Here is a 57,671-nt window from a genome sequence, read left to right as displayed (position 1 = left end):
CCAAGGTCATCCACGATTTCGTTGCGGCAAACGACTGGATCGCCAATCTCGCCGTCAAGGCGGAGACGGCCTCCAACACCTCCGTCTGCCTGAAGATCGTCGACAAGGACATCGCAGCGCTTGACGACGACGGCCAGGCGAATTTCGCCAAGGGTCTGGTCGGCCTGCTGGAAAAGGAAGGTGTCGCCTATGACGTCGGCCATTACCGCGACGCGCCATCCGGCCTGCGCATCTGGGCCGGCGCCACGATCGAGGCATCCGACATGCAGAAGCTGATGCCCTGGCTTTCCTGGGCCTTCGAAACGCAGAAGGCGCAGTTCACCCAGGCTGCTGCCTGAGGCGATCGCATCCGGCTCCGCCACAGGGCGGAGCCCAGCATTCCCGATTTATTCATCGCTGAACACTTTTGAAGGAGGCCCTCATGGCACCTCGCGTTCTCGTATCCGACGAATTGTCGGAAACCGCCGTCCAGATTTTTCGCGACCGCGGCGTCGAAGTCGATTTCGAACCGCAGCTCGGCAAGGACAAAGACCGTCTGCTCGAAGTCATCGGCAAGTATGATGGCCTGGCCATCCGCTCCGCCACCAAGGTGACGGAAAAGATCATCGAGGGGGCGACGAACCTCAAGGTCGTCGGCCGTGCCGGCATAGGCGTCGACAATGTCGATATCCCGGCCGCCTCGCGTCGCGGCATCATCGTCATGAACACGCCCTTCGGCAACTCGATCACGACGGCCGAACACGCGATCGCGCTGATGTTCGCCGTCGCCCGCCAGCTACCGGCAGCCGATACCTCGACGCAGGCCGGCAAGTGGGAGAAGTCGAAGTTCATGGGTGTCGAGATCACGGGCAAGACGCTCGGCGTCATCGGCGCCGGCAATATCGGCTCGATCGTCTGCGCCCGCGCCATCGGCCTGAAGATGCACGTCGTCGCCTACGATCCGTTCCTCTCCAAGGAGCGCGCCGAGGAGATGGGCGTCACCAAGGTCGAGCTGGAAGAGCTTTTCGCCCGCGCCGACTTCATCACGCTGCATGTGCCGATGACCGACAAGACGCGGGGCATCCTCAACAAGGAAGCGCTGGCAAAGACCAAGCCCGGCGTGCGCATCATCAACTGCGCCCGCGGCGGCCTGGTCGATGAGGCGGCGCTTGCCGAAGCGATCAAGTCCGGCCATGTCGCGGGTGCCGCCTTCGACGTGTTCGAGGTCGAGCCCGCCAAGGAAAGCCCGCTCTTCGGCCTGCCGAACGTCGTCTGCACGCCGCATCTCGGCGCCTCGACGACCGAGGCGCAGGAGAACGTCGCTTTGCAGGTGGCCGAACAGATGGCGGATTACCTCGTCAATGGTGCGGTTTCCAACGCCATCAACATGCCGTCGATCACGGCTGAGGAAGCGCCGATCCTGAAGCCCTTCATCCGTCTTGCCGACGTTCTCGGCGCCTTCGTCGGCCAAGTCACCGAAGAGCCGATCAAGGAAATCGAAATCCTCTACGACGGCATCACCGCCAACATGAACACCCGGGCGCTGACGAGCGCCGCGCTCGCCGGCCTCATCCGCCCGCAGGTCGCCGACGTCAACATGGTTTCGGCGCCGATCATGATCAAGGAAAAGGGCATCGTGCTTTCCGAGGTCAAGCGCGACAAGACAGGCGTCTTCGACGGCTATATCAAGCTGACGGTGACCACCGAAAGCATGACACGCTCGGTCGCCGGCACGGTGTTTTCGGACGGCAAGCCGCGCTTCATCCAGATCAAGGGTATCAACCTTGATGCCGATGTCGGCTCGCACATGATCTACATCACCAATACCGATGTTCCCGGCATGATCGGCTTCATCGGCACGACGCTTGGTGCTGCCGGCGTCAACATCGCCAACTTCCAGCTCGGCCGTGACAAGCAGGGCGGCGACGCCATCGCGCTGCTCTATGTCGATGGTAAGGTTGATGACGCCGTGCTTGCTGAGTTGACCGCCCACCAGGCGGTTCGCCAGGCAAAGCCGCTGACCTTCAATATCGACTGAGTTTTTCCTCCCGAAGAAATGAAAAACCCGGCGTAGGAGGCTGCGCCGGGTTTTTGCTGCGTCAAATGAATTTAGTGGTGCCGGCGTTTCCGGCGGAGGATTTTGCCGTAGCGGGCGACATCGTCTTCAGCCTTGGTGCGGTGAAGGAAGGCGAGCCTGCTGCCGTCGAGGCCCTGAAAGAATTCGTCCCAGGAAATCTCTTCCGGTTCCGAGGAAAAATCGACGCGGACGGTTTCGCTGTCCGGTGCGTTCTTGATCCGGGCGGGATGGCCGCCGCGTGCCTCGATCCAGTGTCTGATTCTGCTGTAATCCGTCGTCGTGCCGAACCTGCCCATGAAACCCTCCTCAGCAATTTCAATGCGACATCGATCACCCGCAACGCACGATCGACGGAATTGTTCCATGACGCCCAAATTATTTTATCGAGGGCCGAGATCGTGATGGCAGACCGCCGCTTTGCACATTCTGAAGGCGGAAGCCTAAAGTTTAACCCTGAGTATGATTCTGATTTTATTTAACTTTTCGCAGTATACCCCTGGCATCGGCATCAACGGCACGCGAAATTCCATGGCCCCCTTGCAGAAGACCGAGCAGACCGAAGCATTAAACGACGACTTCCGGTCATTGTTTGCAACGCATCCGTCGCCGATGTGGGTCTATGATCCGGCATCGCTGCATTTTCTCATCGTCAACGAGGCAGCGGTAGCACTTTACGGCTACGGCGCGGATGAATACCGGCGCATGACGGTTCTGGATATTCGCCCTGAGCATGAGCGGGAACGGATGAGCGACGCCGTCAGCGGCAGAACCGACATGGAAAAGGCGGAACGCTGGGTTCACCTCAAGGCGAGCGGCGAGACCTTCGAAGTGCTGACCTATGGCCGGGAAGTGCGTTTCGAGGGCCGGGCCGCAATCCTGGCGATCGTGCAGGACCGCACCGAGGTCAACGCCGCTAGACGCCAGATGAGCGATACGCGCTCGCTTCTCGACAGCATCGTCGACAACCTGCCGGTCGGCGTCTTCGTCAAGGACATGGAAGCGGACGGGCTTTACGTTCTCTTCAACGAGGCCTGCGGCGACATCGTCGGCATGAAGGCGGAGCATGTGGTCGGCCAAACCGACCGGGCGCTGTTTCCTCCCAGTCAGACAGACGCCTTTCGCGAGCAGGATCGCCGGGCCTTCGAAGCCAATGCGACGATCAGCTTCGAGGAGACCATGCTACGCGCCGATGGCGTGCCGCGCATCCTGCGCACCGTCAAACGCGCTCTGCCGACGCCCGAGGGTCATTCGCCGCGTTATCTGCTCGGCATCTCGCAGGACGTGACGGAGGAGCGCACCGTCGAGGCAAAGCTTGCCCATCTCGCCATGCACGATTCGCTCACCGGCCTGCCGAACCGGGCGGCATTTTCCAACCATATCAACCAGCGGGCGGTCGAAGCGACCGCCGACAGCGCGATCGCGCTGCTTTATATCGACGTCGATCACTTCAAGCATATCAACGACAGCAAGGGACATGCCGCCGGCGACGCGCTGCTTTGCCAAGTGTCGGAGCGGCTGCTGCAGCTGGCGGAGGAGGGTGATCTCGTCGCTCGTCTCGGCGGCGACGAATTCGCCGTCGTGCTGGAGCTCGACGAGCCGGAGCGGGCCGGGCGTTTTGCGCAACGGCTGCTCAAGGCGCTGAGCCATGCCTTCGATCTCGACGGCGCCCGGGAGCATGTCACCTGCAGTATCGGCATCGCCTTGGCGCCCGATCATGCAGGCGACGCGGATGTGCTGATGCGGCATGCGGATCTGGCGCTCTATGCCGCCAAGGAGAGCGGACGCTCGATTTACCGTTTCTACGAGACGGAGATGCGGCTTGCCGCCCAACGCCGGCACGTCATGACCGCCGAGCTGTGGGAAGCGCTGGAGAAGCGCCAGTTCGAGCTGCACTATCAGCCGATCGTGCAGCTCGACAATGACGGCATTGGCGGCTTCGAGGCGTTGATCCGCTGGCGCCATCCCAAGCGCGGGCTGGTGGCGCCGATGGAATTCATTCCGCTCGCCGAGGAAACCGGCCTTATCGTGCCGATCGGCGACTGGGTGATCCGGGAAGCCTGCCGCGCGGCGGCCGGCTGGCCCGCCCATCTGAGGATCGCCGTCAATCTCTCCGTCAGCCAGTTTCGGCATGCGAGCCTGCTTTCGACAGTGGTCGCGGCGCTCGACGAGACGGGTCTCACTGCCGACCGCCTTGAAATCGAAATCACCGAGTCCGTATTCCTGACCGATGCCGACCAAAGTCTGCCGCGGCTCCGCGCATTGAAGGCCCTCGGCGTCCGCATCGCCATCGATGATTTCGGCACCGGTTATTCGTCGCTGAGTTATCTCAGGTCCTTCCCCTTCGACAAGATCAAGCTCGACCGCAGTTTCGTTTCGGGCATCGAGACTGATGCCGGCAATCTCGCCATCGTGCGCGCCGTCGTCGGCATCGGCTCCGGCTTTAACGCGACGACGCTGGCCGAGGGGATCGAGACGGAAGAGCAGTTGCAGAAGCTGCGCGCGGAGGGCTTCAGTGAGGTGCAGGGTTATCTGCTCGGCCGGCCGATGCCGCAGCACGAGGCGGAGGCGCTGATCGACGGCCGTGCGCTGAAGGCCGCTTCGTCTCGCAGATAGAAGCGCTTAAGCGACAGCTGGGAGTGGCGTCCGAGGAAAGGCATGCCGCCGGATGCCATCAAGCATTCGTCATTTTGAGAAAGGCGGGCGAAGCCGCATAATTGTCGTGGGCTGGAAAGGAGGATGTTTTATGAAACGCTTTTCATTCTCGATGATCGGACTGGCGCTCGTAACCGCCATCATCGCCAATCCGGGCATTGCATTCGCCTGCAACAAGCTGATCGGCACCTGAGCCGCACCCCCGCTCGAGGGCGCGGCCTCGGCTGCGCCTTCTCTTCACGCGGGAATGCGAAATATTGCTGCCTGAATGCTGCCCCTTGCGCCCAAGGGCAATCCTTTCTATATCGGTGCCTCATCGAGAGACGGCGGCCGATCCCGCGGGAGATCAGCAATCCGCCGCAATTGCAGCGCAAGGGCGGATCGTGACCGCGCAGAATTGGCACCATCGTTGAACACACTGGATTTTGACAAGAAGCCGGAAGAGACCCGCGTCGTCGTCGCCATGTCGGGCGGCGTCGATTCATCCGTTGTCGCCGGCCTTCTCAAACAGCAGGGTTACGATGTGCTCGGCATCACGCTGCAGCTTTACGATCATGGCGCCGCCGTTCACCGCGCCGGCTCCTGCTGCGCCGGCCAGGATATCGACGATGCGCGCCGCGTCTGCGAAACGCTCGGCATTCCGCATTACGTGCTCGACTACGAAAAGCGTTTCCGCGAGACGGTGATCAACCCCTTCGCGGAAAGCTATGTGGCGGGCGAAACGCCGATCCCTTGCGTTTCCTGCAACCAGACCGTCAAATTCGCCGATCTGCTGGCGACCGCCAAAGAGCTTGGCGCCGATGCGCTAGCGACCGGCCACTATATCCGCTCGGGACGGAATCCTTCGCCGGAGAATCCCGGCCGCCGCGCGCTTTTTCGCCCGGCCGATGCCGACCGCGACCAGAGCTATTTCCTCTTCGCCACGACGCAGGAACAGATCGATTATCTCCGCTTTCCTCTGGGCGGTCTGCCGAAGGCCGAGACCCGCAGGCTCGCCGAAGAGATGGGCCTTGTCGTTGCCAAGAAGGCCGACAGCCAGGACATCTGTTTCGTGCCGCAGGGCAAATATTCCGACGTCATCACCAAGCTGAAGCCGAATGCGGCGCTTGCCGGCGAGATCGTCCATCTCGATGGCCGCGTGCTCGGTAGCCATGAAGGCATCCTGCACTTTACGATCGGCCAGCGTCGCGGCATCGGCATCGCCACCGGCGAGCCGCTCTACGTCGTCTTTCTCGACGCCCGCTCGCGCCGCGTCATCGTCGGGCCGAAAGAGGCGCTGGAAACGCACCGCGTCTACCTGCGCGACGTCAACTGGCTGGGCGACGAGACGCTTGCGGAAGCAGCCGCCGGCAAGGGCTTTTCCTGCTACGCCAAGGTCCGCTCGACACGGGCGCCGGCGCCCGCCGTGCTGCATGTCGATGCAACCGGCACCTATGTCGACCTGACGGTCGGCGAGGCGGGCATCGCGCCCGGCCAAGCCTGCGCGCTTTATTCCGCGCCCGGCGACAACGCCCGCGTCTTCGGTGGCGGCTTCATCGAGCGCTCCGAGCGCGAACCTTCGGCGGAAGCCTGCCTGAAGGCCCTTCTGGCCAGCCCCGTCGCCGCCTGAAACCCATCGGTAACGACGGCCGGCAAAGCCCACCGTTTTTCTCGATCATGCGCTTGACACAAAGCCGAAGCGCACCTTATAAGCCGCTCATCCCACGAACCGGCATCGCTTCGCGAGCGGGTATCGTTGACCAGTGGCGGAGTAGCTCAGTAGGTCAGAGCAGAGGAATCATAATCCTTGTGTCGGGGGTTCAAATCCCTCCTCCGCTACCATCTTTATTGCCGACACCTACAACTGAGGCGGCAGAAGCGGGATAGATACGTCCGCGCAACATCAGCGGAGTGACGACGCAACTCTCTATACGCAGGCTCAGGCCCATCGCCGATGTTCTTATTATGTTCGTATCTGGACGCGCGTAATCAATCTGGGTCAATTGCTTTTTTAGGTGTTGCTGATGAAGTACGGTCATGACAAAGCCGCCTCGCAAGCCTTCCAAGCCGCTGCTCGGTGAAGCCGACGCCCCGCTCCGCAGCCGACCGCGCCGGCGCCGAGATCCCTGCACAGCCCAATCTTCCCTTCGATCATATGCCCGAGCGCATTGAGCCGTGCCTTATGCTGTTGAAGGCAAATCCGCCGAATGGCGACGACTGGATTTTTGAAATCAAATGGGATGGCTATCAACCATCTTCCGCATAGAGCCGTCTGGATCTGGTGAAATAGCGATACACCGGATAGTAGTGTTATGGATTTCCAGGAGGAGTCCATTTGGCTACACCGTCAACCATAATGGCTACAAAAATTTATGCGTCCACCGGCCAATGCGTATTCTGCCTAGAATCGTTCTCACCGGGCAGCCTTACGGATGAACACATCATCCCAAGGGCACTTAATGGCAGTTATATTCTAAAGAAGGGGACCTGTGTTGAATGCGCAGCCTACTGCAATAAGAGGTTCGAACAGCTGGCGCTGAATACGGACCTCCTCGTTCCCCGAATAATGCTAGAGCTTCGGCGCAGAAAAAAAACCGAAAAGAAATTACCGCTCCTTGGCCTTGGAAATGAAGGATCAGAGGACTTCCGGTGGGTGGAGGCACAGGCAGTACTTTACCCTCCCATCATCACGTTGATTATGTTTCAGTCTGCTGGCTTGCTATCTGGAGTCGACCGGGGCGGCAATCTATCCAACCTGAGCATTCAAGACTATTTTCTTCCAAGGGGGCTAGGGGCTCTTGAGTTTTCTAGTTTCACTATGAGGCAGCCTCACAGACACACGGAATTCTCGCTTTCCATAGCAAAGATGGCTTACTGCTTTGCTGTTGGAGAGCTTGGCGTCGGCGGGTTCGACGGCGGCGATATCCGTGATCTGATCATGGGAAGGCGCGAAGACAACTACAACTTTGTCGGCGGCATTTCCCAGGAAGAGCAGTTAAGCCAGGCGCACCTGCATGGCTTGTATCTCCGAACTCGGGGTGAGTTCCTTACGACAATAGTTCATCTGTTTGCTTCGTGCAAAATGAAGCCCTACGAGGTAGTTGTAGGCAAAATTCCAAAAAGCATCGGTACAACATAGTGCTCTGCATGTGGGGAGCACAGTGGGCCGATATGTTGGGCGTCATTTGAAGGGCTTTGTCAATCAGAACAAAGCCGCGTTTCATCGTTAAGTTGTGGATTAGCTCTTAAAGTCGTTATGCTGGCGACACCTGGCGTTGCCAACGTGCAGATTGAATGATTCCATATTCTGCCCTGTGGAAGGAATTCAGAGAGTGACGGTAGATATCAGCCAAGAGTTTGCAGATCGTCTGGTCAACTCCCCATCGGAAGGGTTGAACGTCGAGATAAAGCGTTGGATCGATCCTTCCGAGCCTTCTGGAATCGCTAAGATCGCAATTGCGTGCATGGCGCTGAGAAACCGCAACGGCGGTTATCTTGTGATCGGTCTGGATAACGAGTCGATGGAGCCAGTTGACGACGGGAAGCCTCATAATGTTCGGGCATCCTTCCACATCGATATAATTCAACAGATCATCTCAAAATATGCTTCCGTGGCATTCGAAGTTGCGGTGGCCTTTGCGAAACGTAGCGAACAAGAGTTCCCAGTTATCGCAATCGGAAGCGGTGTGCGCGCTCCAGTGGCAGCCTCTAAGGAACTGAGCCTCGCCGGCAAACCCCTGATAAGGCAACATGCAGTGTATTTCAGAACACTCAATGCAAGTGGCGTTGCAGGCTCTTCACCGGCCCGTTACTCAGATTGGGCAGATATCGTGGAAATTTGCTTCGAAAACAGAGAGGCCGATATCGGGCGGTTCTTGAGACGGCATTTGGGCGCTGAGGGTACCTCCTCTTTTTTGGAAGTCGCAGGGGGGAAGCAGTCTCTAAGCAAGCGAGAGGAAACTTTCGCTAAATTGAACACCCACCAGGAGAGAATGTTGGAAGCCCTCGCTGGGAGGGGGCAAGGCCTACTTGGGCAACAAATGGGCTCCTGGAGTGTGCTTCTTCAATTCGATCCGCCTCTGCCTCCGGGCGGGTCCGCACATGATTTCCTCAACACGGTTGGGTCGGCGAACCCGCAATATACGGGCTGGCCCGTTTGGCTGGACTCCCGCGGCTTCCACAGAGAGGAAGACCGGCCACGGCTGGTTGATAAGGTCTGGCAGAGTCTTGTTCTTAATCTTGGCGGAGGATGGGGCAAGCATGCTGATTTTTACCGCTTCGATCGTCACGGCGAGTTTTACCTATGGCGTGTCCTTGAAGACGATCTAACGGACAAGGTAAAGCCGGGCAAATATATAGATCCAGGGCTGATGATGTACCGAGTCCTGGAAGCGATCACCGTCGGACTTGCATTTGCGAAGGCTTTCGGACGTGGGGAAGAGACTACGCTCCTATTTGCGTTCCGATGGTCGAACCTTGAGCAAAGAGAGTTGGATCCCTGGGCGGACCGTAGCAGATATTTTTCATCTCATGGCAAGGCGATGGGCGCCACCGCAGAAGGTTACGTCGAGATACCTGCAGATACGCCTCTCGAAGCAGTAGCTATTTATGCGCAAGCGGCTACCCAAGAATTATTTGAGCTTTGGGATGGTTGGGAATATCCGTTGCCGGCTGCCGAACAGCAACTTGATCGTCTGTTGAAACGGCGTTTATAATTGCTCGCTTCACTTTGATCAATCGAGACGCTTCGCCTTTGATCTTCTAGCGCGAGCGAAGACCGCAGCCACATCGTCCTCTTGAGCACGCGCATTGACGAGTTCGCTCTCGAGGGCGCTTGTAGATTGGCAGGCACTTGCGGCCTTCATCGCCGAGCTGGACGATTATTTCAGCAAGGCGATTCAGTGCGCGTTCGATGCGCTCTGCCGTGATAGGCTTGTCTCCCTTGAGATCCTTCACAATCATGTACATCCTTAGAGCTTTAGGTGACGCTTTTCGCAAGAGTACAGCCTTTGTTCTCGTCCGCGCATTCGATGGCTTTCGCCGGTCTGACGTCTCGAAGTCGGTCGTTGTCAGGCTTGGAATGGTGTGGGTCACCGCGAAGGTATTCAAGGATTGCGTCGCGCAGTGAGACCTGCCAGTTTCCGAAATCAATCAATCCGGGGGAATCCAGTCGGCGATAAGGACCACGACGGTCCTCCGCTACCATCTCCTCATTGCAGAATTAGCGATTTTGCAGCTCAATTTTGAGCTGGTTCCGACGGCCGTGATATCACACTGCTGGCAGCGCCAAACGTCGCGGCGAGTGGACAAAACCAGTTGCGCCCCTGATCTGCAGATTTCCGCCAACGGCGAGGACAGGCCTATCTGTAGAGCGTCAATAGCAATAGAGGCATCTTTGTCGCCCAAAAGTGAGATGCGACAGCGATAATAATAGCCCATACGGCGAGCGAGAACATGACCGCCGCTAACCTGATCCCGACTGGCTGCATCATTTCCTCCATCCCAGCATAACCGTGCCTCCTCGCACGATCCAATGCTAGCAAGATCCAGGCCCGTCAGCTATCGCAAGAAATTGGTACCCAGATAGGCGCCGCAGAGCGCAGTCGGTGAAGGCGCACAGATTTCGGTGATGCGGCGCCCTTTCCCCATCCATCAAACGATGAAATGAAAGTTGTCGTATTGCGCGCCGTAATAATCCGGGCCGCTCGTTTCGTTGATGACGGGTTCGGTGTCGAGCACGAGAGAGTCGATTTCGCCGTAGGCGCTGAGATCGATCACTTGCGGGTCATGAATGCTGTCGGCGGTGACGTTGACCGTGACCAAGAATACGGTATCGCCGTCCAGCTTACCTTCGATCGTCAGAACGTTGTCATAGTCCGATGTGCCGTTTGCGACACTGAATTGCTCGATCTGAAAGTTGCCGCCATCGGCGGCTTGGATGGGTGTCCAGAACACGCCTCCTCCCAGATAGTGGTTGCCATCCGCTTCCTCCCGCACAGTCGCGTCGTCACCATCGTACCAGGCGCCCCAATCGAAGCCTTTGTAGCCAGTTGGGAAGTCACTTTGGCCAACATCCTCGAAGTTGGCGAACACATCGCCGCGTTCCGGCAGATCTATTGCGATACTGAACGCGCCGACGTCGGTGGCGCCTTTGCCGTCTGATATCTTGAAGGTGAATTTTTCGACCAGCTCATCTCCCGGTCCGAGCGCTGCGACCACCGGGTTGGAGTGATCGAGCGCGTAGGTGTAGCTGCCGTCGGAGTAAACGGTGAGCGTACCATACTCTCCTTCGATCGTCGTGCTTGTGGCCGGGGATCCATTGGCCGGTTGCGGAATGCGCTGTCCATTCACGAAATTGAGGCGTACCGCATCTCCGTCGACATCGGTGGAACTGGTATTTTCGAGGATGTCACCGCTAATCGGGTCGTTGATATCGAAAACAGGCAAGTATACGTCACCTGCGACCGGCTTGTGGTTTGCCATTTCTACCTCCCGTGTGATGTTCAATTCGACTATGCAACCCTATCGGGTATCTGGCAACCGAAATTGACGCAGCGGTAGAGCAATTCCGCCCGTCAATCCAACAGATTTCGATCGGGTACACCTCGAGCATTCAAGTAAAGAAAGCGGCTCGGACGTCGATCCTGTTTATGAACCAGGATTTACGTCTGGTCTTACGTTGCTGCCGCTTCATCGATCATGGTGTTTCTCGCCTTTTCAGGCGATCCATCAATTCGGCCAGCGGAAAACTTTCAAGCATGATAATAATGACCGCTCAATCATGACGTCGTCATGACGATATACTGCATGAATTGCTCTGCGCGCCAAGGGCAATTTTGGAGGCGAAAGGGGAGCAATCAGCAGAGCCTGAGCTTCTGCCGATCATCCCATCAATGCAGGCCGCCGACCCCGAGCAGGCTCTCGACAGCCTCGTGATCCCTGGTGAGATTTTCCGGCGTTCCCGTCCAGGCCAGTCGTCCTCGTTCGAGAATGACGACCTGATCGGCGAAATCGAGCGCGCTCTGGATGCGCTGCTCGACCAGCAGGATGGTCATGTCTCCCGTCTTGGCGAGGTCGGCAAAGGCCGCCATCAGTTCCTCGCAGATAACGGGCGCGAGGCCCTCCAGCGGTTCGTCGAGCAGCAGGACGGAGGGGCGGCCGAGAATGGTGCGGGCGGTGGAGAGCATCTGCTGCTCGCCGCCGGAGAGCTGGCTGCCGAGATTGCGGCGGCGCTCCTTCAGGCGCGGGAACATCGCATAGGCTTCCTCCAGCGCCGTCTTCGGTCGCGCCTTCAAGCCGACGAATAGGTTTTCTTCGACCGTCAGCGTCGGGAAGACGCAGCGTGCCTGCGGCACATATCCGAGGCCCTTGTGCGCGCGTGCAGCACTCGGTGCCGTCGTGACATCCGAATCGCCGAGGCGGATGCTGCCCTCGTATCGCCTGGTCTGCCCGGCAAGCGTTGCCAGCAGCGTGGTCTTGCCCATGCCATTGCGGCCGAGCACGGCAAGCCGGGCGCCTGCCGGCACCGAGAAGGAAATGCCTTCGAGCACTCTCGTCGGCCCATATCCGGCCGACAGGTTCTCGACCTCAAGCGATATGGCTGGCATTGGCATAGCTCCCGAGATAGGCCTCGCGCACGCGCGCATCCTTGGTGACGTCTTCCGGCAGGCCATCGAAGATGATCGTGCCTGATGCAAGCACGATGACGCGTTTGGCAAAACGGAAGACGAGATCCATGTCGTGTTCGATCATCAGCACAGCGAGATCGGCGGGCAGATCGGCGAGCGCCTGCTCGATGCGGCCGGTATCGCTCTGCGGCACGCCGGCTGCCGGCTCGTCGAGCAGCAGCACTTTCGGCTTCAGCGCCAGCGCCACGGCGATCTCGAGAAGTCGCTGCTGGCCATAGGCGATTTCGCTGACCTTGCGATGCATCAGGAAAGCCAGTCCGAGTTTTCCAAGGAGATCATCGACCTCGGCCATGACATCGGGCATGCGCAGGAAATTGCCGAACATGTGCCCGGTCTTTCCATCGCGCTGAAGGACGGCAAGTCCCACATGTTCGGCCGGCGTCATGTCCTGGAAGAGCCGCGTCACCTGAAAGGAGCGGACAAGGCCGCGTCTGACCCTGCCGATCGCATCGACCTTCGTCACCACCTCGCCGCCGAGACGAACCTCGCCGGAATCGGGCGATAGATTGCCGGTCACGAGGTTGACGAAGGTGGTCTTGCCGGCGCCGTTCGGGCCGATCAGCGCGATGCGATCGCCAGGCGACATGGTGAGCGAGACATTATTGGTGACGGCCAGGCCGCCGAAGGCTTTCTTGAGATTGGCGACTTCGAAGACCGGGCTCATCAGCGCTGCTCCCTGCGGCGGCCAACGAAGGCTGCGGCCGTGCCATAGAGACCTTTCGGCGCAAAGAGCACGACGGCGATCAGCAGCGCGCCGACCATGGTCAGCCAATGGAAGGGATTGGCGGCGGAGACATAGTCCTCGAAGAGCATGAAGATGAGAGTGCCGGAAAGTGCTCCGAAGAGAGAACCGGTGCCGCCGAGCACTAGCATGACCAGCGCTTCGGCCGACTGCGTGAAAGACAGGCTGTCGAGGCCGACGACCTGTGTCGAAATCGCGTTCAAGGCGCCGCCGACACCGGCAACGGCGCCGGAGATCGCGTACATCCTGATGAGAGCTGCCTTCGGCGAGGCGCCCATGGCGCGGATGCGCAGCGGGTCCTGCTTGATGGCGCGGCAGAGCATGCCGAAGGGCGAGCGAACCAGGACCCTCAGCAGCACGAAGACGATCAGCAGCAGCGCCATTCCGAAGAAGAAGGCGGTGTGACCGTAGAGATCGAATTCGAAGAGACCGAAGACCGGGTCCGGCGCGATGCCGGAAAGTCCGTCGCTGCCGCCTGTCCATGACGAGGCCTTGTTGGCGAATTCATGGAAGAGGTTGATCAGCGCAATCGACAGCACCAGCTGCGGCAGTCCATGCGCACGCAGGATGATGGCGCCGCAGAGCAACCCGGCAACCGCGCCACCGGCAATGCCGGCCAGCATCATCAGCAGCGGGTCATTGATGCCGTAATGCGCCGACAGGATCCCGGCGGCATAGGCGCCGGAGCCGAAAAGTGCTGCATGGCCGAGCGTTGCGACGCCGCAATAACCGGTCACGAGATCGAGAGACAGGACGAGCAGCGCGATCGTGATCATCCGGGTCAAAAGTGCGAGATTATCGGGGAAGGCGAAATAGCCGATCGCGGCAACGGCTAAGATGACCGCTATTCCGATAAGATCGCGGCCGATAAACCCGCGCCGATGCTGGAGACCTTCGTTTTCGTTGTTCATGACAAGCGCCATCTTATTTCGCCCTTCCGGCAAGGCCGCGCGGGAAGACGAAGATGATTGCGATCACGGCGAGATAGAAGAAGAATTCGCCGAATTCAGGCATCAGATACCGTCCTGTGGTATCGATCGCGCCCAGCAGCAGACAGGCGATCAGTGCACCTGGAATGGAGCCCGCGCCGCCAACGGAGACGACGACCAGGAAGGTCACCATGTAGCGCAGCGCGTAATAGGGTTCGACGGGCAGGAGTTCGGCGCCGACCACGCCACCGAAGGCGGCAAGCCCGACGGCAACGGCAAAGCTCACCGCATAGATGATCTCGGTGCGCACACCGAGTGCCGCAGCCATTGCCGCATCATCGACGGAGGCGCGCAGCTTGACGCCGAAGCTGGTCCTGTCGATCGCAAACCAGAGGGCGAGCGCCACGACCAAGCCGCAGAGGATGACGAAAAGCCGGTGAACGGGAATGGTGCGGAAGCCGAGATCGGCTGACCCCTGCAGTGCACCGGCAAGCGGTATGGTCTTCAGCGTCGGCCCCATGACATAATTGGCGATGCCGATGACGCAGAAGGTGATGCCGATGGTCATCAGCACCTGGGTCAGTTCCGGCGCGCCATAGATCCGGCGGTAGAGAAAACGCTCGATCGGAATGGCGACGATGATGGTGATGACAACGGCGGCGATGACCGCCGCGGCATAACCAAGGCCAAGGTCGCGGGCGACATAGGAGGCGATATAGCCGCCGATCATCGCGAAAGCGCCATGGGCGAGGTTGACGACACGCATCAGCCCCATGGTCACCGAAAGGCCAATCGAGATCACGAACAGCACCATGCCATAGGCAAGAGCGTCGACGGCTATGCTGAAGACTGTCTGCATGGAAATACCTTGCTTCCAAGCGACGGGCTCGGCCTGATCGCAGGCCAAGCCCGTCACCTGTCTTGACATTCGATGTTACTTGACGGCCGCCAGGCCCGGATCGCCCTGCTTCTCGAAAGTCTGGATCTCCTTGTTGATGTAGGTCCCGTCATCGGCTTTCGTCACTTCGCGCAGATAGATGTTCTGCGTGATGTGACGGCTTTCCGGATCGATCGAAACCGGGCCGCGCGGGCTCGTCCAGGCAAGGCCCTTGACCGCATCGACGGCCTTCTCAGCATCCTGTTTGCCGCCCGTCGCCTCGATCATCTTGTAGATGACATACATGCCGTCATAGGCGCTGACTGAGGGGAAGGAAAGTTCGGCCTTGTTGCCGATCGCTTTGGTCGCCGCCTCGACGAAAGCCTTGTTCTCGGGAGAATCGTGCGACACGGCATAGTGGAAGGTCGTCTGGATGCCGAGTGCGGCATCGCCGAGCGCCGGCAGATCGGATTCCTGCGTCAGGTCACCCGGCGCGAAGAACTTGAAGCCGGCAGCCTTCAGGCCATTGTCGTTGTAAGCCTTGACGAAGCCGAGCGTCGTCGGACCGGAGGGCAGGAAGGCGAACACGCCCTCCGCGCCGGAATCCTTGATGCGCTGCATGATCGGGCTGAAGTCGTTGGTCGCAAGCGGCATGCGGATCGCCTCGACCACCTGGCCGCCGGCCTTTTCGAAGCCGGCCTTGAAAGCGTTCTCGGCGTCGATGCCGGGGCCGTAATCGCTGACGACGGAAATCACCTTCTTGACGCCGGCGTCGAAGGCGACCTTGGCAATCGGCGTCGAAGTTTGCCAGGTGGTAAACGAGGTGCGGACGACGAGCGGGCTCTTGGTGACGATCGCCGAGGTGGCGGCGTTCATGATGACCATCGGCACATTGCCCTGTTTCAGGATCGGCGTGACCGCCATGGCATCGGGCGTGAAGTAGAAGCCGGCAAGATACTGGACCTTTTCCTTGACGATCAGTTCCTGCGCCAGCGCCTTGGATTGGGCGGGGTCGGCCTGCGGCACGTCGCGATAGACGATCTCGACCGTATCGCTGCCGACCGTGTTGCCGTTGACCGCCATATAGGCGTCGATGCCGGCCTTGAAGTTCTTGCCCTGCAGCGCGAACGGACCGGAGAACGGGCCGATGACGCCGACCTTGATGGTGTCTGCATAGGCCGTGCCGCTGAGCACGACGGCCGCAACGGCGGCCAGAAATAGCTTCTTCATTCTCTCTCTCCCTTTTTGGCGCACTCCCGCGCCGTATTCGCTAGCCGCTCAAAATTGAGCGTTAGCTTGTCATGCGAAATGGTGATGTAAAATGAAATAAATGCCGTAATCCATGGCCAAACGATTATGAGTGTGGGATGCGGAACTATCCTCGTCTCAGAATGGCAATCCCACATAATTCTCCGCGAGCGCTGTCGAGGCGGCGCGGGAATGGGTGAGATAGTCGAGTTCCGCCTCCTGGATCTTCTGGTCGAAATCCCCGGTATCCGGAAAACGATGCATCATCGTCGTCATCCACCAGGAAAACCGCACGGCTTTCCATACACGGGCGAGCGCCTTCTGCGAGTAAGCGTCGATGCCACTATTCGAGCCTTCACGGTAATGCTCGATCAGCCCGGAGAAAAGATAATGGACGTCGCTGGCGGCGAGGTTCAATCCCTTGGCGCCGGTCGGCGGGACGATATGGGCGGCGTCGCCGACCAGGAAAAGCCGGCCGAAACGCATCGGTTCGGCGACGAAGGAGCGCAGCGGCGCAATCGATTTCTCGAAGGACGGCGCGGTCGCCAATGCTTCGGCATGATGCGTCGGCAGCCGCCGTCTCAACTCGTCCCAGAAACGGTCGTCGCTCCAGTCCCCGATCTTCTCGTCGAGCGCACATTGGATGTAGTAGCGGCTGCGGGTGGCCGAGCGCATCGAACAAAGCGCAAAGCCCCTTGGATGGTTGGCGTAGATCAGCTCATGGCTGACAGGCGCCACGTCGGCAAGGACCCCCAGCCAGCCGAAGGGATAGACCTTCTCGAAACTCCTGATCGCCCGCTCCGGAACGGCCTTGCGGCTGGCGCCGTGAAACCCGTCGCAGCCGGCGATGAAGTCACAATCGATGCGCTTGGCAACGCCGTCTTTCACATAGGTGACGAAAGGAGAATGGCCGTCGAAGTCATGCGGCGCGACATCGACGGCATCGTAGATCGACGGGGAGCCACTTTCTTCGCGCCGCTCCATGAGATCGCGCGTCACTTCGGTCTGTCCGTAGACGGTGACACGCCTGCCGCCGGTCAATTCGTGAAGGTCGATGCGATGGTCGCGTCCGTCGAAGGTCAGTGAGAAGCCGTCATGCGGCAGGCCTTCGGAATGCAGCCTCGCGCCTGATTTGGCCTGATCCAGCAGCCCGACGGTGCCTTCCTCCAGAACGCCGGCGCGAACCCGGCTGAGGATGTAATCCTTGTTCACACGATCGAGAATGACATTGTCGACGCCGGCTTCGGTCAGAAGCTGGCCGAGCAGCAGGCCGGATGGTCCCGAACCGATGATGGCGACCTGAGTTCGCAAATGCTTCCTCCCTGCATTTTTGCGTTTTGCCAGATTCTGCCTTGCCGCGCTTGCCGCAGCAATGGACATTCCAACCTAAAAATTGCACTAATCGAACATTGGATCGGGAGAATTCTCACGGAGCCCCATGAGCAAACATATCCCTACCTATGAACTCTACGGCGAAAAGACCGGGCGAGAGCCGGATTTTTGGGTGCATTGCGAAACTATTCGCTCCCGCAGCAGTTTGCATCAATGGGAGATTCGCCCGCATCGTCACGAGAGTTTCTTTCAGATATTGTACATCGAAAGCGGTTCGGGCGATGCGATCTTCGGCGAAAAGAGCCATGCCATCCTTCCGCCGGCGATCATCACCGTGCCGCCCGGGCTCAATCATGGTTTTCGTTTTTCACGTGATATCGACGGCCTGGTGATCACCCTGTTGAGATCCCATCTCAGCCATCCGCTCGGCGATCGAAGCCAGCTCGGCGAATGGCTGGCGGCGCCGCATCTGACGCCGCTCGATCCCGATAATGCCGAGGCAGTCTATGTCATGCAGACGTTGAAGCGGCTGGGCGATGAATTCGAAAACCGCCGCAGCGGCCGCAACGAGGCGTTGGCCGCCTATGTCGCCCTGGCGCTGCGGCTGACGGCGAGGATTTCACATGAGGGGAATACGCACGAGCTTCCGGCAAACGAGAACGAGCGGCGGATGGACATGCTGAGCGAGTTCATTCAGCAACATTTTCGATCCCACAAGCCCGCGTCCTTCTACGCCAGGGAGCTTGGGGTTTCGCCGACACATCTCACCCGCATCGTCCGGTCGATGACCGGCAACACTCCCCATGAACTGATCGCCGGCAAACTTGTCGAAGAGGCGAAACGCCAGCTGGTTTTTACGCTGGGCAGTGTTCAGGAGATCGGGTTTCGGCTTGGCTTTGCCGATCCCGCCTATTTCTCGCGCTTCTTCTTTAAATATACGGGAGAAACGCCGCGGGTCTGGCGCATGAAGGAAAAAGTCCGGCTCGAACGTGCATAGGGTTCCGGCATTCCGGGTGCGACGCGTTCGCGGACAGGCATCCGCGGGGGCGCCCACTGGCGATCGCGTTACCAGGCTTTGACGCCGTCTTCCACGTTGCGTGCACGTTCGCTGACACGGGTCTCGTATGCCTCGTGTTGCCCAGCTGACTTGACGGCATCGGCTGAGCCATCCGGCTGGGCTTCGGGCGTCATGTAGAAGGCGAGCGCTTTTTCCAGCCGGGCAGCGGTAAGCGTGGCAGCAGCGAAACCCTTCATGTCGTTTCCTCGGTCAGTGGCTTAGAGCTTTCCCAAGACACATAGCCTACGATATGGCCATTCTGAAACAGCGCCTCGATCGTTTTCACCAACTTTAGACGTTGCTTGAAGATTGCTCCCGCCGGATGATCTCCACCGACCAGTTCCGTGCGATTCTGTTTGGTTTTCGCCTCATGCCGCCGGCCACGTCCAGTCCCGTACCTCCGGCATGTCCTCACCATATTCGCGGACATAGTCGTGATGTTCCGCAAGCTTGCCACGGAAGGCGGCGAGCGCTTCTCCTGCTTTTTCCTTCAGGCCCGGCACGCGCTCGATCGCTTCGATGGCGAGGTGAAAGCGGTCGAGTTCGTTGAGGACGGTCATGTCGAAGGGTGTGGTCGTCGTGCCTTCCTCGATGAAGCCGCGGACGTGGATGTTGAGATGGTTGGTGCGTTTGTAGGTCAGGCGGTGGATGAGATAGGGATAGCCGTGATAGGCGAAAATGACAGGCTTGTCGGCGGTGAAGATCGCATCGAATGCCTCGTCGGTCAGGCCGTGCGGATGCTGATCCCTGGATTGCAGTGCGAGGAGATCGACGACGTTGACGGTGCGGATCTTCAGTTCCGGAATGGCCTTACGCAGCAGGTCGACGGCAGCAAGCGTCTCCATGGTCGGCACGTCGCCGGCGCAGGCCATGACGAGATCGGGCAGGATGGTGTCGTCCTCGTTGCTCGCCCAGTGCCAGATGCCGATGCCGGCCTCGCAATGTTTCACCGCCTCGTCCATCGATAGCCATTGCGGCTCCGGCTGCTTGCCGGCGACGATGACATTGATGCGGTCATAGGTGCGCAGGCAATGGTCGCCGACCCAGAGCAGGGTGTTGGCATCCGGCGGCAGGTAGATGCGGACGATATCGGCCTTCTTGTTGGCGACGAGGTCGACGAAACCGGGGTCCTGATGGCTGAAGCCGTTGTGGTCCTGACGCCAGACGTGAGAGGTCAGCAGGTAATTCAGCGACGAGATCGGCTTTCTCCACGCGAGTTCCCGCGTCACCTTCAGCCATTTGGCGTGCTGGTTGAACATGGAATCGATGATGTGGATGAAGGCCTCGTAGCAGGAGAACAGGCCGTGCCGGCCAGTCAGCAGGTAGCCTTCCAGCCAGCCCTGGCAGAGATGTTCGCTCAGCACCTCCATGACACGTCCATCCCGAGACAAGTGGACGTCGTAGGGTTCGATACCCTCCATCCAGACACGGTCGGTGACTTCGAAGACGCTGCCGAGACGGTTCGATTCTGTCTCGTCGGGGCCGAAGATACGGAAATTGGCAGCCTTCGTGTTGCGCTTCATCGTGTCGCGCAGGTAATGGCCGAGGATTTCCGTCGACTGCACCATGGCGCTGCCGTGCTTGCCGATATCGACCGCATAGTCGCGGATATCGGGAACGTCGAGCTCCCGGCGCAGCAAGCCGCCGTTGGCGTGCGGATTGGCGCCCATGCGGCGTTTGCCGACAGGGGCTAGCGCCCGCAGCTCGGGTTTCAGCCGGCCGTCGCTGCCGAACAGGTCTTTCGGATCATAGCTGCTCATCCAGTCCTCGAGGATCTTGCGATGCCCTTCATTCTCGCGGCAGTTGGAGACCGGCACCTGGTGGGCGCGCCAGAAGCCTTCGACCTTCTTGCCGTCGACTTCCTTCGGTCCTGTCCAGCCCTTCGGGCTGCGCAGCACGATCATCGGCCAGCGCGGGCAGATATCGGGCGCCCTACCATTGCGGGCTTCCTTCTGGATTTCGCGAATGCGGTCGAAGACCCTGTCGAAGGTTGCAGCCATCTGCTGGTGCATGTCGCGCGGCTCGTGACCCTCGACGAAGAAGGGCTCATAGCCATAGCCTTCAAAGAGGCTCTGCAAATCCTCGTGGCTGGCGCGGCCAAGAATGGTGGGGTTGGCGATCTTGTAGCCGTTCAGATGCAGGATCGGCAGAACGGCGCCATCGCGGGCAGGGTTCAGAAACTTGTTGGAATGCCAGCTCGCAGCCAAAGGCCCGGTTTCGGCTTCGCCGTCACCAACGACGCAGGCAACGATCAGGTCGGGATTGTCGAAGGCGGCGCCATAGGCATGGACGAGGGCGTAGCCGAGTTCGCCACCCTCGTGGATCGAGCCCGGTGTTTCGGGTGCCGCGTGGCTCGGAATGCCGCCGGGGAAGGAGAATTGCCGGAAGAGCTTGCGCATGCCTTCGGCATCCTCGGAAATATCGGGATAGATCTCGCTGTAGATGCCTTCGAGATAGGTGTTGGCGACCATGCCCGGCCCGCCATGGCCGGGGCCGCACATATAGATGATGTCGAGATCGCGGGCGCGGATGAGACGGTTCAGATGTGCATAGATAAAGTTGAGGCCGGGTGTCGTGCCCCAATGGCCGAGCAGGCGGGGCTTGATGTGCTCTGGTTTCAGCGGCTCGCGCAACAGCGGATTGGTCAGCAGATAGATTTGGCCGATGGAGAGATAATTGGCGGCGCGCCAATAGCGGTCGATCAGGGTGAGTTCGGCATCGGTAAGGGCAGCGGTCGAGACATGCTTTTCCATGGGTTTCTCCCGTTCGAGAACGTCTTCAACGTCAATTCTACCGGCGGATGCCGGAATGCTGTTGATCTGGATCAGTCACTGCGAAGAACGGACAGCGCCTCCTCGGCGATGGTCTGTTCCTCATCGGTGGCGATGACATGGGCGGCGATGCGGCTTTCCCGCGTGCTGATGGTGAAATCATTGGCAGCATTGGCCTTTTCGTCGGTTGCAAGGCCAAGCCAGGACAGCCGCTTGGTCACACCTGCGCGGATCTCCGGTTGATGCTCGCCGATGCCGGCGGTGAAGACGATGGCGTCAAGGCCACCAAGCGTTGCCGCCATGCGGCCGATTTCGCCGGCAATGCGCAGCGTGAATAGCTCGATCGCCTGGCGCGCCTCCGGCCGGCTGTCCTTCAACAGCTCGCGCGTATCGGCAGTGATGCCGGAGACGCCGAGCAGGCCGCTGCGATGATAGAGCAGATCTTCGATCTCCTCGAAGGACTGCTTCCTCTGACCGGCCAGATGCAGGATGACGCCGGGATCGAGCCAGCCCGGACGCGTCGCCATCGGGATGCCATCCAGCGTCGAAAAGCCCATGCTGCAATCGCGGCTGACGCCGTTATCCAATGCGCAGAGGCTGGCGCCGCTGCCGAGATGGGCGACGACCACCTTTGCCGGGTGCGGCGCCTTGCGGCGAAGCTCGCCGGCGATGAATTTGTAGGAGAGGCCGTGGAAGCCGTAGCGCTTGATGCCCTCGTCATGCAGCGCGCGGGGAATGGCGAAGCGGCGAACGAGATCGTCCTGCGTGGCATGGAAGGCGGTATCGAAGGAGGCGATATGGGCAAGATGCGGTTTCAGATGCTTGAGGGCGCGGATGAAACGCAGCGCCTGCGGCTGGTGCAAGGGCGCAAGCGGGGTCAGCGCATCGATGGCATCGATTGCGGCGGCGTCGAGCGCGATCGCTTTGGTAAACCGGTCGCCGCCATGGACGACGCGGTGGCCGGCGGCGCGCGCGGCGGTCATGTCGAAATGATCGGCGAGAAGCGCGAAGGTCTCATCGATGACGCCGTGCAGATCTTCGGTCACCGCGGCCTTCAACGGCATCTCGACTATCTGCGATGCTTTCGTCAGGCCGAGCGACAGCGGTTCGGCGCGGAAATCGATCACGCCCTTGCCGATGCGCCGCGCCTTGGCGCCGTCTATCGCGAAGATGCCGATCTTAACGCTCGAGGAGCCGGTGTTGAAGGTCAGCAGCAGGTCGGTCGATGACATGTCTTCCAAGACTCCGCGCGGGTGTGAGATGACCGAAGTTAGCGTCGGATGTCCAGGCGGGAAGGATTTATTCGCTCGGGGCGCGCTTTTGTCATTGCGTAGACAACCATCGTCAGCCGCTTGGGATCGCAACGCGGCATCTATTATGGAGGCGACGGTACCAGGCGCATCACCGTCAATATCGCCCAGCATCAGTGGCTTACGGGCGGTTCAGTCGGGGCGTCATGAGAGCTTCACGCGGCGGATTTATTAACAAAAGGCAAATTTGCAAAACGGAATAAGGAACTATGCCATGGCCGATATTGCCCCCAGCCAGGTTCATAGCGACGCTTCCCACCCGCTCCACAGTTCGAATTCGGCCAACAAGTGGTTCTTGCCGCTGTTCGCGCTCGTTCTGGTCTGCGGCCTTGGATATGTCGCTTATGCACTCGGCCGCGACCTGACAACCGCAGTCGCCGTTCCCTGGATTCTCCTAGGCCTTGCACTGCTCATCGCGCTCGGCTTCGAGTTCGTCAACGGTTTCCATGATACGGCCAATGCCGTCGCAACCGTGATCTACACCCGTTCCATGCCGGCGGAATTCGCCGTTATCTGGTCCGGCTTCTTCAACTTCCTCGGCGTGCTGACCTCGAGCGGCGCCGTCGCCTTTGGTATTCTGGCGCTGCTGCCGGTGGAATTGATCCTGCAGGTCGGTTCCGGCTCCGGCCTTGCCATGGTCTTCGCGCTGCTGATTGCCGCGATCGTCTGGAATCTCGGCACCTGGTATCTCGGCCTGCCGTCGTCGAGTTCGCATACGCTGGTCGGCTCGATCATCGGCGTCGGCCTTGCCAACCAGTTCCTGGCGCCGGCAGGCACAGCGACCAGCGGTGTCGACTGGTCGCAAGCGACCAATATCGGCCTGTCGCTTTTGATCTCGCCGCTCATCGGCTTCGGTCTTTCCGCTGTCCTCCTGCTGGTCATGAAGCTTCTGGTGCGCAACAAGGCGCTCTACGCAGAGCCGAAGGGCAACCAGCCGCCGCCGCCCTGGATCCGTGCGATCCTGATCTTCACCTGCACCGGCGTCAGCTTCGCCCACGGCTCCAACGACGGGCAGAAGGGCATGGGCCTCATCATGCTGATCCTGATCGGCCTGGTGCCGACGGCTTTCGCGCTGAACCGCACGCCGGATGTCAACTATCTCGAAGCCTACAAGTCAGCATCAGCCCATGTGGAAACCGCACTCGGCAAATATGTGAAGCCCGGCGTGACGGTTGCGGACTACAAGGCCGAAGTCGGCAACGCCGTCAAGAACAAGACCTGGACGGATGCGACGACGCCGGCCCTGCAGCAATATATCCACCAGACAAGTGCTGAAGTCGCCGGCTTCCCGACGCTCGAAGCGGTGCCGACCAATCTCGTCGGCAACGTCCGCAACGACATCTATCTGATTGGCGAAGCGCTGAAGTTGATCGACAAGCAGAAGCTGCTGCCGATGGATGCCGGCGACCTCAGCGCGGTGACGAGCTACCACAAGGCGGTCGACAACGCGACGAAGTTCATCCCGCTCTGGGTGAAAGTGGCGGTCGCGATCGCGCTCGGCCTCGGTACGATGGTGGGCTGGAAGCGCATCGTCGTCACCGTTGGCGAAAAGATCGGCAAGACGCATCTGACCTATGGTCAGGGCGCGGCAGCCGAAGTCGTGGCGATGGTCACTATCGCCTCGGCCGACCATCTCGGCCTGCCGGTCTCGACCACCCATGTGCTGTCATCAGGCGTTGCCGGCACTATGGCGGCCAACGGTTCCGGCCTGCAATGGTCGACCGTGCGCAACATGCTGATGGCCTGGGTGCTGACGCTGCCGGCCTCGATCGCGATCGCCTTCGTGCTGTTCGTGATCATGCGCCAGGTTTTTTAAAGCAAATTCCCGGCAAAGCGCGAAGCGGTTTTGCCGGGAATTGCGTCAAAACAAAAGGTAGAGCGTTCCGTCAGCCCGTCGAGGCCAATTTGGTATTGCGATCGCTGATGAAGATGCCCGCCTCGGCGGCGGGCATCGCCTTGCCGAAAAGATAGCCCTGGCCGATGTCGCAGCCAAGCTGCAGCAGGAAGGCGAGCTGGCCGTGCTCCTCGATGCCTTCCGCCGTCGTCTTGATGTTGAGGCTCCTGCCGAGGCCGAGCATGGCGCGGACGATCTTTTCCTGCCGCTCGTCGTCGCGATAGGTGGCGATGAAACTTTTGTCGATCTTGATCTTGTCGAAACGATAGCGGGAAAGCTGGGCGAGGCTCGAATAGCCCGTGCCGAAATCGTCGAGTGCGATCTGGATGCCGGCGGCGTGCAGCTCGTCGAGAATGAGGGCGGCGATGGCGGGATCCTGGATCAGCGCGTTTTCGGTGATCTCCACTTCCAGGCGCTGCGGCGGCAGCCGGCTTGCCGAAAGGACCTTGAGAATACGCGATGTCAGCAATCTGTCTTCCATCTGCACCGGCGAGACGTTGAAGGACAACGTCACATGATCCGGCCAGGCGAGTGCGTCGCTGCAGGCCTGGGTGAGGAGATCCTCGAATAATGCCGTGATCATGCCGGTTTCCTCGGCGATATCGATGAAGACCGGCGGCGGGATGTTGACGCCGTCGTCGCCGATCCAGCGCGCCAGCGCCTCGAAGCCGCAGAGCTGGCCGGTCTTGAGGTCGATCAGCGGCTGATAGAAGGGCTTGATCGCCTTGTTGGAGATCGCGGCGCGCAGCCTGGTTTCCAGCGCGGCGCGTTCCGTTACCTTGTCCTGCATCGAAGGTTCGAAGACGAAATAGTGGTTGGGTCCGCGTGATTTCGCCTCGTACATGGCGAGGTCGGCACGGTGGGCGGCATCTTCCAGCGGCTCGGCTCCCTCGGCCCAGCGGTCATAGCCGACGCTGGCGCCGACTTCGACGGCAAAGCCATCGATATGGATCGGCCGGGTGACGGCCTGGATCAGCAGCTTGGCAAAACGCTCCTCGCGCTGCGCCGTCAGGGCGAAGGCGACGATGATGAATTCGTCGCCGCCGAAGCGATAGACGCAATCGGCATTGCCGAGCGCGCAGATGCGTCTGGCAACCTCGATCAACAGGATGTCGCCGCCCTTGTGGCCGACGAGGTCATTGACCTTCTTGAAGCCGTCGAGGTCAACGGAGAAGATGGTGACGTTGCGGTCCCACTCCTCGATCTCGGCCTCGTCGTCCTTGATCGGCCGGGAGAGGCTCTTGCGCTCGAAGGCGTAGCGGTTCGGCAGCTTGGTGAGATGGTCGTGGGTTGCGGTCCAATCGGCTTTTGCCTGGGCGGCCGCGCGCAGTTCCATTTCCTTACGCAGGTCGGCGATGCGCAGCACCGAATAGACGAAGCTCATGGCGCCGGCGATGCCGAGCGCCAGAACGAGCTTGTCGGCGCCGTACTCGCCGAAGCCGGTCATGAAGGCGACCAGGCTGTCGTCGAGCTGTAGCAGCGTGCCGAGAAGCCAGAGGGTCACTCCAGACACCACGATCGACACGCATTGCCGTCCGGCCCTGCTTTGGAAAAACACCGGCATTATGCCTTCTCCATCTCCACCTTCGCGGAAATATCACGAAAGTCTGAAATGTTTGTTGAAACCAGAAGGCGAATTATCAGAGGCGGCAGCCTGTCGCTGTGCCGCAGAGAGACCCGACGGGGCCTGTGGGGAACTAGGGCGTCGTTATCAGCGCGATCGCCTTCGTGGTTCGGGAGACCGGCTGATGCGGGAAAAGAACGAAGGCGAGCGTGCTAATGCATCGCTCGCCCTTTCTCGTGCTTCAGGCGGTGACGATCAGCAGCGGAACGCTGAAGATGAGACCGACCAGAACCGTGACTGTGGCGACACGCATAAAACGCAGGCGTCGCGTGCGCTCGCCACTCCAATCATATGTCATTCTTCCATCTCCTTGGGACAAGGAAGTAGTCCCCGCAAAGCCGGGTTCAACATAGATGACGCGATTTGCTTGTGCAAAGCTGGATAAGATCAGCAGTCTCTAATGCTGGAAGCGCAGAGACCAGCGCTGTCCGTTGCTGGTCATGCGGATGACGGAAAGCGGCTCGACGTCGCTCAGCCAGAAGGAGGAGAGCGGCGCCTGCAGTACATGCACGATCGCTGCCCGGATGACGGCCGCGTGGCTAACGGCGATCACATGGCCGCCGAGGCTCGATTGCTCATCCATCCAGCCGGCGATGCGCGTGCGCAGATCAACAAGGCTCTCGCCGCCATGCGGGGCCGCTTCCGGATCGCTCATCCACCCCACGAGGTTCTCCGGCTCTTCGGTCCCGATGGCCGCGATCGACCTGCCGGCCCAGCGGCCATGGTCGCAGTCGCAAAGCGCCTGATCTATTTGGGCTTCGAGGCGGAGCGCATCGGCAGTCTGACGGGCGCGCAAGGCGGGGCTCGTGACAATAAGGTCGGCGCGGGGCAGAGCGATCATCCTGCCGGCCTCCTCCACTGCCTTGTCCTCCAGCGGTTCGTCGAGCGGGAACAGGGCCTTGCGGCTTGCCGCCGTCGCGCCATGGCAGATCCAGGTGAGGCGCGTGTTCACAGCCGTTCTTGCCTCCCGGAATGCGGCGACAGCGTCCTTCGCCGGCTTGTGAAGTTTCGTTGACAGTCTCTTCGGCGTGCAGATATAACCGTGCTGTTGCGGGTTTGGAAGCCGGTGTAAGTCCGGCGCGGTCGCGCCACTGTGACCAGCGTGTCGAAAGCTCTTCGCGCTGGAAGTCAGACCCTACTGCACGAGCACTCTTTCGACTGAACGCGTCATTCCCGGAGGAATACATGTCTGACACCACTTTCGCGCCCGTAGCAGTACCGGCGCCGATCCCTGTAGGAGAGATCCTGCCCTGGGCGATCTTCGGCGGCCTGCTGATGCTCATCGTCCTCTATTTCGTCGGCACCGAGGAAGGCGCGATGGCGCTGTTCAACGGCATGTATGTGCACGAATTCGTGCATGACGGCCGCCATCTCCTCGGCTTTCCCTGCCACTAAAGCGCTTCGCGATCGGAGTTCCTGACATGGTTGGAAACCTTCTGCTTCGCGGCATGCTCGCGGGCCTGATTGCCGGCATCCTCGTTTTCGCTTTCGCCCATATTTTCGGCGAGCCGCTGGTCGATGCGGCGATCGCTTTCGAGGAGGCAAGTGCCCAAGCAGCCGGCGAGGCTGCCGAACCCGAAATCGTCAGCCGCGCCACACAGGCCGGTCTTGGCCTTTTCACCGGCGTCATGGCCTACAGCGTCGCCGTCGGTGGGCTCTTCGCGCTCGCTTTCGCTTTCGTGCAAGGCCGCTTCAGCAGCCTTTCGCCGCGCGGTACCTCGGCCGTCATCGCCATCGCCGCCTTCGTGGCGGTCGTGCTTGTTCCCAGCATCAAATATCCCGCCACTCCGCCGGCGGTCGGCAATCCCGACACGATCGGCGTCAGGACCGAACTGTTCTTCCTGATGATCGTCGTTTCGCTTGCCGCGCTCATGGCCGCGGTGGCGCTGTCACGTCGTCTCTCCGGGCGCTTCGGTCCCTGGAACGGCGCGACTATCGCCGGCGTTGCCTATCTCGTCTTCATCGGCCTCGTGCTCTCTCTGCTGCCGCCGATCAACGAAGTGCCGGAGAATTTTTCGGCGATGGTGCTCTGGGGCTTCCGCACGACCTCGCTCGGCATGCATGCGATCCTCTGGACAACGCTCGGCCTCGCCTTCGGGGCGCTGGCGGAAAAGCGGCTTGCCGTTAAGGGCGGGCAACGCGGCCGGCCGGCAACGGCATTTCACTGAACGCATCGAAGGGCGCCGCCTTGCCGGCGCCCTGAACTTTTCGGGCGATTATGAAAAACGACAGAGCCAGACCACTGCTGCTGATGGCGTTTTCTGCCGCCGCGTTTTTTTGTGTGATCGCTGGAAGCGCTTTTGCCCATAGCCGCGGCGACGGCGGCAGCCATGCCGGGCTGAATATTCCGCAAATCTCCCATGGCGAGATGGCTGTCATGTCTGACTATCGCAGTGGGATTGTCGATCTTGCATCCCGTGCTGTCGATACGAACGAGCCGTTCCGCCGCGTGCTGAACTATGCAGAGATCCAGTATTCCTACTGTCTGTGGGGCCGGATGCCGGGCAGCGTGACGGATGAGGAAAGCCCGTTCAACGAATGCGCTCATGCCTATCTCGCCGCGACCAAGGCGGTCTTGCTTTCGATGCGCGAGATGCCGCGGGAGGCTGCCGCGGCGGGTGAAATCATTTCCGCGGTCGACGCCGACATGGTGCGGCGCGGGCTTGCGCTGATCAGCTGCCGGTTCAGCGACGAAGCCTTCAACACCGCCGATATCGTCAAGCCGCGCTGGAGCGAGATCCCATTCCATGCCGCCAGCATGGCGTCGCTGACGGGGCTTGCCGCGTTGTTCGGACTTGGCGTGTTTGCGCTTCGTCGCTTCTCGCGACCGAAAGCTCAGTCGTCGGAATAGCGCTGCTCGCGCCACGGATCGCCGTAGATGTGGTAGCCGTTCTTTTCCCAGAAGCCGGCCTGGTCGGCAGGCATCAGCTCGATGCGGCGCAGCCATTTGGCGCTTTTCCAGAAATAGAGATGCGGCACGACGAGGCGCATCGGGCCGCCGTGCTCCGGTGTCAGCGGCAGGCCTTCCCAGGCGGTGGCGAGGATCGCATCCTCGGCAGCGAAATCGGAGAGCGGCAGGTTGGTGGTATAGCCGTCATAACTCGTCAGCATGACGTAAGCGGCTTCAGGCTTCGGCATGGCGAGGTCGAGCAGATTGCGCGTCGAAACGCCCTTCCATTTGTTGTCGTAGCGCGACCAGGTGGTGACGCAGTGGATATCGCTCACCCCCGTGCTCTGTTCGATCGCCTGGAAGTCGGCCCAGGTGAGGGTGCGCGTCGTTTCGACGAGGCCGCGCACCTCGAGCCGCCAGGTCTCGGTCGAGATGACAGGCTGCTGGCCGAGATCGAGCACCGGCCAGTTCTTGACGAGGTGCTGGCCGGGCGGCAGGCGCTCGGCTTCGGGACGGCTGATACGGCCGGTCAGGAACTTGCCCTCTGCCGCCCAGCGGCGCTTGGATGTGGTGAGTTTGTTATCGGCGGGCGTCTGGTCGTCGCTCATGGGCGGGGGCCTCCTTGCGGTGCAGCAATAGGACATCCACCCCTGCCGGGTGTCAAGTTTCGGCGGCCCCTTGGAAATCCCTACCCACCCCTCTAAACTCGGTCCGTCGGGTATGCCTCGCTGGGGAGTGGAGGCAGAAAGGGGAGGAGCCGGTTCTGTCTTCGAAGTATCGTGCGATTACGGCGTTGCTGGTCGTGCCGCTGATCATCTTCGCCTTCTTCACCTATGGGAGCGCGATTGCGACGCGCGCCTATATGGAGGAAGCCTCGGCGCAGGCGGGAACGGCGTTGCGCCTTGCCGTTTCGGCACTCAGCGGCCATCTCAACCGCTACGAGGCGCTGCCAGCGCTGATCGCCGATCACGACGACATCAAGGAACTGGTGAGCGCGCCTGAAGATGCGGCGCTGCGCGATGCGGCCAATCTCTATCTCAAGGCAATTAACGGGCTGCTGAAATCCTCCGATATCTATGTGGTCAAGCCAGACGGAGAGACGATCGCGGCCAGCAATTACGATGGGCCCGCAAGCTTCGTCGGACAGAACTTCAGCTACCGGCCCTATTTCCAGGATGCAATCGAAGGCCGGCAGGCACGGTTTTACGCGCTCGGGACCACCTCGCTGAAGCGCGGCTATTATTTTGCCGCACCGATCCGGACCGGCGCGGATATTCGTGGCGTCATCGTCTTCAAGGTCGATATCGATATGATCGAGTCCTCCTGGGGCGGCGGCGAATACAAGATCTTCGTCTCCGATCCGGAGGGCATCATCTTCATGTCCGGCAGCCCGGAATGGCTCTATGGCGCGATCCTGCCGCTGACGGCCGACCGCGTCGCCCGCACCGAGGCGTCGCGACGCTATGCCAATGCCAGGCTGGCGGCGCTGCCGGTGACGCGTCACCACTTCGAGCAGCATGAGCTGATGACGCTGGCCAGCGAGCGCGGTTCGAGCGAATATCTGGTGCTCTCGCATTACATGCCGGCCGAGGACTGGACGGTGAACGTGCTGATGGAGACGAGTTCCATCCGCGCCCAGGCGCGCACGGCGCTTGCTGCCGTGTTTCTCATCCTCTGCATTGCCGGGCTTACGGTGGCCGTCCTTCGCCAGCGGCGGGCGCGGCTTGCCGAGCGCATGCAGATGCAGGCCGAGGCCCGCAACGAGCTGGAGCGGCGTGTCGATGAGCGCACGGCCGATCTTGCCCGCGTCAACAGCCGCATCGAAGAGGAGATCGCCGAGCGGCGGCTGACCGAGCAGCAGCTTCGACAGACGCAAGCGGACCTCATCCAGGCGGGCAAGCTTGCCGGGCTGGGGCAGATGTCGGCTGCGCTTTCGCACGAGTTCAACCAGCCGCTCGCCGCTGCCAAGACCTATACGGACAGCGCCTCCGTTCTCATCGACCGTGGGCGGACGGAGGAGGCGCGGGACAATATCCGCCGTATCGGCGGGCTGATCGACCGTATGGCTGCGATCAGCCGGCACCTGCGCAACTTCGCCCGCAAGCCGAACGAGAAGCTCGGTGCCGTTTCCCTCGACGAGGCGATGCGCGACACGCTCGAGATCGTCGCCTGGCGGCTGAAGGCGGCGGATGCCGAACTGCTGCTCGCTCTCGGGCCGCGTCCGCCGGTGGTGCGCGCCGGTTCGGTGCGTCTGCAGCAGGTGCTGGTGAACGTGATCTCGAATGCGGCCGATGCGGTGGAAGGGCTGGATGACCGGCGCATCGAGGTTTCGGCCTTCGAGGAGGCCGGAAAGGTGGTGCTGACGGTGCGGGACCACGGACCGGGCGTGCCGGCGGCGATCGCCGAGCGTATCTTCGATCCCTTCTTCACGACGAAGGGCGTCGGCAAGGGGCTCGGCCTCGGGCTTTCGATTTCCTACAACATCATCAAGGATTTCGGCGGCAGCCTGACTGCTGCCAATCATCCCGAAGGCGGCGCGGTGTTCCGCATCGAGCTGCAATCGGCGGCAGGGCTGATGCCGGAGGCAGCGGAATGAACGATGCAAAGATCCTGCTGGTCGACGACGAGGAGGAACTGCGCCGCTCGACGGCGCAGGCGCTGGAGCTCTCCGGCTTCAGCGTCGAGACCTATTCGAACGGCGACCACGTGCTGGAGCTGATCGGCTACAGCTTTCCCGGCGTCGTTGTCAGCGATATCCGCATGCCCGGCATCGACGGCATGACGCTGATGCAGAAGATCCGCGAGCTCGACCCGGAGGTACCGGTCATTCTCGTCACCGGCCACGGCGACGTTCAGCTTGCGGTGAAGGCGATGCGCGAAGGCGCTTATGATTTCATCGAGAAGCCGTTCACGCCGGAGATGCTTGCCGGCGTCATCCGCCGGGCGATGGAGCGGCGCAGCCTGGTGCTCGAAAACCGGCTGCTGAAGGCAGTCGCCGGCAAGCGCGACGATATCGAGGCGCGGCTGCCGGGGCGCACGCAGGTGATGGTGGATCTGCGCTACCGCATCCGGGCGATCGGGGCGAGCGATGCCGATACGCTGATCGTCGGCGAGACCGGGGCCGGCAAGGAGGTGGTGGCGCGGGCGCTCCACGACATCAGCGCCCGGGCGAGCCGGCCGTTCATCGCGATCAATTGTGCCGCACTGCCGGCGAACCTGATCGAGAGCGAGCTCTTCGGCCATGAGGTGGGGGCATTTCCGGGTGCGGTAAGGCCGCGTTATGGAAAGTTCGAACACGGGCGCGGCGGCACGATCCTGCTCGACGAGATCGGCTCCATGCCCTTCGACCTGCAGGCGAAGTTCCTGCGGGTGCTGCAGGAGCGGGTCATCTCCAGGCTCGGATCGAACGAGGTCGTGGCGCTCGACGTGCGCTTCATCGCGACAAGCAAGGTCGATCTGGAAGCGGAGGTGGCGGCCGGGCGTTTCCGCGCCGACCTCTTCTATCGGCTGAACGTCGCGACGCTGCACGTGCCGTCTCTGTCGCAGCGGCGGGCGGATGTTCCGCTGCTTTTCCTGCAGCTGGTGCGGGAAGCGGCTGCTCGCTACGGCCGCGACGAGATGGTCGTTCCGCCGGACGTGATTTCCGACATCGCTCAGCGCGACTGGCCCGGCAATGTGCGTGAATTGAGGAATGCCGCCGACCGTCTGGTCCTCGGGCTCGACAATGGCGGGCGCCAAGCCGAGGAGGCGACCGGACTTGCAGAGCGCGTCGCCGAATTCGAGCGAGGGGTCATTGCCAGCGCGCTGGTGGCGCATGGCGGCAGCCTCAGGCCGGTCTATGAGTCGCTCGGCATTTCTCGGAAGACACTCTACGAAAAGATGCAGAAATACGGTCTCGACAAGCGGATGCTGACTACCGAAGGCTAGCTCGGAGCTGGGGCGGCGCTGCAATCTCGCGGTGCGATGGGTGGATTTCCACCCACCGCCAGAGCCGTTTGTTTCCGAATCGACCCATGCTGCATCGCACTGTGGCAAAATCGTCTTTCGAAAGCGGCTGCAATGATTGCGGGTCGATTTTTCCCAGCGACAAATAGGTGATCCGAACCGGCGCGGAGGATGTGTCGGCGGGCTTGCTTATTTCATCAGGGAGGAAACGATGAAAATTCTAAAGGCCATGCTCGGCCTGACCGCGGCTGCTGCGGTCTCACTTCTCGCCAGCGTCGCTTCGGCGCAGACCTATCCCGAACGCACCATCACCATGGTCGTGCCGTTTGCGGCCGGCGGCCCGACGGATACCGTTGCGCGCCTGGTCGCCGAATCCATGTCGAAGGATCTCGGCCAGCAGATCGTCGTCGAAAATGTCGGCGGCGCCGGCGGCACGCTCGGCGCCGGCCGCGTGGCGAGTGCCGATCCCGACGGCTACACCATCCTGCTGCACCATATCGGCATGGCGACCAGCGCCACGCTCTACCGCAAGCTCGCTTACGACACGCTCGGCGCCTTCGACTATGTCGGCCTCGTCACCGAGGTGCCGATGACGATCGTTGCCCGCAAGGACATGGAGCCGACCGACCTCAAGGGGCTGATCGACTACATCAAGGCCAACAAGGACAAGGTGACGGTGGCCAATGCCGGCATCGGTGCGGCTTCGCACCTCTGCGGCATGATGTTCATGAGCGCCATCCAGACGCCGCTGACGACCGTTCCCTACAAGGGCACAGGGCCTGCCATGACCGATCTGCTCGGCGGTCAGGTCGACGTCATGTGCGACCAGACGACCAACACGACGAAGCAGATCCAGGGCGGCACGATCAAGGCCTATGCCGTGACCTCGCCCAAACGGCTCGACGTGATGAAGGACATTCCGACGGCCGTCGAAGCCGGGCTGCCGGGTTTTGAAGTCGGAATCTGGCACGGCATCTATACGCCGAAGGGCACGCCGGCTGAGATCAACGAACGTCTGTCGAAGTCGCTGCAGGTGGCGCTGAAGGATCCGAATGTCGGCGCCCGCTTCGCCGAGCTCGGTACGGCGCCATCCTCTGACGCCGATGCGACGCCGGCGGCGCTGAAGGCCAAGCTCGAAAGCGAGATCACCCGCTGGAAAACGGTGATCGAGGCCGCCGGCGAATATGCTGACTGAGGCTTGTCCTCGTCCAGGATATGCCGAAAGAGCCCCTCACCCCAACCCTCTCCCCCGTGAACGGCGAGAGGGGACTTGCGTCACCCAACGGCGGCAAGGGGCGAAGGGCTTGCAGCATTTTTCCTTCTGCCCGTTTGTGGGGAGAAGGTGCCGGCAGGCGGATGAGGGGCTAGCTCCTTTGTGACGGCGTTACACGAACAATCTCCAACCCCAGGAGACACCATGAAGTCCATCAGTTTCGATACGACCAATGCGATCTGCGGCGCGCTTTTCGTCGCGACCGGTGCTTTCTTCGCCATCCAGTCGCTGGGGCTCGACCTCGGCACGGCAGTGCGCATGGGCCCCGGTTATTTTCCGCTGGTGCTTGCCGGCGTGCTCGTGCTTCTCGGCGCGATCATCTTCATTCAGGCGCTGCGGGTCGAGGGCGAGCCGATCGACCCGTTTGCCTGGCGCGGCATGCTCTTCATCCTGCCGGCACCGGTATTCTTCGGGCTGACGGTGCGCGGTCTCGGATTTGCACCGTCACTGTTCCTCACCGCCTTCATCGCCTGCTTCGCATCGCAAAAGATGAACGTGTTCCTCGCGATCGTGCTGTCGCTGCTGCTGACGATCTTTTCGGTTGGGGTCTTCAGCTACGGGCTCGGCCTGCCTTTCGAGCGCTTCGGCCCCTGGGTCCGGTTCTAGGAGACGATGATGGATCTTTTCAGCAATCTCGCGCTCGGCTTTGCAACAGCCGGCACTCCGGAAAACCTGTTCTTCTGCCTGATCGGCGTGCTGCTCGGCACGCTGATCGGCGTGCTGCCCGGGATCGGCGCCACGGCGACGATCGCCATGCTTTTGCCGATCACCTTCCAGCTTGAACCGGTCTCCTCGCTGATCATGCTCGCCGGCATCTATTATGGCGCCCAGTATGGCGGCTCGACGACGGCGATCCTGATCAACATGCCGGGCGAATCCTCCTCTGCCGTCACCGCGATCGACGGCTACCAGATGGCCCGCAAGGGCAGGGCAGGCGCAGCGCTTGCCATCGCAGCATTGGGTTCGTTCTTTGCCGGCACTGTGTCAACCTTTCTCGTGGCGATCTTCGCACCGCCGCTGACCGCAATCGCGCTGCAATTTGGTTCGGCGGAATATTTCTCGCTGATGATCGTCGGTCTCGTTTCCTCGATCGCTCTCGCGCACGGTTCTGTCGTGAAGGCGCTGGCGATGGTGGCGCTGGGGCTGCTGCTCGGTCTCGTCGGCACCGACATCTATACCGGCACGCCGCGCTTCACGCTCGGCATCCGCGAATATGCTGACGGGCTGAACTTCGTGGCGCTTGCCGTCGGCGTGTTCGGAGTGGCGGAAATCCTGCGCAACCTCGAGGGCGAGTCGACACGCACGGTGCTGATGGCCAAGGTCACCGGCCTTTTGCCGTCCCGCCAGGAATTCAAGGAGATGATCGCACCGGTCATTCGCGGTACGGCGATCGGTTCGGCGCTCGGCATCCTGCCGGGCGGTGGCGCCATTCTTGCCTCCTTCGCCTCCTATACGGTGGAAAAGCGGATGTCGAAGACGCCGGAGGAGTTCGGAAAGGGCGCGGTTGCCGGCGTCGCAGGACCGGAATCGGCCAACAATGCCGGTGCGCAGACCTCGTTCATTCCGCTCTTGACGCTCGGCATTCCCGCCAACCCCGTCATGGCGCTGATGGTCGGGGCGATGATCATCCAGGGTATCGTGCCCGGTCCGAACGTCGCCACCGAGCAGCCGGCGCTGTTCTGGGGCATCATCGCCTCCATGTGGATCGGCAACCTGATGCTGGTCATCCTCAACCTGCCGCTGATCGGGCTCTGGGTGAAACTCCTGACCGTGCCTTACTACGTACTCTTCCCGATCATCATGGCCTTCTGCTCGATCGGGGTCTACAGCGTCAACGCCAACGTCTACGATCTCTACGCCGTCGCCTTCTTCGGGCTCATCGGCTATGTGCTGGCAAAGCTTCGTTGCGAGCCGGCGCCGCTTCTGCTCGGTTTCGTGCTCGGGCCGCTGCTCGAGGAAAACCTCCGGCGCGCCATGATCCTGTCGCGCGGCGATCCGACGACCTTCGTCACGCGGCCGATCAGCGCCACTCTTCTCGCCATTGCTGTCGCCGTGCTGATCGTCGTCTTCCTGCCGAGCGTCAAGAAGAAGCGCGAGGAGGTGTTCGTCGAAGAAACCTAGAGCATGATGCCGAAAAGTGTGCGCGGTTTTCGGACGACATCATGCTCTAACTCATTAATTGAGAACAGTATTCAGATTTTAGTCCTAGCCAAAAATCATCCCGTTCCGGGGGTTGAACTTACGGTCTGGTTGATGAACAACAGATAATCTGACGCGGGCGCCAGTTGGGCGCCCGTTTCGCTTGACAGGATATCCAGGCCCCAGGAGCATTGCCCAATGAGCATTCCCGCCCGGATCAGCGACGATCTGCCGTTTCTCACTGCCCTGCGCCGCGACCTGCACGCCTATCCCGAACTCGGTTTCGAGGAGGAGCGCACCGCCGGTATCGTCGCGACGCTTCTCGAAGAGGCTGGTATTGCGGTGCATCGCGGGCTTGGCGGCACCGGCGTGGTCGGTACGCTGCAGATCGGCAACGGCACGCGCAGGATCGGGCTGCGCGCCGACATGGATGCGCTCGCCATGCCTGAAACGGCGGAGCGATCCTATAAATCGACCGTGCCCGGAAAGATGCATGCCTGCGGCCATGACGGCCATACGGCGATGCTGCTTGGCGCCGCGCGACATCTTGCGGCAACGCGGGATTTTTCCGGCACGGTGCATTTCATCTTCCAGCCGGCCGAAGAAGGGCGAGGCGGAGCAAGGCGCATGGTCGAGGAGGGGCTGTTCACGCTTTTTCCCTGCGATGCCGTCTACGGGCTGCATAACATGCCTGGGCTTGCGGTGGATGAGATCGCCGTGGTCGAGGGACCGCAGCTTGCCTCCTCCGACAGCTGGCGCATGACCTTCCGCGGGGCCGGCACGCATGGCGCCAAGCCGCATCTCGGCCGCGATCCGATCACAGCCGCCGGCACCTTCCTGTCATCGCTGCAGACGATCGTCGGACGGGTGGTCGATCCGCTGCAGCCGGCCGTCGTCAGCGCCTGTTTCCTGCAGGCGGGCGACCCGAAGGCTCTGAACGTCATTCCTGACATCGTCGAGATCGGTGGCACGGCGCGGGCCTATTCGCCCGATGTGCGCGACCAGTTGGAGACCGAGATCGGACGATTGGCGCATGGCACGGCGGCCATGTACAGTATCGCTGTGGACTATGCATTCGAACGGCGGATTCCGCCTGTCATCAACGACGCGGATGCGACCGCACGGGCGTTGGCAGTGGCCGGCTCGGTCTTCGGCGGGAAGGTGCAGACAAGCTTTCCGCCGTCGATGGCAGGCGACGATTTTGCCTTCTTCGCCCAGAATGCGCCGGGTTGCTACGTCTGGCTCGGCAACGGTCCGGCGGTGGATGGGGCGCTGCATCACAACACGGCCTATGACTTCAACGATGAAGCGCTTGGATATGGGGCGGCCTATTGGGTGGCGTTGGTCGAGCGGGAGTTGAAGGTTTGATTATCTGCTGCCTAATTGCCCAAACCGGAATCGATTTTAGGGATTAGGCAGCAATTCAAAAGCGCCCGTTGCGCGCCTCTCTGCATTCTGCGTTGGTCAACAACTGCCTTCCGTGCAGCGACATTCGCCAATGTCCATCAGGCTACCGGCGATTCTTCAACCCGGGCCGTCCCGCGCGTGGCATGGATGAAGGCGAGCACGAAGCCGATCGCCAGCACAAGCACGATGGTCGGCGCCGGCGCGCTGTCGATGAAGAAGGACAGGTAGACGCCGACAAAGGAACCGATCACGGCGATGGCGACGGAGAGGAGCAGCATCGTGCTGAACTTGCGGGTGAGCAGGAAGGCGATGGCTCCCGGCGCAATCAGCATGGCGATCGAAAGGATGATGCCTACCGCCTGCAAAGCACCGACGATCGTCAGCGAGATGAGGGCGAGAAGGCCGTAATGCAGTAGGTTGATCCTGAGGCCCACCGCTCTCGCCTGGGCGGGGTCGAAGGCGTGCAGCAGGAAGTCCTTCCATTTCACACCAAGAATGGCGGCCGTGATCGCAGCGATGACGGCCGATTGCCCGATGTCGCGCCAGGAGACACCGAGCATGTCGCCGAACAGGATGTGGTCGAGATGCACGTCGGACTGGATCTTGACATAAAGAACCAGGCCGAGCCCGAACATGCCGGAGAAAACGATGCCCATCACCGTATCCTGTTTGATACGGCTGTTATCTTTCAGGAAACCGGTGGCGGCAGCGCAAAACATGCCGGCCGCGAAGGCGCCGACCGCGAAGGGTATGCCGACGATATAGGCGATGACCACGCCGGGGAAGACGGCGTGGCTGATGGCGTCTCCCATCAGAGACCAGCCTTTCAGAACCAGGAAGCAGGACAACAGCGCCATCGGAATTGCGACCAGCACCGAGATCACTAGCGCATTGACCATGAAGCCGAACTGGAAAGGCAAAAGAAGCGTCTCGACCATGTTCATGGCGCTGCCTCCAGCGCCTGCGCAGCGCGTCTACGTGCCGCCAGCATGCCGTGTTTGGGTGCGAAGAAGAACGCGATCAGGAAGATTGCCGTCTGCAGCACGACGATGATGCCGCCGGTTGCGCCATCGAGGAAGTAGCTTGCATAAGCGCCGACGAAACTGGTCATCGATCCGATGATGACCGCGATCACAAGCAGCCGCGGGAAGCGGTCGGTCAGCAGATAGGCAGTTGCCCCGGGCGTTACCACCATGCAGATGACGAGGAATGCACCGACGGTCTGCAGCGCCGCGACGGTTGAGGCAGACAGCAGCGTGAAGAAAATGACCTTGAGAACGGTCGGATTGAGACCGATCGATCGGGCATGGCTCTCATCGAAGAAAGTGACCATCAGGTCCTTCCATTTGACGAGCAGGACGGCGAGCGACACGAAGCCGATGATGGCGAGTTGCAGCGTATCCTCGGGCGTGATGGCGAGAATGTTGCCGAGTACGATCGTCTGGATGTTGACCGCCATAGGCTTGAGCGAAACCATGAACAGGCCCAGCCCGAAGAAGGAGGAGAAGATCAGGCCGATGATGGCATCTTCCTTCAGCTTGGTGCGCTGGTTGAGGAAAAGCATCGCTGCGGCAGCGAGCCCTCCGGAAAAGAAGGCTCCGATCGAAAAGGGAAGTCCGAGCATATAGGCGCCGGCAACGCCGGGAACGATCGCGTGCGAGAGCGCGTCGCCGATCAGCGACCAGCCTTTCAGCATCAGATAACAGGAGAGGAAAGCGCAGACGCCGCCGACAAGGGCGGACACCCACATGGCATTGAGCATGTATTCATAGGTGAAGGGCTGCAGGAGGTCGTCTATCATTCCCGGCCCCCGTTGCCACTATCGGGCCTCCGGGCAGTCGCTTTGCCACCCTGCAGAATCAGGGGGCGCTCATCATCAGTTATGACGCCGATCGACGTTGGCCTGCCGTTCTGCGCATCGCTCAACACGAAATGTCGCAGCACGCCGCCAAATGCCTTTTCCAGATTTTCCTGCGTAAAAGTCTCGACGGTCGGGCCGTAGGCGAGCACCGTGCCCTTGATCAGGATGGTCCGGTCGCAGAACTCCGGCACGGAGCCGAGATTGTGGGTGGAGACCAGCATGACGCGGCCTTCATCCCGCAGTTCGCGCAGGAGCTTGATGATCTGGTCCTCGGTCTTTACGTCGACGCCGGTAAAGGGTTCATCGAGCAGAATGACCCGGCCGTCCTGCGCCAGTGCTCGCGCCAAGAAGACCCGCTTCCGCTGGCCGCCGGAGAGTTCGCCGATCTGGCGCTTGCGGAACTCGCTCATGGCGACGCGGGCGAGCGCGGCCGCCACTGCCTCGTGGTCTGCGGCCTTCGGGATGCGCATCATGCCCATGTGGCCGTAGCGGCCCATCATCACAACATCCTCGACCAGCACCGGGAAGTTCCAGTCGACTTCTTCCGATTGCGGCACATAAGCGACGAGGTTCTTGCGCAGCGCCTCTTCGACCGGGATGCCAAGCACGCGAATGTGGCCCCTGGCGAGACGCACGAAACCCATGATCGACTTGAAGAGCGTCGACTTGCCGGAACCGTTGACACCGACCAGCGCGGCGATCGTGCCCGTGGGGATCTGGAAACTCGCGTCCCTCAGGGCTGTATGTCCGTTGCGGTAAGTGACGGTTGCGTCCTTCACCGTGATCCCCGATCCCGCATCCGAGGATGCGGGCCGGACAAGATTGCTAAGCTCAATCATTGCGACAACCCATCGGCAAGACCCTTCGCAACGGTATCGGAGGTCACGCGCAGAAGATCGATATAGGTTGGCACCGGGCCGTCGGCTTCGCTCAACGAGTCGACATAGAGGACGCCGCCATAATGCGCGCCGGTTTCGCGCGCCACCTGCCGGGCCGGTTTATCGGAAACGGTGCTTTCGCTGAAGACGGTTGGAATCTTGTTTTCCTCGACCGCATCGATCACCTTGCGGACCTGCTGGGGCGTGCCCTGCTGGTCGGCGTTGATCGGCCAGAGATAGAGTTCCTTCAGCCCGAAATCGCGTGCAAGATAGGAAAAGGCGCCCTCGCTCGAGACCAGCCAGCGCTTGTCCTCGGGAATTTTGTCGAGGGTGGCGCGGATCGGAGTGATCGTCGCTTCGATCTTCTGCTTGTAGGCCTCGGCGTTAGCGTTGTAGGTCTCCGCATTCGCCGGATCATATTTTGCGAAAGCATCGCGGATATTGTCGACGTAAATCAGGGCGTTCTTCGGCGACATCCAGGCGTGGGGATTAGGCTTGCCTTGGTAGGGGCCTTCCGAGATGCCCATCGGTTCGATGCCATCGGAGACGACGGCACCGGGGACGTCGTGCAGGTTCTGGAAGAACTTTTCGAACCAGCGCTCCAGATTGAGGCCGTTCCAGAGAATGAGCTGTGCACCTTGGGCCCGCTGGATGTCACCCGGCGTTGGCGCATAGTTGTGGATCTCCGCGCCCGGCTTGGTGATCGATTCCACGATCGCGGCATCACCGGCCACGTTTTTTGCCATGTCGGCAATCACCGTGAAGGTCGTCACCACCTTGAACTTCGAATTGGTTGTCTGTTGGGCAGCGGCGGGAAAGGCAACCAGCACGGCCGCGAATGCCACCCCTATCATTCCGGCCAGGACCGACCGTCTTTCCCTATAGAGCATATATTTCTCCTCTTGCTGCTATTACGACCGAATTGCAAAAGCTGTTGAGGGTCGAACAAGTTGCGATTCAGAATGATTTGCAAAAAATGCTTGACGACCCTTGCTTCGACTATTGTGCAATTAAGAATGATTTGCAACAACCATCCGAACCGGGGGCCGAAAATGCCGGTAGCAGGACCCGACGGGCTGGCTGCGATCAACCTCATCGAACACCCATACCGGGATTTGCCGTAACGGTGCATGGTTCGATCGGTTAGGCGTTTGGGGGCACACGGCACGCTTGCTGGCGGAGCCGCGCTTTCCTCGGCTTACAAGATCTCAGAGCATGATGCCGAAAGGGAAAGCGGTTTTCGGACGGCATATGCTCTCACTATCTAACTTAGAACAGGATTTTCCAGCACCTTGCCGGTCACCACATCGGCAATCCCACGATCGGTCTGGTGCGGGCCGATATTGCAGGCGAGTGTTGCGCCGAAACAGGCCTTGAAGACCCGATAGGGCGGCTTCCAGTTGACGATTTTTTCCATCGCCTTGCGGATGCCGGCGAAGGCCAGGGCGGTGTCCTGCAGCGATGCATCCGTCACCAGGCCGGAGAGCGGCAGCGGCAGGAGTGCCTCGATCCTACCGTCCTTGGCGACCGCCATGCCGCCGCCGGCTGATATGACGGCGTTGGCGGCGAGCGCCATGTCGTGCGCATTGTCGCCGAAGACGGTGAGGTTGTGGCTGTCATGCGAAACGGTAGTACAGAAGGCGCCGCGCCATTCACCCCAGCCGGTGAGGAAGCCGATGCGCGGGGTACCATCTGCTTTGCCGTGGCGATGGACGACTGAAATCATGGCGCTGCCGGCCGGCGGCACGACGAAGCCGTCCCTGACCTCGGTTTCGGCCTCGCCCCATTGCGTGAAGCGTGGGCGGTCGATGGTGGCGACGCGGACGCGCTCGCCCTGCGCCGGAATGCGGAAATCATTCTCGGTCAGCCGCGGCAGCTTCACCGAATTGACAAGCGGCGCCGTATCAATCTGCTTGACGGCCACCTGCATGCTGCCGTTGCGGGCGACGAGGCGGCCGCCTGATATCACCTGCCGCGCCCGGAATTCCGCGAGGTCTTCGAAGAGCACGATATCGGCGCGGCGGCCGGCAGCGAGGAGGCCGAGATCGGAGCGCTTCAGACGTTGTGCAGCGTTGAAGGTCGCGGCACGGATGGCCCATTCCGGCTTCATGCCGTAGCGCACCAGGCGCCTGATGACGTCGTCGAGGCCGCCGCCTTCCTGGAGTTCGTCCGGAAAGACGTCGTCGGTGCAGAGCGTGACGGTCGGAGGCAGGTGGCCGAGACCGTTCAGCACCTCGACGAACTCCCGCAGCAGATGGTCGTGAGAGCCGCGCAGCTCGATCGTCAGGCCGGCGAAAAGCTTGGCGAGGAGATCGGCGCCGGAGGTAAGTTCGTGGTCGGAGGTGATACCCGATGCCATGAAGGCGTTGAGATCGGCGCCTTCGAGGCCGCGGGCATGGCCGCAGACGAGCTTGCCGGCGGCAAGGCCGGCATTGACGATGGCAGTCATGCGCGGATCGCCGTCGATGACGCCGCGCATGTTCATGACTTCGGCGACGCCGCCGATGGCGGAGGAGTGCAGCATCTCGGTGATCATGGAGGCATCGAAATCGGCGCCGGCAAGTTCCAGGCCTGGCGCGGAGGGCACGCAGGAGGGCGCGAGAAGGATCATCCGCAGAGGCAGAGAGCGTGCCGCCTCGATCGCCCAGCGCACGCCGTCGAGCCCATGGACGTTGCCGAATTCATGCGGATCCCAGACGATCGTGGTGACGCCGCGTGGCAAGACAGCGCTCGCATATTCGGCCGGTGTCACCATCGAACTTTCGATGTGCATGTGCGTGTCGATCAGGCCGGGCGTCAGGATGCTGCCCGCCGCATCGATGATCTCGACGGCATCCGTGCGGCTTGCCGGCGCATGAACGCTTGATATCAGCGCGCCGACGAGGCCGATATCGGCTTGCCGGATCAGGCCCGTCACCGCATCGAGCAGCCGGCCGCCGGTGATCAGCATGTCGAAAGGGGCGTCGCCGCGCGCAGCGGTGACGGCGCGGGCCCGCAAGGCAGGATCGTTGAGATCGGCGGGTTCTTGGCGAGCGGGGACGTTCATTTGCGGGCCTCGTTGACCAGGGCAGCGAGAATGATGACACGCGCCATGTCGGCATCGATGTCGGCGGCGAATTGCGCATTGAAGGTCGCATGCGTGGCGCGGGTCTCGACGACGGTACGGCCGCGGGTCAAGGCGCCCTGCAGCTCGACGTCGATACGGGCGGGGCGGAAGTTGACGATATCCGGAGCGACGAAGGCGACGGCGGCGCAAGGATCGTAAATCGCCATGGCCGGGCGGCCGCGACTGGTGCCGATGCGGATATAGCCCGAAAACATATCGGCGATCAGCTCGGCATTGGCGCCGCCGGCATTGCGCACCGGCTCGGCGTCTTCGGGCCTGGCCAGTACCTTGCGGCATAGGTCGAGATCGACCATGCGCAGCGGCAGGCCATGGGCGATGATGATCGACAGGGCCTCGGGATCGGCGAGCGCGTTGAACTCGGCGGAGGCCGTATGGTTGCCTGACGTGACACCGCCACCCATCCAGACGAGTTCGGTGATGCGGGCAGCAAGATCCGGCCGGGCAAGCGCCACAGCGGCGATGTTGGTCAGCGGGCCAAGCGCCAGGATGCGGTGCTCGCCTTGGCGCTCCAGCCAGCGGCAGAGTGCCGCGAAGGCATCGCTTTCGGCAAGGGCGGGAGCCTTGGGCAGGCTCCTACCTAATGTCGGGATGCCGGTTTCGCCGAGGATCGCCTGAGCAGTTTCGAGCTTGCCGAGCACGGGCGTGGCGCGGCCAGTGTGAATGGGGAATTTCCAGCCGAAGGCGCTGGCGGCGCCGGCGGCGTTTATCCTCACCTGCGCCAGCGGCGTATTGCCGAAGACCAGCGATAAGCCGTCGATCTCGAATTCAGACTGTGCCACCACCATAATGGCGGCGATGTCGTCGAAGCCCATGTCCGTGTCGATCCAGACGCCCATGATTTCACCCGAACTGTTTGAGGCTTGCCGCGCCGGCAACCGGCAGATCGAAGGCGAGCGCGGTATCGAGGAGGGGGGCTGCCCAGGCAATGAAAGCTTTTTTCATCTTACATGTTCTCCATCTCTGAAGTCTTTTGTGCCGGTTTCGCAGGCCCGGATGATTGGCGGACGACTAGCTGCATGGCGACGCGTTCGATCTTCGCGGTAACGAGCACGCCCTCCCGGATGCTGCTTGTTCTTATGGTATCCACCAGCGCGGACACCGCAATTTCGGCAATTCTATCCATGTCCATCCGGACCGTCGTCAGCGACGGCGTAACAACAGGCGACCAGATGAGGTCATCGAAGCCGGCGACACTGACGTCAGTGGGAATGTTGATGCCCGCCTGCTGCAACTCCGTCAGCGCCCGCAGCGCCTGCAGGTCGGAGAGGGCTGCGAAGGCGGTGAAACCTTGGCCGACTTTTTCGGCGAGGCCGAGCGGGCAGCCGCTGCCGTTCTCCTGCTCCAACCTGTCGATCCACAGCGTTTCCGAATGCATGCCCGGGCGCATACCGGAGCGAATGCCGCCGGCACGGTCGTTCTGGACGTTGGATTCCTGATTGTTGCCGATGATGAGGATACGGCGATGGCCGAGGCCTGCGAGATGGCCGGCGATTTCATGGCCGCCCTGCCAATGGTCGGCGGCAACGGTGTTGCCGGGCGTCGAGGGAGTGTCGATGACGGCGACCGGACAGGCGGCGGACGAAATGCGGGTGGCGCGGCGGGGAATGACGACCATGCCATCGACGCCGCGCTCGACCAGCCGGTTGATAGCCTCGGTCTGGGCGGCGACATCACCGCGGGAATCGGCGATCAGCACGCCGTAACCTGCGGCGGAGGCAGCGAATTCGATCGCCTGCGCAATCTTCGGGAACAGCGGATTGGCGATATCGGGCAGCACCAGGCCGAGAACGCCGCTGCGGCCGGTCCGCAGCGCCCGCCCGGCCTGGCTCGGGACGTAACCGAGCTCGGCTGCATGCTCGCGGATTCTTTCAACCAGTTGGCCGGAAACCCGGCCCTTGCCGGAAAGCGCATTGGAGACGGTGGCGACGGAGACGCCGAGCGACGTTGCTATCCTGCTGAGGTTCGGTCCCGGGCGCGGTGCTGCCATGATTGACGATCACCTTGATTAATCGTTTAATCAAAGTGATAGCTCAGCTTATCCCGCCTGTCGAATCCGAATTCATCTTATCCGCAGTTATTCGGCTACGGCACGCGGCGGATAAGAAAAAGCCCCGCGAGACAATCGCGAGGCCTTGTACTTTCAGATCGATTGAAGAAGTTGTCAGCCCTTGACAGCCACAACCTTCACCGCCGGTGCGGTGGTCTTGCCGCCGGGGGCGAAGCCGCCGCCGACTGCGATGTTCAGCGACACGTAGTCCTTGGCCATCTGCTGGACGGCTGCGGCAAGGCTTGCCTGGGCGAGCGAAACCTGGCGCTGGGCGTCTAGAACGTCGAGCAGCGAAGAAGCGCCGTCCTTGTAGGATGCGGTCGAAAGTTCGAGCGTTTCCTGTGTGGTCTTCACCTGGGCTTGAAGCGCCGAAACCGTGCGGGCGTCGCGCCGGACAGCCGAAAGTGCATTCTCGACCTGTTCGATCGCGGTCAGTACCGTCGACTTCCAGTTGAGATAGGCCGCTGCGGCATTGGACTGCGCCGTCTTGACGCCGGCGCGCAGGGTACCGCCATCGAAGATCGGCAGGTTGAGGGTGGGGCCGAAGGACCAGGGCGTCAGGCCGCCGTGGATGCCACGCTGGTTGATGTAGGCCGGCGAGATCGAGCCGCTGAGCGAGATGCTCGGATAGAGCTGCGCCTGGGCGACGCCGATCTGGGCCGTTGCAGCTGCGAGGTCGCGTTCCGCCACACGGATGTCGGGACGGTTGCGGATCAGGTCGGCCGGGATGCCGGAGGTGATGCCGCCGCGGAATACCGGCTGGCCATAGCCCTTCAGCAGATCATCGACAAGGGTTGCAGCCGGCAGGCCGAGCAGCGTGGCGATGTGATGGGCCGAAATGCGGATGTTGGTTTCGAGGCCGGGAATTTCGGCGAGCGTCGACTGCACCAGGCCCTCGGCCTGAACGACGTCGAGACGCGAGGCGGCGCCGGCTTCCAGCTGGAACTTGGTCAGTTCGTAGGTTTCCTGACGGGACTTCAGGTTGGCCTTCGAAAGCGCCAGGCGCTGCTGATAATAACGAACGTCGATATAGCTGGAGACGAGGTCCTGCACGAGGGTCAGCTTGGCAACGTCTGCCGATGCGTAAGCAGAATCGAGCGAAGCGAGAGCGCTCTCGGTGTTGCGCTTGTAGAGGCCGAAAATATCGAGCAGCCAGGTCAGCTGTGCTTCGCCGCCGCTGGTGTTGCGCGTGTCGAACTGCGTGCGCAGCTCGCCCTTCTGGCCGCTGACCGTGTGCGAGGCGCCGACGGTCAGGTTCGGCAGGGCGCCGGCTCCTGCGACGGTGACGTTGGCGGAAGCCGCATTGATGCGTTCGATCGCCTGCTGGACTGACAGGTTCTGGTCGAGGCCGGACTGGACGAGGCCGTCCAGCTTGCGGTCTCTGAAGGCGCTCCACCAGGCTACGGTGGTAACATCGCCATCACTCTTGGTTCCACCCTCTCCGAATTTGGCGGGCAGCGGCATCTCAGGAGGAACATGATCCGGGCCCACAACGCAGCCCGACAACAATAACAATAATGCCGGTGTGGCAAAACGAAGAGATACCATTCATTTCATCCTGTACTCGAGCAAGTCAATTCTTGTCCAAAGCTTCATGCTTCACTATCGGCCGCCGCGCCTCGTTCTACCAAAAACACCATTCCGAAGCAGTCGGGCGCAATGTAGCAACGGCAACAGCATTATCACAGTGCATTTATATCACAGTCCTGCCGCATTTTTGCCGCGTGTGGCAAAGATGCGTCGGATGACGACGAAAAACGACGGCACGAAGAAAATTCCGAGCATTGTCGCCGCCAGCATGCCGCCGAGAACGCCGATGCCGATGGCATTCTGTGCCGCCGAGCCCGCGCCTGTCGCGATCGCCAGCGGCACGACGCCGAGAATGAAGGCAAGCGAGGTCATAATGATCGGCCGCAGGCGCAATCTCGCCGCTTCCAATGTCGCCTCGTAGAGCCCCATGCCGCTTTCCATGCGGTCCTTGGCGAATTCGACGATCAGGATGGCGTTCTTCGCCGCCAGCCCGATAGTGGTCAGCAAGCCGACCTTGAAATAGACGTCGTTCGCCTGGCCGAAGAGGGTTGCCGCCGTCAGCGCCCCGAGGATGCCGACAGGCACCGCCATGATCACCGAGAAGGGGATCGACCAGCTTTCGTAAAGCGCTGCCAGGCAGAGGAAGACGACCAGTACCGAGATCGCGTAGAGCATCGGCGCCTGCGAACCGGACAGCCGCTCCTGATAGGAGATGCCCTGCCAGGCGACCGTATAACCGCCGCCGAGCTGATTGGTCAGTGCTTCCATTTCGTTCATCGCATCGCCGGAAGAAACCCCGGGTGCGGAAGCGCCGTCGAGCGGAATGGCGCTGACGGCGTTGAAGCGGGCAAGCGAGGGCGCGCCCTTCACCCATTCCGTGCGGGTAAAGGCGGAGAAGGGCACCATTTCGCCGTCATTGTTGCGGGCGTACCAGTGGTTGAGGTCGCTCGGCTGCATGCGGAAGGGCGCATCGCCCTCGACGTAGACCGGCTTGATCTCGCCGTTCAGCGTGAAGTCGTTGACGTCACGGCCGGTGAAGATGATCGACAGCATCGAATTGACCGAGGCGATGTCGACGCCCATGGCGCCGATCTTTTCCTGATCGAGCACGATGCGCATCTGCGGCTCGACTTCCTTGTTGCTGCTGCGCAGCGCCACGATCTTGCCTGAGCTATTGCCCATCTGGATCAGCCGCTTGGAGGCGGCCGTCAGGGCGTCATTGCCGTGGCCGCCGGTGTCGACGAGATACATGGAGAAGCCGCTCGACACCCCGAGACCCTGGATCGCCGGCGGCAGCAACGCGAAGACCTGCGCCTCGCGGATCGCAAAGAAATTGCCAAGCGCACGGTTGACGACTGACTGGGCGCTCAGCGTCGGATCGGTGCGCAGCGAGAAATCCTTGAGTTTGGTGAAGACGATGGCGCTGTTCTGGCCGGAACCGCTGAAGCCGAAGCCGAGCGCGCCGAACACGGAATCGACGGCGTCCTTCTCGTTTTCACGATAGTATTTCTCGACCTTTTCGACGACTGCCTGGGTCTGCTGCGTGGTCGAGCCCGGCGGCGTGGTGACGATGGTCAGCAGCACGCCCTGGTCTTCCTGCGGCAGGAAGGAGCTCGGCAGGCGGGTGAAGAGATAGGCGCAGCCGGCGCCGACCAGAAGGAAGACCAGCATGACGCGGATCGGACGCTTCAGCAGATAGCCGATGGTGGTGATATAGCCGTTGGTCGAGCGCGTGAAGTTGCGGTTGAACCAGTCGCCGACGCGGTGCTTCCTGTGTTCGCCGACCGGCTTCAGCATCGTGGCGCAAAGTGCGGGCGTCAGCACGAGGGCGACGAGCGCCGACAGCAGCATGGCCGAGACGATGGTGATCGAGAACTGGCGATAGATGATGCCGGTCGAACCGCCGAAGAAGGCCATCGGAATGAAGACGGCGGTGAGGACGAGCGCGATGCCGACGATGGCGCCGGTGATCTCGCCCATCGATTTTTCCGTTGCCTCGAGCGGCGAAAGCTTTTCTTCGGACATGATGCGTTCGACGTTTTCGACGACGACGATGGCATCGTCGACGAGAAGGCCGATCGCCAGCACCATGGCGAACATCGTCAAGGTATTGATCGAATAGCCGGTGACCGCCAGCACCCCGAAGGTGCCGAGCAGCACCACGGGAACCGCAATCGTCGGGATCAGCGTCGCCCGGAGATTCTGCAGGAAGACGAGCAGCACCACGAAGACGAGCACGATCGCCTCGATCAGCGTGTGCACGACCTTCTCGATCGACAGTTCCACGAAGGGCGTGGTGTCGTAGGGATAGGTGATCTCGACACCTGCCGGCAGGCCGCGGCCGATAACCTCGAGCGCGGAGCGCACACGGGCGGCGGTATCGATGGCGTTGGCGCCAATTGCAAGATTGACGGCGAAACCGGTCGACGGCTGGCCGTTGTAGCGCGAACTGCCGCCGTAGCTTTCCTGCCCGATCTCGATGCGCGAGACGTCGCTCAAGCGCACCGTCGCGCCGTCCTTTTCGACCTTCAGGATGATGTGCTCGAAATCGGCGACGGTGGTCAGCTGGCTTTGGGCGGTGATGGTGACGTTGATCTGCTGGCCGGGGATCGTCGGCTGGGCACCGAGCGAACCGACGGAGACCTGGGTGTTCTGCGCCTGGATGGCTGACGTCACGTCGCTCGGCGTCAACTGGTATTTCAGCAGCTTGAACGGATCGAGCCAGACGCGCATGGCGTATCCTGAACCGAAGACATTGATGCTGCCGACGCCTTCCAGGCGCTGGATCTGATCCTCGATCGAGGTCGACATGATATTGCCGAGGTCGACAGAATTGCGCTTGCCGTCGGTCGAAACGAGCGAGCCGACGAGAAGGATGCTCGAGGTCGAGCGGGTGACGCTGATGCCGGCATCGATGACGTCGCTTGGAAGCTGCGACTGAACCAGCTGCAGCTTGTTCTGCACCTGCACCTGGGCGATATCGGGGTCGGCGCTCGTTCCGAAGGTGAGCTGGATGCTGGCCGAACCCGTCGATGAGGTCGAGGTCATGTAGGTGAGGTCGTCGAGGCCGGTCATGCCGTCCTCGATGATCGTCGTCACCGATTTCTCGACAGTCTCGGCGCTGGCGCCGCGATAGGTGGCGTTGATGCGAACCGTCGTCGGGGCGATGTCGGGATATTGCGAGATCGACAGCGTGAAAATCGCCAGCAGGCCGGCGAGCATGATGGTGATCGCAATGACCCAAGCGAAAATCGGACGTCGGATGAAAAACTTGGCCATCGGTTATTCCTGTGCGGCTGAGACGGTGACGATGCGGGCCTGCGGCGATTACTTCGCTGCGGGCTTCTGCGCGTCACCGGCCGCGGGCTGCTCGGCAGGCATGACCACGCCGGTGTCGTTGATCTTCATCGGGACCGGCTTCACCGGCATGCCTGAAGTGATCGATTGCAGGCCGCTGACGATCAGCTGATCGCCGTCCTTGATGCCTTCGGTCACGAGCCAGGAATTGTTGGAGGGCGAGCTGTTCTCGAAGGCGCGGGTTTCGACCTTGCCGTCGGCGGAAACGAATTGTGCCGTCAGCCGGCCGTTGGCGTCACGGCTCGTCGCCAGCTGCGGCAGCGCATAACCGGCCTCGGCGCCGAGCTCGACGGTTGCGCGGACATACATACCGGGCAGCACGATACGGTCGGGATTGGGAAAGAGCACGCGGATGATGAAGGTGCCTGTGGTCTCACTGACCACCTGCTTCGACATGTCGAGCTTGCCCTGCTGGTTGTATTCCTTGCCGTTTTCGAGGATCAGATGGAAGACGACATTGGCTTCACCCTTGATGTCGCCGGCGGCCATCGCATCGCGCAGCTTCAAGAGGTTGGTGCTCGATTCCGTCAGCGAGATGTAGATCGGATCGAGCTGGCGGATCGTCGTCAGCGCCGTCGTCTGGTTGGCAGAGACGACATTGCCGACATTAACGGCCGTCTGGTCGATGATGCCATCGAAAGGGGCGACGATCCTGGTGTGGTCGAGGTCGATCTGTGCAGCGGACAGCGCGGCCTTCGCCGACTCGACTTCGGCCTTGGCCTGGAGCAGCGTCGTCTTGGCCGTTTCGAATTCGATCTGGGTGGCGCCGCTGCCGACGAGGCGCTGGTAGCGGTCGAGATTGCTTTCAGCGCTCGGCACGCTCGCCTGCGCCTTGGAAATCGCCGCCTTGGCCTGCTCGACGGCAGCGATATAGGGAGCATCCTCGATCTGGTAGAGAAGATCGCCCTTCTTGATTTCGCCGCCTTCCTTAAAGGCGATCTCGCGGATCAGGCCGCTCACCTGCGGCCGAATATCGGCGGTCTGAAAGGTCTCGGCGCGGCCGGGCAGGATCGTGGTGATCGGGAAGGTGCCCTTCGTCAGCGCGATGACGCCGACGGGGGCAGCCTGCTGCGCCGCGCCTGCACCCGCATTGCCGGCGGGCTTGGAGCCACTGTCGCTGCAGGCGGCGAGAAGGGCTGCGAATGCCAGGGCCGAGGAGATGAGGAGGGCACGCCGTATCATGCTGAATTCCTGTGCGGTGGCAATCGCCGTTCAATCCACGAGCTCGGCCCACGGGCTCGGCTTGATCGAGCGCAGGCTTTTATAAGCGTCAGGATTGGGTTGGCTTCAAATGCCGTTATCCGAATTTAAGAAAAGCTTTACGAAGTGACGTAATTCAGCAATCATCACTTAGCAAGCGCTATTTTGCAGTGCGGCATGGACGAAACACACGATTTTTTCGGCGCGGTGCACGAGCGTCTCCTTGTCGTCGCGAGCGATCAGGACAGGGTGCAGCACGCAGGCCAGGACATCTGCCACCGTATGCGCCGCGCTTTCGGGATCGCGGCAATGATAACTTCCCTCCGCCATGCCTTCGCGGATGATCTCGCCGAGCTTTGCCTCGATGCGGGCGCGATAACGATTGCCGGCCTCGAGTTTGGCTTCGATCGTCGAAAGCACCATTTCGAAGATATAAGGGTTCTTCTGGATGTCCTGCAGGTGGCTTTCCAGCAGGCGCAGGATGAAGCGGAGCAGTTGTTCCTTCGGCGGCAGCTTCTCATCGAAGGCGGCGAAGCGCTCGGCAGCATCGTCGAGATGGCGTCCTGCGATCGCATCGACGAGCGCCACCTTGGAACGGAAATGCTTGAAGACATTGGCGGGCGACATGTGGAGCGCACCGGCGATATCGGCGATCGACACCGCAACGAAGCCGCGCTCGCGAAACAGCATCTCCGCCATGGAGAGAATGTCTTCCCGCGTTTCCTCGGCCTTGCGTCTTGGCCTTCTTACCATCTGTTCCCCGCCGGGCTGAGCCCGATACCCCTTTTTTTCGATGCTAGCGCATAACCCCGAAAATCGGAATCGATTTTCGGAAAGGATTATGCGCCAATTCAAAGTGATAGAGCGTCCTTAGCGCGTCCTGTTGGACGCTCGGCGCTCTAGCGCGATTGGGCGAAACGCCGCAAGCCGGTGAACAGCTTGGCGGCCTTCGCGTTCGCCTTTTCAAGGAAAATAGCGGGCGAGGTTGCTTCGGACACGGGCAAGCGGCGTCTCGCCGCTATCATCGGGAACGAAGCGCTCGCCGGTGATCGACTCGTAGGCTTTGATGTAGACGGCCGAGGTCTGGTCGATCAGTTCGGCGGGGATTTCCGGGATTTCGTCCTTATAGGGATCGCAGCGCTCCGCCACCCAGGCGCGGACGAAATCCTTGTCGAAACTTTCCGGGCGTTTTCCGGCGGCAAAGCTTGCCGGATAGCTTTCGGCAAGCCAGTAGCGGCTGCTGTCCGGCGTGTGGATCTCGTCGGCGAGGATAATGTTGCCGTCACCATCGGTGCCGAACTCGTATTTGGTATCGACCAGGATCAGCCCGTTTTTCGCCGCCATCTCCTGGCCACGGGCAAAGAGGGCGAGCGCATATGTCGACAGCGTCTGCCATTGTTCATTCGTGAGAAGGCCACGCGTGACGATTTCGGCCGGGGTCAGCGGCTCATCGTGGCCGCCGTCGAATTCCTTGCTGGTCGGCGTGATGACGGGTTCCGGCAGGATCTGATTGTCGCGCATGCCGTCGGCCAGACGCATGCCGTACATCTCGCGTTCGCCCTTCTTATAAAGCGTCAGGATCGAGGTGCCGGTGGTGCCGGCGAGATAACCGCGCACAACGATCTCGACCGGCAGGATGTCGAGCCGCTTGCCGATGACGACATTCGGATCGGGATAGTCGAGAACGTGGTTCGGGCAGATGTCCTTCGTCGCCTCGAACCAGTAGCGGGCCGTCTGCGTCAGTACCTCGCCCTTATAGGGGATGCAGGTCAGGATGCGGTCGAAAGCGCTGAGCCGGTCGGTGCTGATGATGATGCGGCGTCCGTCCGGAAGATCGTAATTCTCGCGCACCTTGCCGCGATAATAGTTCGGCAATTCCGGGAAATGGGCTTCGGAGAGAATTCGCACGGCGCTCGACTGTCCTTAGTTATTGGGTGAAGACTTCCTGCTCTAGTTTCATTGCTGGGGAAGTCAAGCCGATCGGGTATCGCATCACAGCCAGAACAGACCGGTAAGAAGCAGGGCGAGGCCGTAACTTGCGACGGCAAGCGGCCAGCCGGCGCGCAGGAAATCGCCGAAGCGGTAACCGCCGATGCCCATTGCCAGCGTGTTGTTGTGATGGCCGAAGGGCGTCAGGAAATCGAGCGACGCACCGGCGGCGACCGCGATCAGATAGGCGTCCGGCGCATGCCTGCCGGCTCTTGCGAATTCCAGTGCGATCGGGGTCAGGACGATTGCGACCGTCGCGTTGTTGACAAAAGGCGTCAATGCCATGGCCAGGAAAAGGATGAGGGCGATGCCGAAGAGCGGATGGGTGATCGGCACGACGAGGCTGAGCCAGCCGGCAATGGTTTCGGCCGCTCCGGTGGTCGCCACCGCTTGGCCGATCGGGATCATCGCCGCCAGCATGATGATGATCGGCCAGTTGAGATCGGCCATCGCCTGACGGATGTTGAGGTGATTGAGCAGAGCGAGCACGAGCACGACGCCGGCAAAAGCGACGTCGGGACGCAGGCCGGACGCCGAGGCGGCGACGCCGCAGGCAAAGAGCGCGAAGGGCCGCCAGGATAGGAGCGGCGCCGGTTCGCTCGGTGCTGTCGAGGCGAGCGGCAGGCACTCGCTTTCCTCTAACGCTTCGCCGATTGCAATGCGCGGCCCCTCCAGCGTCAATATATCGCCGATCGACAATTGCAGGTCGAGGAAGCGGCCCTCGATGCGTAGCGCGCGCATGGAAAGGGCGGCGACCGCGATGCCGCGATGGTGGAAGACTTCGAGCGAGCCGACGCGCGAACCGACCAACGTGCTCTCCGGCATCACGACGGCTTCGACACGGGTGAAATCCGGCTGCAGGCCATGCGGATGGGCATCGGCGATCAGCGCCTGCGTGGCGGCAAGGCCGGCAAAGACCGCATCGGCGCCTTCGGCAAGCAGCACGTCGCCGGGTTCGATCACCGACTGGTCGAGCGGACCGAAGACGAAACTGTCGCCGCGGATCAGCGCATGCGGCTTGATGCCGAAACGCACCGGGCAATCGGAAAGTCGCACACCGATCAGCGGCGAGACGTCAGGGATGCGACGCTCGACGACGATGCGGCGCGCGGCCGGAGAGATTTTTACCGGTGTTTCGTCGGGTTCCGGAAACAGGCGCTGCACGCGAAAGGCGATGAGCAGAATGCCGGCGATGGCGATCGGCAGGCCGACATAGGCGAAATCGAAGAAGTGAAAGCCGGTTCCGGTCGCCTTGGCGAGCGCATCGCTGACGAGCAGGTTGGCCGGCGTGCCGATCAGCGAAACGAGGCCGCCGAGCAGGGCCGCGAACGAGACCGGCATGACGAGCTGGCGGCGGGGGATCGTCAGGACCGTGCCGAGACGTAGCGCGACCGGTAAGGTGATCGCAAAGGCGCCGATATTGTTCATGAAGATCGACATGAAGCCGGCAAGCGCGGACGTGCAGGCGATGACGGTGAAGTCCCTGGGTCTTGCTGCCGCGAAACGGGCAGCGAGACTGTCGAAGAGCTTGGCGCGCGCCAGCACCTGGACGATCAGCAGGATCTCGACGACGGTGATGACGACGGGACTGGCGAAGCCCGTGAAGATCTGATCGGCGGGATAAAGGCCGAGCGCATAACCGCCAAGCAGGCCGGCGATCGAGACGACTTCGATGCGGATGCGATTGAGCGAGAAGAGAATGAGCATCGCCAGCAGAAGGATCAGCAGGGATGCTTGCTCGAACGACATGGGCAGATCCGTTGTTTCATCGATCAGGCGGGACTGTAATCGTTCCTCATGCGCTGTACAGAGGCGCCTTCAGGCAAAGATTGAACAATCCTCATATCTCGCGTCAGGCTGGTGGTGCCTGCCACCGGCCCGCCGCGTTCCGCTCCAGAATGGGGGTTGCGAAGACGCCGACGGTGCGCGCGCTCCATTGCGGCCCGGCGGCTGCGAGGCTTTCGCGCCAGCGCTCCGATTGCAGCATGGCCGCACCGATGACGACGGGTTCGATGCCGCAGGCCATCAGCAGATGGAGGCCGGCAACGATCGAGGCGCCGCTGGAAATGACGTCATCGATGAGGGCGACACGCCGTCCCTGAAGCAGCGGCAGCATGCGCGGATCGATATAGAGGCGTTTCTGCTGTGTCGGCGTGGTGATCGAAGACAGGGCGACGGAGAGCTCGTCGCGATACCAGAATTTGCGCGAGGTGCCGAGCGGAACATAGCGGCCATGGCCGAGCTTCTGCGCCACGGCGGCGGCCAGCGTCAGGCCGAGCGTCGGCAGGCCGGCGACGACGTCGATGCGCATGGGCCTGATCTTTTCGGCGAGGCTTTCGGCGAGCGCATCGAGCACGGCGAAGCTCGCCTGGTTGACGATCAGCGAGGCGAGGGCGCGGTCGCCATCCGCCAGCTCACGGATCGGCAGGCGAAGCTGGCGGCCGTCTTCGAGCGTGGCGACATAGAAGGAGGTGAATTCACCATTGCCGGCAAAGGTGCCGGGCGGGTGAAGCTCCTGCCAGAAATCATGCGGCGCCATCTCCGTCACAGCGGTCAATTGCGTCTCGTCCTTTCCATGCCGGTTTTCCGGCGCAGTGCCTGCAATTCCGGTTCGGTCAGCGCACGCACGGCGCCTTTCGGCAATTCGCCGAGTTCGAGCCCGCCGATTGCGACGCGCACGAGGCGCAGGCATTCGGTTCCGAGCGCCTCCAGCATGCGGCGGATCTGGCGGTTGCGGCCCTCGTCGAGCTCGACCTCGATCCATGAATTCCTGTCGCCCTGGCGCAGGCGCCGCGCGGCGGTCGCCGTCAGCAGCTCGCCGTCGTGGCGGATGCCCGCTGTCATCGCGGCAATGTCCTCGTCGTCCATGATGCGGTCGATCTGGACATGATAGGTCTTCGTCACATGCGTGACCGGATCGAGCAGGATCTGGGCGAATTCGGTGTCGTTGGTGAAAAGCAGCAGGCCCTCGCTCGCCTTGTCGAGCCGGCCGACCGGAGAGAGATGCGGGATGTCGAAATCCCTGAGGCAATCATAGACCGTCGGCCTGCCTTCCGGATCGTGGCGGGTGGTGACGAGACCGCGGGGCTTGTTGAGCATCAGATAGATTTTCGCTTCGGCAGCGATGACAAGGCCGTCGATGCTGATGCTTGCCGTGGCAAGATCGACCCATGCGGAGGCATCGCTGACGGTTCGGCCGTCAACCGCAACACGATTTTCGGCGATCAGGCGTTCGGCCTGCGTGCGGGAGCAATAACCGAGCTTGGAAAGGGCACGGGGAAGGGTGACCCGTTTGGCCGCGGCGTTATCGGCGGGCTTTGTCCGTTCACGCGTCTTGTGCGGTGGGCGCCGCTCCCTCATCTGCCATCCTTATCCTGCTTTTGATGCCGTTTTCTTGGCATGAACGAGAGAAGGATGCCAGCAGCGTGAATAAAAAACGAGGGGAATAACAGGCGCTGCAAAAAGGGCTCAGCGCTTTGGATAAAGCGCCGTCGCGGCTTTGTTAGGGTGGCGCTGCCTCAGCGGCAGACCATGAAGCCGGCCAGTTCCTTGCGGCTGACGACGATACCGGCGGCGGCCTTGACCGGGTCCGGATGTGTGTAGGACAGACTAGGCATTTCCGGCAGATCGAGTGCCTGGCGCATATTCATAATGCCGACCGCATAGCGGCCATCGGCGCTGTCGACACTGACTTCGATAATGCAGTTGGCCCTCTTGTTTTCCATGGTAGTCCTCCCTTCGTTTTTTATGTTCCCATAGCTGGCATTAAAAATTGGTTTTTCTAAGACATAAGCATTTACGCACCCTGCCGAAAAACGGATCGGCGGGTGCGCAAAAGACTGGTTTATGGGTGGATATGGCGTGTTCAG

Annotated in this window: 49 protein-coding genes, 1 tRNA gene, 1 pseudogene and 1 riboswitch (2 of these 52 only partly in view); of the genes and pseudogenes, 19 read left to right on the top strand and 32 right to left on the bottom strand. The window is 61.4% G+C overall.

Annotated elements, in window-relative coordinates; all coding sequences use genetic code 11:
- A protein-coding gene (locus AC244Q_RS18225) for a phosphoserine transaminase (RefSeq protein ID WP_128406025.1) crosses the window boundary here: on the top strand, positions 1–338 show its 3' portion. It extends 841 nt beyond the left edge of the window; 338 of the gene's 1,179 nt are visible here — the last part of the coding sequence; its start codon lies beyond the left edge, outside the window; its stop codon occupies positions 336–338.
- Positions 339–421: 83 nt separating this feature from the next.
- Entirely contained in the window at positions 422–2,017 is a 1,596-nt protein-coding gene (gene serA / locus AC244Q_RS18220; RefSeq protein WP_012758842.1) for a phosphoglycerate dehydrogenase, read from the top strand.
- A gap of 71 nt (positions 2,018–2,088) precedes the next feature.
- On the opposite strand, the gene AC244Q_RS18215 is transcribed toward serA, so the two are convergent.
- Positions 2,089–2,352, bottom strand: coding sequence for a hypothetical protein (locus AC244Q_RS18215; protein WP_113548287.1), 264 nt, complete (start codon positions 2,350–2,352; stop codon positions 2,089–2,091).
- A 163-nt stretch (positions 2,353–2,515) separates the two neighbouring features.
- Here AC244Q_RS18215 and AC244Q_RS18210 point away from each other — a divergent pair, with 163 nt between their 5' ends.
- From AC244Q_RS18210 to AC244Q_RS18200, 3 genes are all read left to right on the top strand, one after another.
- Positions 2,516–4,669, top strand: coding sequence for a putative bifunctional diguanylate cyclase/phosphodiesterase (locus tag AC244Q_RS18210; RefSeq protein ID WP_128406026.1), 2,154 nt, complete (start codon positions 2,516–2,518; stop codon positions 4,667–4,669).
- A 448-nt stretch (positions 4,670–5,117) separates the two neighbouring features.
- Positions 5,118–6,317 carry a tRNA 2-thiouridine(34) synthase MnmA gene (mnmA, locus tag AC244Q_RS18205; protein WP_128406027.1) on the top strand — a complete coding sequence of 400 codons (1,200 nt, stop codon included), beginning with the start codon at positions 5,118–5,120 and terminating at the stop codon, positions 6,315–6,317.
- Positions 6,318–6,452: 135 nt separating this feature from the next.
- A tRNA-Met gene (locus AC244Q_RS18200) sits at positions 6,453–6,529 on the top strand.
- Here the strand turns inward: AC244Q_RS18200 and AC244Q_RS18195 are convergent.
- Positions 6,508–6,726 carry a hypothetical protein gene (locus AC244Q_RS18195; RefSeq protein ID WP_128406028.1) on the bottom strand — a complete coding sequence of 73 codons (219 nt, stop codon included), beginning with the start codon at positions 6,724–6,726 and terminating at the stop codon, positions 6,508–6,510. The genes AC244Q_RS18200 and AC244Q_RS18195 overlap by 22 nt on opposite strands.
- Here AC244Q_RS18195 and AC244Q_RS18190 point away from each other — a divergent pair.
- From AC244Q_RS18190 to AC244Q_RS18180, 3 genes and pseudogenes are all read left to right on the top strand, one after another.
- Positions 6,725–6,938: pseudogene (locus AC244Q_RS18190) on the top strand (non-homologous end-joining DNA ligase); the annotation flags it as partial. The gene AC244Q_RS18195 and the pseudogene AC244Q_RS18190 sit on opposite strands and share 2 nt — an antisense overlap.
- Positions 6,939–7,022: 84 nt before the next feature.
- Positions 7,023–7,826 (top strand): HNH endonuclease, encoded by an 804-nt coding sequence (locus AC244Q_RS18185; RefSeq protein ID WP_128406029.1) that lies wholly within the window; start codon positions 7,023–7,025, stop codon positions 7,824–7,826.
- Between the two features lie 193 nt (positions 7,827–8,019).
- Complete coding sequence (locus AC244Q_RS18180) at positions 8,020–9,402, top strand: ATP-binding protein (RefSeq protein WP_128406030.1); 1,383 nt, start codon at positions 8,020–8,022, stop codon at positions 9,400–9,402.
- A gap of 937 nt (positions 9,403–10,339) precedes the next feature.
- On the opposite strand, the gene AC244Q_RS18175 is transcribed toward AC244Q_RS18180, so the two are convergent.
- From AC244Q_RS18175 to pobA, 7 genes are all read right to left on the bottom strand, one after another.
- Positions 10,340–11,170: a VCBS domain-containing protein gene (locus tag AC244Q_RS18175; RefSeq protein ID WP_128406031.1), complete on the bottom strand. Its 831-nt coding sequence runs from the start codon at positions 11,168–11,170 to the stop codon at positions 10,340–10,342.
- Positions 11,171–11,577: 407 nt separating this feature from the next.
- Positions 11,578–12,294 carry an ABC transporter ATP-binding protein gene (locus tag AC244Q_RS18170; RefSeq protein ID WP_128406032.1) on the bottom strand — a complete coding sequence of 239 codons (717 nt, stop codon included), beginning with the start codon at positions 12,292–12,294 and terminating at the stop codon, positions 11,578–11,580.
- Entirely contained in the window at positions 12,275–13,039 is a 765-nt protein-coding gene (locus tag AC244Q_RS18165; RefSeq protein ID WP_128406033.1) for an ABC transporter ATP-binding protein, read from the bottom strand. The genes AC244Q_RS18170 and AC244Q_RS18165 overlap by 20 nt, the downstream gene beginning before the upstream one ends.
- Positions 13,039–14,040 (bottom strand): branched-chain amino acid ABC transporter permease, encoded by a 1,002-nt coding sequence (locus tag AC244Q_RS18160; RefSeq protein ID WP_017995072.1) that lies wholly within the window; start codon positions 14,038–14,040, stop codon positions 13,039–13,041. The genes AC244Q_RS18165 and AC244Q_RS18160 overlap by 1 nt, the downstream gene beginning before the upstream one ends.
- 1 nt (position 14,041) lies before the next feature.
- Entirely contained in the window at positions 14,042–14,905 is an 864-nt protein-coding gene (locus tag AC244Q_RS18155; protein WP_128406034.1) for a branched-chain amino acid ABC transporter permease, read from the bottom strand.
- 75 nt (positions 14,906–14,980) lie between these two features.
- Complete coding sequence (locus AC244Q_RS18150; RefSeq protein ID WP_128406035.1) at positions 14,981–16,153, bottom strand: ABC transporter substrate-binding protein; 1,173 nt, start codon at positions 16,151–16,153, stop codon at positions 14,981–14,983.
- A gap of 156 nt (positions 16,154–16,309) precedes the next feature.
- Complete coding sequence (gene pobA, locus AC244Q_RS18145; protein ID WP_017995069.1) at positions 16,310–17,482, bottom strand: 4-hydroxybenzoate 3-monooxygenase; 1,173 nt, start codon at positions 17,480–17,482, stop codon at positions 16,310–16,312.
- Between the two features lie 127 nt (positions 17,483–17,609).
- Between pobA and AC244Q_RS18140 the strand changes: the two genes are divergently transcribed.
- Entirely contained in the window at positions 17,610–18,500 is an 891-nt protein-coding gene (locus tag AC244Q_RS18140; RefSeq protein ID WP_128406036.1) for a helix-turn-helix domain-containing protein, read from the top strand.
- A 68-nt stretch (positions 18,501–18,568) separates the two neighbouring features.
- Here AC244Q_RS18140 and AC244Q_RS18135 read toward each other — a convergent pair whose 3' ends face one another.
- The 3 genes from AC244Q_RS18135 to AC244Q_RS18125 all read right to left on the bottom strand — a co-directional run bounded on the left by AC244Q_RS18135 (position 18,569) and on the right by AC244Q_RS18125 (position 22,563).
- Positions 18,569–18,757: a hypothetical protein gene (locus AC244Q_RS18135; RefSeq protein ID WP_113548282.1), complete on the bottom strand. Its 189-nt coding sequence runs from the start codon at positions 18,755–18,757 to the stop codon at positions 18,569–18,571.
- A gap of 171 nt (positions 18,758–18,928) precedes the next feature.
- Positions 18,929–21,313, bottom strand: a complete 2,385-nt coding sequence (locus tag AC244Q_RS18130; RefSeq protein ID WP_128406037.1) for a phosphoketolase family protein — start codon at positions 21,311–21,313, stop codon at positions 18,929–18,931.
- Between the two features lie 71 nt (positions 21,314–21,384).
- Positions 21,385–22,563 carry an acetate/propionate family kinase gene (locus tag AC244Q_RS18125; RefSeq protein WP_017995065.1) on the bottom strand — a complete coding sequence of 393 codons (1,179 nt, stop codon included), beginning with the start codon at positions 22,561–22,563 and terminating at the stop codon, positions 21,385–21,387.
- Between the two features lie 292 nt (positions 22,564–22,855).
- On the opposite strand from AC244Q_RS18125, the gene AC244Q_RS18120 reads away from it, so the two are divergent.
- Positions 22,856–24,457, top strand: coding sequence for an inorganic phosphate transporter (locus AC244Q_RS18120; RefSeq protein WP_012758826.1), 1,602 nt, complete (start codon positions 22,856–22,858; stop codon positions 24,455–24,457).
- A 70-nt stretch (positions 24,458–24,527) separates the two neighbouring features.
- On the opposite strand, the gene AC244Q_RS18115 is transcribed toward AC244Q_RS18120, so the two are convergent.
- On the bottom strand, positions 24,528–26,099 hold the full coding sequence (locus AC244Q_RS18115; protein WP_017995063.1) for a putative bifunctional diguanylate cyclase/phosphodiesterase: 1,572 nt from the start codon (positions 26,097–26,099) through the stop codon (positions 24,528–24,530).
- A gap of 457 nt (positions 26,100–26,556) precedes the next feature.
- Positions 26,557–27,111 carry a histidine phosphatase family protein gene (locus AC244Q_RS18110; RefSeq protein ID WP_017995062.1) on the bottom strand — a complete coding sequence of 185 codons (555 nt, stop codon included), beginning with the start codon at positions 27,109–27,111 and terminating at the stop codon, positions 26,557–26,559.
- Positions 27,112–27,188: 77 nt separating this feature from the next.
- A riboswitch (adenosylcobalamin (AdoCbl) riboswitch) is annotated at positions 27,189–27,331 on the top strand.
- Positions 27,332–27,344: 13 nt separating this feature from the next.
- Here AC244Q_RS18110 and AC244Q_RS18105 point away from each other — a divergent pair.
- The 3 genes from AC244Q_RS18105 (at position 27,345) to AC244Q_RS18095 (ending at position 29,010) form a co-directional block, all read left to right on the top strand.
- Positions 27,345–27,554 carry a CbtB domain-containing protein gene (locus AC244Q_RS18105; protein WP_003542661.1) on the top strand — a complete coding sequence of 70 codons (210 nt, stop codon included), beginning with the start codon at positions 27,345–27,347 and terminating at the stop codon, positions 27,552–27,554.
- A gap of 26 nt (positions 27,555–27,580) precedes the next feature.
- Positions 27,581–28,327 (top strand): CbtA family protein, encoded by a 747-nt coding sequence (locus tag AC244Q_RS18100; protein ID WP_128406038.1) that lies wholly within the window; start codon positions 27,581–27,583, stop codon positions 28,325–28,327.
- 83 nt (positions 28,328–28,410) lie between these two features.
- A complete protein-coding gene (locus AC244Q_RS18095; protein WP_245460426.1) occupies positions 28,411–29,010 on the top strand; it encodes a hypothetical protein in 600 nt (199 codons plus the stop codon).
- Here AC244Q_RS18095 and AC244Q_RS18090 read toward each other — a convergent pair.
- Positions 28,995–29,657, bottom strand: coding sequence for a sulfite oxidase-like oxidoreductase (locus tag AC244Q_RS18090; RefSeq protein ID WP_012758820.1), 663 nt, complete (start codon positions 29,655–29,657; stop codon positions 28,995–28,997). The two genes, AC244Q_RS18095 and AC244Q_RS18090, sit on opposite strands and share 16 nt — an antisense overlap.
- A 185-nt stretch (positions 29,658–29,842) precedes the next feature.
- Here AC244Q_RS18090 and AC244Q_RS18085 point away from each other — a divergent pair, with 185 nt between their 5' ends.
- The 6 genes from AC244Q_RS18085 to AC244Q_RS18060 all read left to right on the top strand — a co-directional run bounded on the left by AC244Q_RS18085 (position 29,843) and on the right by AC244Q_RS18060 (position 37,774).
- On the top strand, positions 29,843–31,645 hold the full coding sequence (locus AC244Q_RS18085; protein ID WP_128406040.1) for a sensor histidine kinase: 1,803 nt from the start codon (positions 29,843–29,845) through the stop codon (positions 31,643–31,645).
- Positions 31,642–32,976 carry a sigma-54-dependent transcriptional regulator gene (locus AC244Q_RS18080; RefSeq protein ID WP_113548275.1) on the top strand — a complete coding sequence of 445 codons (1,335 nt, stop codon included), beginning with the start codon at positions 31,642–31,644 and terminating at the stop codon, positions 32,974–32,976. Before AC244Q_RS18085 ends, AC244Q_RS18080 begins: the two co-directional genes overlap by 4 nt.
- Before the next feature lie 229 nt (positions 32,977–33,205).
- Positions 33,206–34,189 carry a tripartite tricarboxylate transporter substrate-binding protein gene (locus AC244Q_RS18075; protein WP_128406041.1) on the top strand — a complete coding sequence of 328 codons (984 nt, stop codon included), beginning with the start codon at positions 33,206–33,208 and terminating at the stop codon, positions 34,187–34,189.
- 222 nt (positions 34,190–34,411) lie between these two features.
- Entirely contained in the window at positions 34,412–34,873 is a 462-nt protein-coding gene (locus AC244Q_RS18070) for a tripartite tricarboxylate transporter TctB family protein (protein WP_012758816.1), read from the top strand.
- 9 nt (positions 34,874–34,882) lie between these two features.
- On the top strand, positions 34,883–36,388 hold the full coding sequence (locus AC244Q_RS18065; protein WP_012758815.1) for a tripartite tricarboxylate transporter permease: 1,506 nt from the start codon (positions 34,883–34,885) through the stop codon (positions 36,386–36,388).
- A 216-nt stretch (positions 36,389–36,604) separates the two neighbouring features.
- The gene (locus tag AC244Q_RS18060) at positions 36,605–37,774 is read left to right on the top strand and encodes a M20 aminoacylase family protein (RefSeq protein WP_128406042.1); all 1,170 of its coding nucleotides are present in this window, start codon (positions 36,605–36,607) and stop codon (positions 37,772–37,774) included.
- A gap of 137 nt (positions 37,775–37,911) precedes the next feature.
- On the opposite strand, the gene AC244Q_RS18055 is transcribed toward AC244Q_RS18060, so the two are convergent.
- From AC244Q_RS18055 to AC244Q_RS17975, 17 genes are all read right to left on the bottom strand, one after another.
- Positions 37,912–38,757, bottom strand: a complete 846-nt coding sequence (locus AC244Q_RS18055) for a metal ABC transporter permease (protein ID WP_128406043.1) — start codon at positions 38,755–38,757, stop codon at positions 37,912–37,914.
- Complete coding sequence (gene sitC, locus AC244Q_RS18050; RefSeq protein WP_012758812.1) at positions 38,754–39,614, bottom strand: iron/manganese ABC transporter permease subunit SitC; 861 nt, start codon at positions 39,612–39,614, stop codon at positions 38,754–38,756. The genes AC244Q_RS18055 and sitC overlap by 4 nt, the downstream gene beginning before the upstream one ends.
- Positions 39,611–40,513: a manganese/iron ABC transporter ATP-binding protein gene (locus tag AC244Q_RS18045; protein WP_113548272.1), complete on the bottom strand. Its 903-nt coding sequence runs from the start codon at positions 40,511–40,513 to the stop codon at positions 39,611–39,613. The genes sitC and AC244Q_RS18045 overlap by 4 nt, the downstream gene beginning before the upstream one ends.
- On the bottom strand, positions 40,510–41,442 hold the full coding sequence (locus tag AC244Q_RS18040) for a metal ABC transporter substrate-binding protein (protein WP_113548271.1): 933 nt from the start codon (positions 41,440–41,442) through the stop codon (positions 40,510–40,512). Before AC244Q_RS18040 ends, AC244Q_RS18045 begins: the two co-directional genes overlap by 4 nt.
- Before the next feature lie 374 nt (positions 41,443–41,816).
- On the bottom strand, positions 41,817–43,598 hold the full coding sequence (locus AC244Q_RS18035) for an adenine deaminase (RefSeq protein WP_113548270.1): 1,782 nt from the start codon (positions 43,596–43,598) through the stop codon (positions 41,817–41,819).
- A complete protein-coding gene (locus AC244Q_RS18030) occupies positions 43,595–44,515 on the bottom strand; it encodes a nucleoside hydrolase (protein ID WP_012758808.1) in 921 nt (306 codons plus the stop codon). Before AC244Q_RS18030 ends, AC244Q_RS18035 begins: the two co-directional genes overlap by 4 nt.
- Positions 44,516–44,622: 107 nt before the next feature.
- Positions 44,623–45,666 carry a LacI family DNA-binding transcriptional regulator gene (locus tag AC244Q_RS18025; RefSeq protein WP_012758806.1) on the bottom strand — a complete coding sequence of 348 codons (1,044 nt, stop codon included), beginning with the start codon at positions 45,664–45,666 and terminating at the stop codon, positions 44,623–44,625.
- Positions 45,667–45,840: 174 nt separating this feature from the next.
- A complete protein-coding gene (locus tag AC244Q_RS18020; RefSeq protein ID WP_012758805.1) occupies positions 45,841–47,274 on the bottom strand; it encodes an efflux transporter outer membrane subunit in 1,434 nt (477 codons plus the stop codon).
- A 150-nt stretch (positions 47,275–47,424) separates the two neighbouring features.
- Positions 47,425–50,535, bottom strand: a complete 3,111-nt coding sequence (locus AC244Q_RS18015) for an efflux RND transporter permease subunit (RefSeq protein ID WP_012758804.1) — start codon at positions 50,533–50,535, stop codon at positions 47,425–47,427.
- Between the two features lie 48 nt (positions 50,536–50,583).
- Positions 50,584–51,795 carry an efflux RND transporter periplasmic adaptor subunit gene (locus tag AC244Q_RS18010; protein ID WP_012758803.1) on the bottom strand — a complete coding sequence of 404 codons (1,212 nt, stop codon included), beginning with the start codon at positions 51,793–51,795 and terminating at the stop codon, positions 50,584–50,586.
- Between the two features lie 168 nt (positions 51,796–51,963).
- Complete coding sequence (locus AC244Q_RS18005; protein ID WP_012758802.1) at positions 51,964–52,566, bottom strand: TetR/AcrR family transcriptional regulator; 603 nt, start codon at positions 52,564–52,566, stop codon at positions 51,964–51,966.
- A gap of 210 nt (positions 52,567–52,776) precedes the next feature.
- Positions 52,777–53,721, bottom strand: a complete 945-nt coding sequence (locus tag AC244Q_RS18000; RefSeq protein ID WP_113548269.1) for a phosphoribosylaminoimidazolesuccinocarboxamide synthase — start codon at positions 53,719–53,721, stop codon at positions 52,777–52,779.
- A gap of 84 nt (positions 53,722–53,805) precedes the next feature.
- Positions 53,806–55,551: an SLC13 family permease gene (locus AC244Q_RS17995; RefSeq protein WP_012758800.1), complete on the bottom strand. Its 1,746-nt coding sequence runs from the start codon at positions 55,549–55,551 to the stop codon at positions 53,806–53,808.
- A 103-nt stretch (positions 55,552–55,654) separates the two neighbouring features.
- Entirely contained in the window at positions 55,655–56,341 is a 687-nt protein-coding gene (locus AC244Q_RS17990) for a phosphoribosyltransferase (protein WP_041935689.1), read from the bottom strand.
- Positions 56,342–56,355: 14 nt separating this feature from the next.
- Complete coding sequence (locus tag AC244Q_RS17985) at positions 56,356–57,162, bottom strand: pseudouridine synthase (RefSeq protein ID WP_012758798.1); 807 nt, start codon at positions 57,160–57,162, stop codon at positions 56,356–56,358.
- Positions 57,163–57,320: 158 nt separating this feature from the next.
- On the bottom strand, positions 57,321–57,527 hold the full coding sequence (locus AC244Q_RS17980) for a hypothetical protein (protein ID WP_012758797.1): 207 nt from the start codon (positions 57,525–57,527) through the stop codon (positions 57,321–57,323).
- Between the two features lie 140 nt (positions 57,528–57,667).
- Positions 57,668–57,671 carry the 3' end of a hypothetical protein gene (locus AC244Q_RS17975; protein ID WP_011653302.1) on the bottom strand. Its footprint extends 335 nt past the window's final position, so the window shows 4 of its 339 coding nt (coding positions 336–339); its start codon lies beyond the right edge, outside the window; it ends in the stop codon at positions 57,668–57,670.

Source organism: Rhizobium sp. CB2179 (genome assembly GCF_057653455.1).
Note: the sequence above shows the minus strand (reverse complement) of the source record. Positions and strands in the feature narration are given on the sequence as shown.

Excerpts from the sequence above, each read along its gene's own strand:
- serA (WP_012758842.1), top strand. The coding sequence starts at position 422 with ATGGCACCTCGCGTTCTCGTATCCGACGAATTGTCGGAAACCGCCGTC.
- AC244Q_RS18215 (WP_113548287.1), bottom strand. The coding sequence starts at position 2,352 with ATGGGCAGGTTCGGCACGACGACGGATTACAGCAGAATCAGACACTGG.
- AC244Q_RS18210 (WP_128406026.1), top strand. The coding sequence starts at position 2,516 with ATGATTCTGATTTTATTTAACTTTTCGCAGTATACCCCTGGCATCGGC.
- AC244Q_RS18195 (WP_128406028.1), bottom strand. The coding sequence starts at position 6,726 with ATGACCGTACTTCATCAGCAACACCTAAAAAAGCAATTGACCCAGATT.
- AC244Q_RS18175 (WP_128406031.1), bottom strand. The coding sequence starts at position 11,170 with ATGGCAAACCACAAGCCGGTCGCAGGTGACGTATACTTGCCTGTTTTC.
- AC244Q_RS18170 (WP_128406032.1), bottom strand. The coding sequence starts at position 12,294 with ATGCCAGCCATATCGCTTGAGGTCGAGAACCTGTCGGCCGGATATGGG.
- AC244Q_RS18165 (WP_128406033.1), bottom strand. The coding sequence starts at position 13,039 with ATGAGCCCGGTCTTCGAAGTCGCCAATCTCAAGAAAGCCTTCGGCGGC.
- AC244Q_RS18160 (WP_017995072.1), bottom strand. The coding sequence starts at position 14,040 with ATGGCGCTTGTCATGAACAACGAAAACGAAGGTCTCCAGCATCGGCGC.
- AC244Q_RS18155 (WP_128406034.1), bottom strand. The coding sequence starts at position 14,905 with ATGCAGACAGTCTTCAGCATAGCCGTCGACGCTCTTGCCTATGGCATG.
- AC244Q_RS18150 (WP_128406035.1), bottom strand. The coding sequence starts at position 16,153 with ATGAAGAAGCTATTTCTGGCCGCCGTTGCGGCCGTCGTGCTCAGCGGC.
- AC244Q_RS18140 (WP_128406036.1), top strand. The coding sequence starts at position 17,610 with ATGAGCAAACATATCCCTACCTATGAACTCTACGGCGAAAAGACCGGG.
- AC244Q_RS18135 (WP_113548282.1), bottom strand. The coding sequence starts at position 18,757 with ATGAAGGGTTTCGCTGCTGCCACGCTTACCGCTGCCCGGCTGGAAAAA.
- AC244Q_RS18130 (WP_128406037.1), bottom strand. The coding sequence starts at position 21,313 with ATGGAAAAGCATGTCTCGACCGCTGCCCTTACCGATGCCGAACTCACC.
- AC244Q_RS18125 (WP_017995065.1), bottom strand. The coding sequence starts at position 22,563 with ATGTCATCGACCGACCTGCTGCTGACCTTCAACACCGGCTCCTCGAGC.
- AC244Q_RS18120 (WP_012758826.1), top strand. The coding sequence starts at position 22,856 with ATGGCCGATATTGCCCCCAGCCAGGTTCATAGCGACGCTTCCCACCCG.
- AC244Q_RS18115 (WP_017995063.1), bottom strand. The coding sequence starts at position 26,099 with ATGCCGGTGTTTTTCCAAAGCAGGGCCGGACGGCAATGCGTGTCGATC.
- AC244Q_RS18105 (WP_003542661.1), top strand. The coding sequence starts at position 27,345 with ATGTCTGACACCACTTTCGCGCCCGTAGCAGTACCGGCGCCGATCCCT.
- AC244Q_RS18100 (WP_128406038.1), top strand. The coding sequence starts at position 27,581 with ATGGTTGGAAACCTTCTGCTTCGCGGCATGCTCGCGGGCCTGATTGCC.
- AC244Q_RS18095 (WP_245460426.1), top strand. The coding sequence starts at position 28,411 with ATGGCGTTTTCTGCCGCCGCGTTTTTTTGTGTGATCGCTGGAAGCGCT.
- AC244Q_RS18090 (WP_012758820.1), bottom strand. The coding sequence starts at position 29,657 with ATGAGCGACGACCAGACGCCCGCCGATAACAAACTCACCACATCCAAG.
- AC244Q_RS18080 (WP_113548275.1), top strand. The coding sequence starts at position 31,642 with ATGAACGATGCAAAGATCCTGCTGGTCGACGACGAGGAGGAACTGCGC.
- AC244Q_RS18075 (WP_128406041.1), top strand. The coding sequence starts at position 33,206 with ATGAAAATTCTAAAGGCCATGCTCGGCCTGACCGCGGCTGCTGCGGTC.
- AC244Q_RS18070 (WP_012758816.1), top strand. The coding sequence starts at position 34,412 with ATGAAGTCCATCAGTTTCGATACGACCAATGCGATCTGCGGCGCGCTT.
- AC244Q_RS18065 (WP_012758815.1), top strand. The coding sequence starts at position 34,883 with ATGGATCTTTTCAGCAATCTCGCGCTCGGCTTTGCAACAGCCGGCACT.
- AC244Q_RS18060 (WP_128406042.1), top strand. The coding sequence starts at position 36,605 with ATGAGCATTCCCGCCCGGATCAGCGACGATCTGCCGTTTCTCACTGCC.
- AC244Q_RS18055 (WP_128406043.1), bottom strand. The coding sequence starts at position 38,757 with ATGAACATGGTCGAGACGCTTCTTTTGCCTTTCCAGTTCGGCTTCATG.
- sitC (WP_012758812.1), bottom strand. The coding sequence starts at position 39,614 with ATGATAGACGACCTCCTGCAGCCCTTCACCTATGAATACATGCTCAAT.
- AC244Q_RS18045 (WP_113548272.1), bottom strand. The coding sequence starts at position 40,513 with ATGATTGAGCTTAGCAATCTTGTCCGGCCCGCATCCTCGGATGCGGGA.
- AC244Q_RS18040 (WP_113548271.1), bottom strand. The coding sequence starts at position 41,442 with ATGCTCTATAGGGAAAGACGGTCGGTCCTGGCCGGAATGATAGGGGTG.
- AC244Q_RS18035 (WP_113548270.1), bottom strand. The coding sequence starts at position 43,598 with ATGAACGTCCCCGCTCGCCAAGAACCCGCCGATCTCAACGATCCTGCC.
- AC244Q_RS18030 (WP_012758808.1), bottom strand. The coding sequence starts at position 44,515 with ATGGGCGTCTGGATCGACACGGACATGGGCTTCGACGACATCGCCGCC.
- AC244Q_RS18025 (WP_012758806.1), bottom strand. The coding sequence starts at position 45,666 with ATGGCAGCACCGCGCCCGGGACCGAACCTCAGCAGGATAGCAACGTCG.
- AC244Q_RS18020 (WP_012758805.1), bottom strand. The coding sequence starts at position 47,274 with ATGGTATCTCTTCGTTTTGCCACACCGGCATTATTGTTATTGTTGTCG.
- AC244Q_RS18015 (WP_012758804.1), bottom strand. The coding sequence starts at position 50,535 with ATGGCCAAGTTTTTCATCCGACGTCCGATTTTCGCTTGGGTCATTGCG.
- AC244Q_RS18010 (WP_012758803.1), bottom strand. The coding sequence starts at position 51,795 with ATGATACGGCGTGCCCTCCTCATCTCCTCGGCCCTGGCATTCGCAGCC.
- AC244Q_RS18005 (WP_012758802.1), bottom strand. The coding sequence starts at position 52,566 with ATGGTAAGAAGGCCAAGACGCAAGGCCGAGGAAACGCGGGAAGACATT.
- AC244Q_RS17995 (WP_012758800.1), bottom strand. The coding sequence starts at position 55,551 with ATGTCGTTCGAGCAAGCATCCCTGCTGATCCTTCTGCTGGCGATGCTC.
- AC244Q_RS17990 (WP_041935689.1), bottom strand. The coding sequence starts at position 56,341 with ATGGCGCCGCATGATTTCTGGCAGGAGCTTCACCCGCCCGGCACCTTT.
- AC244Q_RS17985 (WP_012758798.1), bottom strand. The coding sequence starts at position 57,162 with ATGAGGGAGCGGCGCCCACCGCACAAGACGCGTGAACGGACAAAGCCC.
- AC244Q_RS17980 (WP_012758797.1), bottom strand. The coding sequence starts at position 57,527 with ATGGAAAACAAGAGGGCCAACTGCATTATCGAAGTCAGTGTCGACAGC.